The following is a 57671-nucleotide window of genomic DNA, read 5'->3' on the forward strand; positions in this document are numbered from 1 at the left end:
TCGCGGGGCCCGTCCTCGTAACGGACCCGGTAGCGGATCACGTCCACGGACTGGTCGCGCAGCTCGGCGGGCTCCGCGAACGAGTAGATCCACACCTCGGACCACTTGCCGCCGAGGTTGTCGCCGAGGTCCCCGACGTAGAGCCGCCCGTCGGGACCGAGCGAGATCGCCTCGACGTCGCGCGGCTCGGTGCCGCGCAGGGTGACGGTGGCGACGGTGCGGCCCTGCGAGTCGACGGCGTAGACGTAGGGGCCGTCGTCGCTGTCGTTGTGCGTCCAGTAGACGCCGGGGTGGGCGAGGCTGGCGGCGAGGCCGCTGGACTCGGTGATCCGCGGGTCGGTGATGGTGAACGCCTGGCCGGCGCCGTCGGCCGCGCGGGCGGGCGGCGCGGCGGCGAGGGCGGTCAGCGCGAGGGCCGCCGCGAGGGCCGCCGGGGCGCGGCCCGCCCCCTGGTGCCGCTTCCGCCGTGTGTTCGTTCGCATCCTCAGCACCCGCCGATCCTCCCACGGCGCCCGGCACCGGTCCGGAAACCCCTTTTCGTCATCTTGACGAGATCGTCGCGCGCGCAATATCGTCGCACTGACGAAAAGGGGTCCCGCTCATGGCCGACATCACCCGGCGCTTCGGACTGCGCCACCTGCGCGCCGTTCCCACCGCCCACATCCGCCACCTCGACCGGGGCAAGGTCGCCCACGACGGCACCGGCCTCGCCTTCTGGTTCCGCCCGCTCACCGCCGCCCTCTCCGAGGTGCCGGTGGACGACCGCGAACTGGCGATGCTCTTCCACGCCCGCACCGCCGACTTCCAGGACGTCACCGTGCAGGCCACGCTGACCTACCGGATCACCGAACCCGCCACCGCGGCCGCCCGCGTCGACTTCGGCATCGACCCCGACACCGGCGCCTGGCGCGCCGCGCCGCTCGACCAGATCGCCACCCTGCTCACCGAGACCGCCCAGCAGCACGCGCTGGGCCTGCTCGCCCGCACTCCGCTCGCCGCCGCACTGGTCGACGGCGTCAGCACCGTCCGCGACCGGATGGCCGCCGGACTCGCCTCCGAACCCCGGATCACCGAGACCGGGCTCGCCGTGATCGCCGTCCGCGTCGTGGCGCTGCGCCCCGAGCCCGAGGTCGAACGGGCCCTGCGCACCCCCGCCCGCGAACTGGTCCAGCAGGAGGCCGACCGGGCCACCTTCGAGCGGCGGGCCGTCGCCGTCGAGCACGAGCGCGGCATCGCCGAGAACGAACTCGCCAACCGGATCGAACTGGCCCGGCGGGAGAAGCAGCTGATCACCCAGCAGGGCGCCAACGCGCGTCTTCAGGCCGAGGACGAGGCGGTCGCCGACCGGGTCCGCGCCGACGCCGAGGCCGGGCGACGCACCCGGCTCGCCACCGCCGAGGCCGAGGCCGCCCGCGCGCTCTCCGGTGCCGAGGCCGACGCCGCCCGCGCGCTCGGCGAGGCCAAGGCCGCCGCCGAGGCCGCCTGGCTCGCCGCCCACCAGCAGGCCGACCCGGCCGTGCTGCGGGCGCTCGCCCTGATGCGGCTGGCCGAGCACCTGCCGCGGATCGACAGCGTCACCCTCACCCCGGACCTGCTCAGCGGGCTGCTCGCGAAGCTCGCCGGCCCGGCGGGTGAGCGGTGACGCTCGCACCCCGGGCCGTCCTGGTCCACCGCCGCACCGAGTACGAGGAGTTGCTCGCCCACCACGGCACCCCCGGGCAGGCCGCGTTCTTCCTCTCCTCCCGCGGCCGCTCCGTCGCCGAGGTCGAGCACCGCCACCACCGGCAGGCCGAGGCGCTCGCCCGCGCGGCGGCCGCCGTCCCGCTCGACTGGCGGCGCACCCGGGTCGAGCGGGCCGACCTCCCCCGGTTCCTGTTCGAACCGGAGGACGTGGTCGTCGTGGTCGGCCAGGACGGCCTGGTCGCGAACGTCGCCAAGTACCTCGACGGCCAGCCGGTCATCGGCGTCGATGCCGACCCGGGCCGCAACCCCGGCGTCCTGGTCCGCCACCGCGCCGACGCGCTGCCCGCCCTCCTCCCGGCCGCCGTCGCCCGCAGCGGCTCCCGGCACCTGGAGGAGCGCACCATGGTCGAGGCGGTCGCCGACGACACCCAGCGGCTGCTGGCGCTCAACGAGGTGTACGTCGGGCAGCCCGGGCACCAGACGGCGCGGTACCGGCTGACGGTGACCGGGGCCGGGGCCGGGGCCGCGGAGACACCCCCGCTCTCCGCGGGCTCGCCCGGGCCGCGGGGCTCCGCGGGGCCGCCGGACTCCGGCGAGCCGCAGGCCTCCTCCGGGGTGCTGATCGGCACCGGGACGGGCGCCACCGGCTGGTGCCGGTCGGCCTGGCTGGAGCGCGGCGGACCGCTCGCCCTGCCCGAGGCGGCAGCACCCGCGCTCGCCTGGTTCGTCCGCGAGGCGTGGCCCTCCCCCGCGACCGGCACCAGCCGGGTGCACGGGGTGCTGGACGCCGGCCGGCAGCTGGTGCTGACGGTCGAGTCGGACCGCCTGGTCGCCTTCGGCGACGGCATCGAGACGGACGCGCTGGAGCTCACCTGGGGCCAGAGCATCCGGCTGGGCGTCGCTGCGACGCGGCTGCGACTGCTCGGCTGACCGGGCCGTCTCCGTCGCACCGGGCCGGCTCCGCGCGGTGTCCGCGGAGTTCACTCGCCGGATGCACAGAAGATTGTTACCTGTCGGTAAGCAAGAGTCCTGTTGCGGGACCTAACGGTGTGCAAGATTTGCCATGGCCGCGTCGTGTTCGTCACCTCGCGGCTTCCGACACCATGACAGAAAGGCTCCCCGGTGGCAGGTATGAGACTGGTCGGCAGAGCAGCCGCCCCCGTTGTTCTGGCCGGCGCACTCCTCGCGGGCCTGGCCGGCCCGGCGGCGGCCGCCGCCCCCGCCCACTCGGCACCCGCCGTCGCCCGGGCGACGGTCCCGGCTCCGGCCGCGGCACCGCTCTCCGCAGCGGGTGTGACCGAGAGCCAGTGGCTGGCCGACGTCCGGGCGGCCCTCGCCCCGGCCCGCGCCTACATAGAGCAGCGCACCTCGGGCCCCGGCGCGGCCGTCCGCCCGGCGATCGTGTTCGACATCGACAACACGACGCTCCAGACGCACTTCCACCCCTTCAGCCAGCCCGCCATCGGCGCCTCGCTGGAGCTCGCGACCTACGCGCACTCGCGCGGCGTCTCGGTCGTCTTCATCACCGCGCGTCCGGACTTCATCGACTCGCTGACCCGCTGCGCCCTCCAGCGCGCCGGGTACCCGGTGGACGGCCTGCACGGCCGCGACCTCGACGACCTGTTCCAGCCGGTGCAGGACTTCAAGACCGCCCAGCGCGCCGCGGTCGAGGCGGAGGGCTACACGATCATCGCCAACGTCGGCAACAACACCACCGACCTGGAGGGTGGCCACGCCGACCGGACGTTCAAGCTCCCCGACTACAACGGCCTGCTCTCGTAGGGTCCGTCAAGTCATCGGCGCTCCGGCGCCCGGCCACCCTCGGGGTCGGCCGGGCGCCGGGGTGCTTCGGCCCCGGAGGGTTCCCGGGCCCCGGGTGCCTCGGACCGGGGGCGCCTCGCGACCGGACGTGCCTGGCGACCGGACGTGCCGCGGAACCGGGGGTGACCTGGTCCCCGGGGTGACCGTCGCCACCGGGATGACCGTCGCCGCCGGGGGCGCGCAGCCGTTACCCACGCGGCCGGGACCCGGGTGGCCGGGGTCGGGCCGGGCGTCAGCCCCGGCGGGTGCGGCTCGCGTGCGCGGCGAGGACGGCGAGGTAGCGGCGGTGCACGTCCTCGCGATCGGCCGGCTCGGCCACCGACTCCGCGCTCAGCCGCTCGATCATCCCGGCCTGGCGGAGCAGCACGTGGCGCTGCTCCTCGGTCCTGGTCTCCACCATGATCTCCGCCAGGGCGTCGAGCTGCCGGATCAGGACGGCGGGCATGCCGTGGGCGGTCTGGCGGATCTTCTCGAACGCGCGCTCCACCAGCCGCTCGTAGCTCACCGGCGTGGCGATCACCCGGATGTAGCCGTCCGCGTCCCGGTGGACCGGGTCCGGCTGCCAGCGCGACGCGATCCGGCACAGCCCCTCACCGAGCCAGTCGATGCAGGTCAGGGTGGTGAAGGTGTCGTTCACCGCGGTGGACAGCGCCCGGATGGCGATCTCCACCAGCTGGTCCACCGCGAAGGCGATGTCCTGGGCGAGCGTCCTGGTCGGGCCGGTGATGTGGGCGCGGGCGAAACTCCGGGACACCTCGTCAGCCGCCTCGGCGGGCCAGACCGTGGCGAGCTGGTGCCCCTGCACCAGGAAGTGGCCAGGTCGCTGGTCCAGGCGGATCACGGCGCCGAGCTCGGACGCCATGCGGACCAGCGTGCGGTGCCGGACGAACTGCAGGTAGCCGCTGGCCGGCGCCGGGACGGCGGCCCCCGACGCGTCCAGCCGGGCGTGCAGTTCGGCCTCGGGCGGCCCCCGCTCGACGCCGCCGCCGCGGGCGGGTTCGCCTGCGCCCGCGTCGATCGCCGCCGAGAGCTCGGCCGCGATGTTCGCGATGACGCGGGGCAGCTGGATGGAGGTGGCGATGTGGTGGATGAAGTAGATCAGCACCCCGAGGTCGGCCAGCACCAGGCCCATGCACACGGTGATGGACAGGTGCGGGACGAAGTCGCCGTGCGAGGACGGTCCGATCACCATCAGGGAGAGCACCGCGTAGACGAACGTCCCGACGAAGGTGCCCAGGGTGAGCTGGGTGCTGCGGTCCCGGATGAAGGTCCGCAGCATCCGCGGCCCGAACTGGGTGGAGGCCAGCGTCAGGGTCACGATCATGATCGAGAACACCACGCCGACGACGGTGATCAGCGCCGCCGCGATGGCGGCGAGGATCTGCCGGGCGGCGTCGGCCGTGCCGCTGATGACCCAGGTCGGCAGCGACAGGTCGCCCCGGTAGGCCGCCCGGTCCAGGGACCAGGTGAGCAGGAAGAGAAGCGCGGCGAGCAGCACCTCCAGCATCGGCACCAACCACAGGTTGGTCCGCAGCGCCTCCCGACGCCACTGCGCCTCCAGGTGGACCCCACCGATCACCTCGCCCACCTCCAGCCCCTGCGCACCGGCCCGCCGGACGCCACCTCGTTCAAGGGTCGGCCGACAAGGCGGCGACCGCCCGCCGGGCCGCCCCTCCGTGGGGCCGCCCGGGTGGCGCCACGCCCGGCGGCCGGGGCGGGAGCGGGAGCGGGGCCCGGGGGGGGTGGGGCACAGAGGCGGGGCTTGGGGGCGGGGCTCAGAGCCCGAGCAGCCCCGGGTCCGATGCCAGCGCGAGCATCGGTTCGCGCGGGTCCGCGACCAGCCGCCGCTCGGTCAGGTCCAGGAAGCCCCCGACACAGGTCACCTCGGCGGCGAGGACCCCGTCGGTCCGGGTGATGGCCTGCACCAGTTCGAAGGTCCTGCCGCCGCCCCAGACGAACCGGCAGCTCACGTCCACCTCGTCGCCCGCGCGCAGCTCCCGCCGGTACTTGACCGTGGTCTCCAGCACCACCGGGCCGATCCCCTTGGCCAGCAGGTCGGCCTGACGCACGCCCGCCGACTGGAGGTACTCCCAGCGGGCGTGCTCGGCGTACTGGAGGTACACCGCCTGGTTGAGGTGGCCCTGCGCGTCGGTCTCGTAGCCGCGGACGGTGACCCGCACCGTGAAGTCCTGATCGGTCATGGTCCGCACGCTACTCCGGACGCGGTGTCAGCGGCGCGTGGCGTCCGTCACGGCCTCCGCCCGCTGCCAGGGCCGGGGCCTCCGCCAGGGCCGGGGTCCGTCGCCGCCAGGGCCTTCGCCACTGCCAGGGCCACCGCCACGGCCGGCCCGGGGAGCACGCGGTGGCCGGGTCGTGGGGCCACCGGGCGGGCCTACCGCAGGGTGAGGATGCGGGGACCGTCCTCGGTGATCGCCACCGTGTGCTCGATGTGCGCGGCCCGGCTGCCGTCGGTGGTGCGCAGCGTCCAGCCGTCCGGGTCGGTGTCGTAATCGTCCCGGCCGCCGGCCGTGAGCATCGGCTCGATGGCCAGGACCAGTCCCGGCTTGAGCGGGTACCCGCGGCCCGGGCGGCCCTCGTTGGGCACGTGCGGATCCTCGTGCATCCGCCGCCCGATGCCGTGGCCGCCGAACCCCTCCGGCAGCCCGTAGCCGGCCCCGCGCGCCACCTTGGCGATCGCGTGCGCGATGTCGCCGGTGCGGTTGCCGAGCACGGCCGCGGCGATCCCCGCCTCCAGCGCCCGCCCGGTGGCGTCGATCAACTCCTGGTCCGCGGGCCGAGCCGCCCCGACGGTGAAGCTGACGGCGGCATCGCCCGCCCACCCGTCCAGCACGGCCCCGCAGTCGATGCTCACCAGGTCCCCGTCGCGCAGCCGGTAGCCGTCCGGGATGCCGTGCACGACGGCGTCGTTGACGGAGGCGCAGATCACGGCGGGGAACGGCACCGGCGCGAACGAGGGCCGGTACCCGAGGAACGGCGAGGTGGCCCCGGCCTTGCGCAGCACCTCCCGCGCCACCCCGTCCAGCTCCAGCAGGCTCACCCCGACGCCCGCCGTCGCCTCGACGGCTGCCAGCGCGTCGGCCACCACCCGTCCTGCCTCCCGCATCGCCGCGAGCGCCGCCTCCGACTTGAGCTCGACCATGCTGCTGATCCCCTCGATCCATTCAACCAATTCTTATACCGGTATATCTATCACGGTTGCGGCGGTATTAGTATTGGCGCATGGTGAGGACCCCACTGACCCCCTGGGAGCGCGACCGCGGCGAGCGGTTCGGCGCCCTGCTCCGCGAGGCGCGCGGCGCCCGCAGCATGGTCGAGGTGGCGGCGGCGGCCGGCATCTCCTCCGAGACCCTCCGCAAGATCGAGACCGGCCGGGCACCCACCCCCGCCTTCTTCACCGTCGCCGCGCTCGCCTACGCCCTCGACCTCTCCCTCGACGACCTCGCCGCCGCCTGCGCGCCGGCGGAGGACGACGAGGCACTGTCGGCGTAGCCGCGGCGCGGCCGGGGTCGTTCGCCCCACCGCGCGGCCCCCTGCCCTCGCCCGGCGGCCCGGCCGGGCGAGGCGAGGACCCGAAGCCCCTTCACGCCTGCCCGCCTCGCCCGGCAGGGCCTCGAACACCTTCCCGCCACAGGGGCCCCGAGTGCGCCCCGCCGTCGGGGACCCGACGCTGCGTCAGTGCGGGTGCGGGACCGGCTGGCCGACGGGCTGGAATCCGATGGCACGATGCGTGTACGCCCCGTTAGACTCCGCCCGCTCGATCACATGTGTGATTTTTTCGTGAGCGCGACCTGTCCAAGGTGGGGGGAGCAGATGAACGTGCTGCCGATCGGCAGACGAGTACAGCGGAAGCGAGGTGGAGGCGGCCGTGCAGCCGCCTCCGGGGCTCTGCTGCTGGCCGTCCTGGCCTCGCTGGTGGGCCAGGCCGCACCGGCCTCGGCGGTAGGGGCAGCGCCGACGGCGGCCGCCGCGCCGCAGGCGGACGCTCCGGCGGACCCGGGCGCAGGCCCGAGCGCGACCGCGGGCCCGGCCGCGGGAGCTCCGACCGCGGGCGCCCCGGCCGCCGCGCCGGACCAGAAGGCCGACCAGGAGGCCCTCGCCCGCGAGGTCCGGCAGGCCGACCCGAGCGGCCCGTGCCCGACGGCGCTGCAGCCGGGCACGGTGGTGAGCTGCACCCTCGACGTGAGCGCGACCGCCGCCTTCAGCCTCACCCTGCCGCAGCAGAAGGACCTGCTGCTCGTGCAGATCGTCGCCGCCCAGGGATCGATCATCCCGACCGTGGTCGCGCCGGACGGCACCACCGTGAGCTGCGACGACCCGGTCGGCCCGAGCTGGGGCAGCAGTCAGGCACTGCGATGCGCCACCACCCAGGCGGGCACGTACACGCTCAGGGTCGGCACCGTCACCAGTTCGCCGACCGGTGTCGCGCTCTCGTACCTGCCGCTGCAGTCCACCACGGCCTGCCGGACGGTCGGCGCCACCGACCTCGCCCTGGGTTCCCCGACCGTCTTCAACGGTTCCCTGGCGCTGGGCTCGGCCGGTGACTGCTACCGGGTGCAGGACCTCGTGGCCGGCGACATGCTCCGCACCGATGCCACCCAGCCGGGCGTCACCCCCGTCGTCTACGACGCCACGGGCGCCCAGGTCTGCGGCAAGGGGACCTACCCCGACTGCCGGCTCACCGGCCCCGCGCCGTTCCGGATCACCGTCCAGCGCTACAACGGCGCGGCCCAGACGTACAGCGTCTCCGCGGCGCGGCTCTCCCGCCCGGAGGGCTGCACGCCGGTCGAGCCCCAGGCGTTCGGCGTCTCCCCGGACCTGACCTCCGCCGCACGGTGCCGGACGCTGCGCGTCCCGGAGTCCGCGCGGTACGACTTCGCCCCGGTCAAGAACGACGGCTCCGTCTCCGGCGGGCTGTTCGCGGCCGACGGCACCTCGCAAGGGGGACCCTGCGCACAGGGCGTCTGTGACCTGACGCCGGGTGACTACACATGGGCCGTGGACGCGTACAAGCCCCCGGTCGGCGCGTTCGGCATCGCCTTCCACTCGGCCAGGGAGACCCGGGGCTGCATCTCGGCCAACGACACTGGCCTGACGGCCGGTCCGGCCACGGGTACCTTCGGCGGGCCGGGCCAGCAGCTCTGCCTGACCCTGCCGACCGCGTCCGGCAAGGGCGTCTACCTGCTCAACCGGCCGCCCGCCGACGGCGCGGCGGTCGGCGGCCAGGTCGTCGACGCCTCGGGTGGCAAGCAGTGCGAGATCGGCACCGCGTCCACCGTCTGCAAGCTGACCGGTATCGCCCCGTTCCGCGCGGTGCTGACCGGGACGCCCTCCAAGGCCTACGGGCTGGTGGTCCACCGGACCGAGGAGGCCGGTGGCTGCACCGCCTGGCCGCAGAGCGGGTTCGACGGCACCTGGGGTGTCGAGGTCCAGCTCACCGCAGCCGCGCCGCAGGCCTGCCTGTTCCTGCCCGCGAACCAGCACTCCACCGCCGAGATGGTCGACTACACCAATCTCAGGAACCAGCTCAACGCCGACGTGTCGGTGGTCGACGCGGCCGGCGACCCGGTCTGCACGGGGATCTCGGCCCAGAACTCGGCCAAGACCTGCCGGCTGGCCGCCAACGTCCCGTACACCGCGCTGCTGAACGGCTGGGGCGGGGCGGACGGGTACAAGCTCGTCCGGCGCGACATCTCGCCGGGCGCCAACTGCCTGACCCCGGCCTCGACCAGGGTCGGCGGCCCCGGCACCTCCTTCGACCTGACCTCGGCGCTGGACGCCCGATGCGTCCGGGTCACCGCCGCGAGCAGCGACAAGTACACCCTGGGCGTCCGGACCTCGGACGGCCCGTACGGCGCGAACGCGTTGCTCGGCGTGGTCGACAGCGAGGCCAAGCCGCTCTGCACCCAGTTCGGCACTGCCTGCCCGCTCACCGGCGCCGGCTCGTACACCGCGATCGTGCTCGCCTCCGGGTACAAGGACAAGCCGATCCACGCCAGCGTGGACACCTGGAAGCTGCACACGGCCGCCGGCTGGGCGCCCGAATGCGCCGCGAACCCCGTCGCCGTCGAGGGCTTCCCGCAGCGCAGCGGGGTGCTCACCGACGACTCGAGCGCCTACTGCGCGGTGATCGACATGAAGGCCAGGCAGTCCTTCAACGTGGTCGGTACCAGCAGCGCCACCGGGCCGGGCGACATCCCGCATCTTCGCCTGCTTCGGGACTCCCGGTGGACCGGCGACTACGGCTACCAGTGCAGCACCAACTACGGGGCCTTCGGGGGCCGGTGCTCCTCCGACTCGCAGGCCGAGCAGGCCGTGCTGGTCCTGAGCAGTGCCACGGCGGGCACGCCGGTCGAGTACAGCATGCAGGGCGTCTGCGACTCCGCCTGCCCGACACCGCGGCCGACGACGGCCCTGACCTCGGTCAGCCCGTCCAGCGGCGCCACCGGGACGAGGGTCCAGGCCGTGATCCGTGGCAAGGGGCTCCACCTGGGCAGCAGGGCCAAGCTGGTGGGCAACGGCTCCTCCGGCAGGCCGATGATGTCGACGCTCTCCGTGAACACCGACGGCACCGCGCTCGACGTGCTGCTCGACACCAACGGCCTGGCCCCGGGCAGCTACGGCATCCAGCTCGACGACGTCTACGGCGTCTCGCTGCCCAACGCCTTCACCGTCACCGCCGCCGACGCCCCGGCCAGGAGCCGGTTCGTCCCGATCACTCCGGCCCGCTTCCTGGACACCCGGGACGGCACCGGCGCCCCCGCCCAACGGGTCGGCCCCGGCGGCGTGGTGGCCCTGCAGGTCGCCGGCGTCAACGGCGTCCCGGCCACCGGCGTCACCGCCGTCGTCATGAACGTCACCGCCGTCAACCCGACCGGGCCCGGCCACGTCACGGTCTACCCGGACGGACGGCCGCTGCCGGGCGTCTCCAACCTCAACTTCGAGGCCGGACAGATCGTCCCGAACCTGGTGACGGTACCGGTGGTGAACGGGAAGGTCGACCTGCGCAACAACGCCGGTTCGGTCGACCTGCTCGCCGACGTCACCGGCTACTACACCGACGGGGCCACCGGCTCCGCGTTGACGCCGATCACTCCGGCCCGCTTCCTGGACACCCGGGACGGCACCGGCGCCGCCGCCCAACGGGTCGGCCCCGGCGGCGTGGTGGCCCTGCAGGTGGCCGGCGTCAAGGGCGTCCCGGCCACCGGCGTCACCGCCGTCGTCATGAACGTCACCGCCGTCAACCCGACCGGGCCCGGCCACGTCACGGTCTACCCGGACGGACGGCCGCTGCCGGGCGTCTCCAACCTCAACTTCGAGGCCGGACAGATCGTCGCCAACCTGGTGACGGTACCGGTGGTGAACGGGAAGGTCGACCTGCGCAACAACGCGGGCTCGGTCGACCTGATCGCCGACGTCACCGGCTACTACGGGGACTCCGGCTCGGCCTTCTCCCCGACCACCCCGGTCCGGCTGCTGGACACCCGCAACGGTGTCGGCGCCCGGGCCGGGACGGTGGGCGCCGGCGACATCGTCAGCGTGCCGGTGACCGCGATCGAGGGGGTCCCGGCGACCGGGGTGACCGCCGTGGTCCTGAACGTCACGGTCACCGAGCCGACGGCGGGCAGCCACCTGATCGTCCACCCGCACGGCACGGCTCGCCCGGACGTGTCGAACCTCAACTTCACGGCCGGGCAGACCAGGGCCAACCTGGTCGTCGTCCCGGTGGTGGACGGCCGGGTGACGCTCTTCAACCACTGGGGCTCCACGCACGTGGTCGCCGACCTGAGCGGCTACTTCGCGGCCTGACCCCGGGCGCTTCCGAACGCCGCCGTACCGCCCGGTCTCCGGGCGGTACGGCGGCGTCCTGCTTCCGTGGAACCCGTTCGTCACGGACACGGCCGCGAGGGCGCCCGGCGGGCCGTGTCGGACACGCCCCGGGCCGGGCGTCGGCCGGCGCCGCCGTCGGCGCCCGCCGGCACCTGCTGAGGGCCGCGGACTCGGGCGAGGCGTTCCTCGAGGTCGCCACGGTCCGCGCCGGCCCGGGGGCCGACGCGGGCCGGGTTCCGCCCTGGCAGCACGGGCTCGATCCCGACGGAACGCCGTCCGCCCCGTGGTGACCGCGCCGCCGACGGACCTCGGGCGGAACGCCTGGGTGGCCCGACCGTTCCGCCCGAGGTCCGTCAGGCCGTGATGCCGCCGTCGAGGACGAGGTCGGCGCCCACGGTGTAGGCGGACTCGGGCGAGGCGAGGTGGAGGACGGCGGCGGCGATCTCCTCGGGGGCGCCGGCCCGGCCCGCGGGGACCTGGGCCTTCATGCGGTCGGCCTTGTCGGCGGCGTTCTCGCCGGGGCGGGTGGACATGGTGGTCTCGACGGGACCGGGGCTGACGGAGTTGATCCGGACGCCGTCGGCGATGTGGTCGCGGGCGGCGGCGCGGGTCAGGGTGGCGACGGCGGCCTTGGTCACGGCGTAGGCGCCGAGGCCGGGCAAGCGCATGTGGGTGCCGAGGTTGGACGAGACGTTGACGATGGCTCCGCCGCCGTTCGCGCGCATCCGGGCGATCTGGTGCTTCATGGCGAGCCAGGTGCCGGTCAGGTTGGTGTCGACCAGGCGCTGCCAGTCCTCCTCCTCGACGTCGGCGAGCGGGCCGGGGGTCCCGAGGATGCCGGCGTTGTTGACGGCGACGTCCAGCGCCCCGAACCGCTCGACGGTCTCCTGGACGAGGCGGGCGGCGTCGGCGCTCTTCGTGACGTCCCCGACGAGGGCGACGGCCGTGCCGCCCTCCTTCTCGATCAGGGCGACGGTCTCGGCCAGCGAGCTCCCGGTGCGGCCGGCGACGGCGACGCGGGCCCCCTCCCGGGCGAAGGCGAGGGCGACGGCGCGGCCGATGCCGGTGCCGCCGCCGGTGACCAGGACGGACTTGTCGACGAAGCGGGCGGCGGTACGGGCGGCGGTACGGGTGGCAGCACGGGTGGTCATGCGGAGTACTCCTCGGTGTGGTTGAGCGGGTGCTCGGAAAGGGTGGAGCGGGTCAGGGAGGTGACCGCCACGGCGGTCAGGGCGAGCCCCGCCGCGGCGGCCGCGAAGGCGGCGGCGTAGCCGCCGACCTCGGTCGGTCGGGTGGCGGCGAGCGCCATCAGGGCGGCGACGCCGGTGGTGGGGCCGAGTTCCATGGCGGTGTTGAGGACCCCGGCCGCGAGGCCGGTGCGGTCGGGCGGGACGCCGTGGGTGGCGAGCACCGCCGCACCGGCGAAGGCCGGGCCGGCCCCGGCGGGCAGCAGGAGCAACCCGGGCAGCAGGCCGGTGACGTACGGGGTCGCGGGGGCGAGGCCGGCCAGCAGGGCCAGTCCGGCGGCGGCCACCGCCAGACCCCCGGCGGTGACGGCGGCGGCGCCGTACCGGGCGGTGAGCGGCGCGGCCAGACGGCCGGCCAGGAGCAGCACCGCGGCGTACGGGAGGAAGGCGGCGGAGGTGGCCAGCACGCCCCAGCCGCGGACCTGTTGGAGGTAGAGCGGGAGCAGCAGGAAGGTCAGCGCGGTGCCGGCGGCGGTCGCCATGACGGCGGCCAGGGCGGTGGCCCGCCGGCGGTCGGCGAGGAAGCCGGGCGGCAGCAGCGGATCGGCGGTGCGGCGTTCGGCGGCGGCGAAGGCGACCAGCAGTGCGGCGCCCACCACCAGCGGGCCGAGGACGGTCGGTGCGCCCCAGCCGTGTTCGCCGGCCGCGACGAGTCCGTAACTGGCCGCGCAGACACCGGTAGTGGCGAGGGCGGCGCCGCGCACGTCGAGGGCGGAGGGGGCGCCCGGCACCGGCCCGGCGGACGGCAGCAGCCGGCCGGAGAGGGCGAGCCCGGCGACGGCGACGAGTACAGGGACGCCGAACAGCCAGCGCCAGGAGGCCCAGGCGGCGACCGCGCCGGAGAGCAGGTTGCCGGCGGTGGCGCCGAGTACCGAGAGCCCTCCCCAGGTGGCCATCGCCCGTCCGTAGGCGGCGGGTTGCGGGAGGAGTGCCCTGACGACCGCGACCGCCGCCGGGGCGGCGAGGGCGGCGCCGACGCCCTGGACGAAGCGGGTCGCGAGCAGGAGCGGGTAGGTGGGGGCGACGGCGGAGGCGACCGATGCGGCGGCGAGCAGCAGGAGGCCCGCGCGGAGCATTCGGCGACCGCCGTGGCGGTCGGCGAGCCGGCCGCCGAGCAGCAGCAGCGAGCTGAAGGAGAGCCCGTAGGCGGCGCTGAGCAGCAGGACGCCGGAGGGTCCGAGGCCGAACTCCCGGGCGACCAGGGGCAGCGGGACGGAGAGGATCATGATCGTGAAGATCAGCACCGCCTGGACGGCGCCGAGCAGCGCGAAGCCGCGTCCGGAGGAGCCGTGCCCGGCGGAGCCCGGCCGGGTAGGACCCGGCCGCACCGGGTCCGACCGCACTGGATCCGGCGGCACCGGGTCCGACCGCACTGGGTCTAACCGCACTGGGTCCAGCCGTAACGACAGTGGTTCCACCACAAACCCCCCTCACTATATTGACCGCTCGATCCAGAATCAGGACCGGGAAAACGGCGGCCACCGGCCGCCCGGGACGGACTCAGTCCAGCAGCGCGAGCGCCTGCTCGGCCGCGTCGTGCAGGCGGGCCGCGCCGTCGCCCGCCTTGCCGATCACCCGCATCCCCTGGAGCAGCACGAGCAGCATCCGCGCCAACGCACGCGGGTCACGCCCCGCGGGCAGCTCCCCCTGCGCCTCGGCGCGGACCAGCGCGGCCGTCAGCGCCGTCTCCAGGTGGCCGAGGCTCGCCGCCACCCGGCGGGCCGCGCCCGGGTCGTGCGGGGCGAGTTCGACCGCCGTGTTGGTGACGAAGCAGCCGCGCCGGAGCCCGCCGTCGCCGTCCTCGCCGGCCTCCCGCGCATAGCGGCGGACCAGGGCGCGAACGGCCGGGAGCACCGGACCGGGCTGCGACAGCTCGGCCAGCAGCACCGGGTCGCACTGCTCGCCGTAACGCTCCAGCGCGCGCAGGTACAGCTCGCGCTTGCTGCCGAAGGTGGCGTAGATGCTGGCGCGGGCGATCCCCAACCCCTCGACCAGGTCGGCCATCGAGGTGGCCTCGTAGCCACGCTGCCAGAACAGCTCCAGAGCCGACTGGAGAGCCGCGTCAGGGTCGAATTCCTTGGTCCGTGCCATACCTGAACCCTAGTCATATCCAGATCGATCGGTCAAGAAAGAAGGGAGGTCTAGACCAGTGCTTCGAGTACGGTCGATTTGACGGAGTATTGTCAAATATGTGCCAGTAAGCCTAACCTTACTTCTTCTCCGTCCCCGCTCCTCCCCCCACTGGAGGCACGTCCCCATGCCGACCACCGTTCAACAGGCACTCGATTCGGCCCGCCCCGTCGTCCTGACGGCCTTTCGGGTCGTCGTCGGACTGCTCTTCGCCTGCCACGGCGCCGCCTCGCTCTTCGGCGTCTTCGGCGGTGCCAAGGGCGGCGGCACCATCCCGGTCGGGCAGTGGCCCGGCTGGTGGGCCGCCCTGATCCAGCTCGTCGGCGGGGCACTGGTGCTGGCCGGCCTCGGCACCCGGATCGCGGCGCTGCTCTGCTCCGGCTCGATGGCCTACGCGTACTTCACCGTCCATCAGGAGCACGCGCTGCTGCCGCTGCAGAACGGCGGCGAGGCCTCGGTGATGTTCTGCTGGGCGTTCCTCGCGATCGCCGTGCTCGGCTCCGGCCCCTTCGCGGTTGACCGCCTGTTCACCGGGCGGGCCGGCGTCCGGGCCGGCCGCACCGGCCGGGCCGAACACTCCGGACACGGCTCGCAGCCGACCCCGGCCGGCTGACCGGAGGTCTACGGCGGGACGGCCGTCCTCGCGCGGCCGTCCCGCCGCACCGATTCCCCCCGCACCGATCACTCCTCGGCGAGGTACCGCTCCACCGTCGCCACCTTGGCGCTGAGCCCGTCGGTCACCCCGGCCCGGTCGTCGATCTTGATGACGGTGCTCACCCGGCCGCTGTACACCTTGACCGCCTCGATCGCGTCGCGGATCACCGGCATCACCTCGTCCCACTCCCCCTCGATGCTGGTGAACATCGCATCGGTGCGGTTCGGCAGCCCGCTCGCGCGGACCACCCGGACGGCGGCGGCCACCGCCTCCCCCACATCCTCGCCGACCCCCAGCGGGGTGACCGAAAACGCTGCGATCACGGTTCTGCGCTCCTCTCCCGGATCTCCCGGATCTCCCGGATCCACCGGCTCTTCCGGATCTCCCGGACGACTGGTCACGACGCCCCGGCACCTGCGGGCCGCCGGGCGCCGCGACCAGGCTAACCTCGCGCCCGACCCGCGCCCGGCCGCCCAGGAGCGCGCCGACACTCCGTCAGCCCGCCTTCACGACGGGGACATCACACCGGCCGTCACCCCGACACCGTCACACCGCCGCAGCCACGCCAACCGACCGTCAAGCCCGACCGGGCCCCGGACGCCGACGGCTGAAGTCCGAGGACCGAAGGCTAAATTGTGCAAATGATCGAGGAGACATCGCTTGAGAAGTTAGAGCGGTCGAGCGTGCAGCGCAGGAAACACGCGGCCCCCAAGCAGGCCAGGGCCGGTGGCGTGCTGCGGTCGTCCGCACTGATGGCCGTGGGGACGGTCGTCTCGCGCGCCACCGGGCTGATCCGGCAGGTGCTGCAAGGCGCAGCACTGGGGACCGGGTTGCTGGCCACCACCTATAACCAGGCCAACACGGTGCCCACCAGCTTGTACTTCCTGCTGATCGGCGGCGCTCTGAACTCCGTCCTGGTGCCCCAACTGGTCCGGGCCCGGACGGATGACCCCGACGGCGGGGCCGCCTTCGAGCAGCGTCTGGTCACCCTCGTCCTGTGCGTCCTGGGTGTCGGCACCGCGCTGGCCACCTGGGCGGCTCCCGAGATCATCAGCGTCTACCAGCACGACACTCCCGCCACACATGACGCGTTCGAGCTGACCGTGGTCTTCGCCCGCTTCCTGCTCCCGCAGATCTTCTTCTACGGCGCGTTCAGCATCCTCGGGCAGGTCCTCAACGCCCGGAACCGGTTCGGGGCGATGATGTGGACCCCGGTCCTGAACAACGTCGTGCTGATCACGATGTTCGGCCTCTACCTCGGCATGATGACCGCACCGAAGAAGGTCTCGGAGATCACCGATGCCCAGGTCAGGCTGCTCGGCATCAGCACCACCCTCGCCCTGGCCCTCCAAGCGCTGGCCCTGATCCCCTACGCCCACGCAGCCGGCTTTCGATTGCGACCGCGCTTCGACTGGCGGGGCACCGGCCTTCGCGAGAGCCTGGGCGCAGCTCGCTGGACCCTGCTGTTCGTCCTGGCCAACCTCGTCGCGAGCACCGTGGTCACCCGCCTGGCCTCCGCCGCGGACGCCGCCCTGCCCCACGACGGGGTCGGCTACACCGCCTACAGCTACGCCCAGCAGATATGGATGCTCCCCCAGTCGATCGTCACGGTCTCCCTCGTCACCGCGCTCCTCCCCCGCATGAGCCGGGCGGTAGCCGAGCACCGTCTCGACGACCTGCGCGCCGACCTGTCCCGCGCGCTCCGGATCAGCGGCGTCGTCATCGTCCCGGCAGCGTTCTTCTTCGTCGTCTTCGGCCCGCAGATCGCGCAACTGCTGTTCGCCCACGGAGCCGCCGACGCCGCCGAGACCGTCCCGCTGGGCCACATGCTGCAGGCCCTCGGCCTGGGGCTGATCCCGTTCTCGGCCCAGTACCTCCTGCTGCGCGGCTTCTACGCCTTCTCCGACACCCACACGCCGTTCCGCATGGCGCTGTGGATCAGTGGCACCAACATCGCTCTGGCCGTGGTCTGCCATCTGCTGCTGTCCCCCCGGTGGGCGGTCACCGGGATGGCCGCCGTCTACTCCCTGTCCTACGCCGTCGGCCTGCTGCTCACGGCTCTGCGGCTCAGGCGGCGCACCGGGGGACTGCTCGACGGCCGTCGGATCTGCCGCACCTACGCCAAGTTGACCGCGGCCGCCACTGGCGCCGGAGCCGCCGGCTGGCTCATCGCCCGCTTCTGCAGCCACGGCCTCACACCGGCCGCCTGGACGCCCGCCGTCTCGCTGACCGCGGGCGGCACCGCGATGGCGCTGCTGTTCCTCCTCCTTGCGCGGCTTCTGCGGATCGGGGAACTGCGCGGCCTGCCAGGGCTGGGCTGATCCGGCTCGTCACGGCACGGCACGCGGGACACCGAGGAGCCGGCGGGAAGCACCCGGCCCCTCTGCGCCGACCACCGGCTCCTCGGTGTCCCGACCACCGGCGCCCGACTCCCGGCTCCCGACTGCTGGATCCCGGATCCCGGCTCCCGACTCCCGACTGCTGGATCGCGCCAGAAGTACGACTGTGAGTGCGCCACTTGAGCCCGTGGTTCGAACTCCCGGTCGCGGAAACCGCCTTGACGACCGTTTCCGCATCGGATGCGAAGGGGTGTCCACCGGCGGACAGCAGCCCGACCGCCGGATCGACGCCCTCCCCGCAGCACCTCGGCTGATCAATGCCCGCTTCTGCCAGCCGATTTGACCGGACCGGGCGCCCCGTCAGACCACCGTCGGCAACGGCGGCTCGACCGCCAGCGTCGCCGAGCTCCGGGCGCGGTGCTGGGCGGCCCAGGTGGTGAGCGCCACCGTGCAGGCGTGGTCCAGGTGACGCAACCCGGACCAGTCCAGCTCGACCGGGCGGTCGGCGGGCAGGCGCTCCAGCGCGTCCAGCAGCCGGGGCAGTCGCAGGAAGGTCGCGTTGCCGCTCAGCCGGACCCGCATCAGCGGCCCGCCGCCGTCCGGGCCGGCCGCAACACCGCCCTCCGCGACACCGCTGCCCTCGCCGACACCACCGCCCTCGGCGGCCGGCAGCTCCTCGACGCCGATGTGCAGGTGCGAGGTCTGCCAGGCCGACTTGACCACCGCCAGACCGATCCCGATCAGCACCCCTTCGAAGAGGTCGGTGCCGATGATCGCCGCCGCCGTGACCACCAGCACCACCGCCTCGCCGCGGTGGTCCCGGCAGAGCGCGGCGAGCCGCCGGACCGGGACGAGCTTGGCGCCCGCGTGCACCAGGACGGCGGCCAGCGCGGTCAGCGGCACCAGGCCCAGCGCGCCGGGCAGCAGCGCCGTGAACAGCAACAGCCAGAGCCCGTGCAGGACGCGCGAGGCCTTGGTCCGCGCCCCCGCCTGCACGTTGGCCGCGCTGCGCACGATCACCGCCGTCATCGGGAGGGCTCCGAGCAGCCCGCAGAGCGTGTTGCCGACGCCCTGCGCGGTCAGCTCGCGGTCGTAGTCGGTGCGCGGGCCGTGGTGCATCCGGTCCACGGCGGCCGCGCTGAAGAGCGTCTCCGCGGAGGCGATCAGGGTGAAGGCGAGGATGGTGCCGAGGCCGGCCGTGCTCGCCAGTGCGCCGAGCGCGCCGCGGTCCGGCAGCTCCACCACGTCCAGCAGGCCGGAGACCCGGATCCGGGCGACCGGGAGGTCCGCGGCGGCGGTCACGGCCCCGGCGAGGCCGACGGCGGCCAGCGGTGCGGGCACCGACCGGGCCACCCGCGGCGGCAGGTACTTCCAGAAGACGAGCACCAGCAGGGTGCCGGCGCCGAGGGCCACCGCGCTCGGGGTGGCCGAGCCGGTGGCCGCGTCGTGCAGCAGTGCGGGCAGCCCGGCGATCTTCTCCGGCCCCGTCGAGGGCGCCCTGCGGTCGGCGAGCGCGTACAGCTGGCCGGAGAGCAGGGTCAGGCCGATGCCCGCGAGCATGCCGTGCACCACGGAGGCGGACATCGCCCGGAACCAGCGGCCCAGGCGCAGGGCGCCCATCGCCAGCTGGAGCAGGCCGGTGGCCAGCACCAGGACGCCGAGGGCGCCGGCGCCGTACTCCTGGACGGCCTCGTAGACCAGGACGGTCAGGCCGGCGGCCGGTCCGCTGACCTGGAGGCTGCTCCCGGGCAACGCGCCGACGACCAGCCCGCCGACGATCCCGGTGACCAGCCCGAGCTCGGCGGGGACCCCGGAGGCGACGGCCACCCCGACACAGAGCGGCAGGGCGACCAGGAAGACCACCAGCGAGGCCGGCAGGTCGAAGCGCCAGGGCACGGCGCGCAGCGCTGCGGCCGGGGTGCGACGGCGCTGCGAGCGGTGCGGGCGGCCGAGGCCCGGCGGGGCGCCGGGGTGGTGGACGTCGCGGCGTGCGGGGTTGCGGCGTGCGGGGTTGCGGCGCGGGCCGCCCGGCGGGCTCTTGCGGCGCCGGGGCAGGGCGCTCACCGGCCGGCCGCCGGGACACGGAGGGGGCGGGCGGGGAGAGGACAGGCAGGTCGGTACATGGGTGCGTTCCTTCCGCGCGCCCACCGGAGGGAGGGGCGCGCCACTGGGGTGGTGACGTCCGGGCGCGCCGGAGCGGCGACCCGGTACATCGGCGGGGAGACCCGGTACATCGGCGGGAGCCCGGCGCATCGGCGAGTTCGCGACCGGGAGCGGGACCGGGAGGAGGCGTGGGAGCTGGAGTAGGCGTCGGAGCTGGAACGGAGCGGCCTCCCGGGCGGGCCGAGAGCGGGAGGCAGGGCGGGAGGCAGGGCGGGGCGGGGCACGCGGCGGGAGGGCGCGGGACTCCGGCAGCGGTACGGCCGACGCCCCGGCGGGCCGGGTGGCGGCGGTGGATGTCGGGTCGGTGGCGTGCGGTCCGGGGGCGTGCGGTCAGGGGGTGTGTCCCTCGGCCGGGTGCGGGCGGACCGGACGCGCGTGGTCCTGGGCGGGACACGACGGCCGGAGCTCCCCCACTCCCCGGTTGATCCCAAACCCCCCTGCCGCGGCCCTAGTTGAACATGGCAACCATGACGGGTCCGGCGTGCCACCGACGGTACCCAGGGGCCCGGGGCGAGCCAACCTCGCACACCAGGCCTTCACTCCGACAGCACACCGGCACCACGTTTCGGCCCGGATCGGACCCTCCTGCGGGCATGCGCGTTCGGCCGTCGCGCTGGTATGCGAACGAAGACCGTCCCGTAGGGCGGGCACTCTGCAGGGCAGGCGCTTTGCAGGAAGGGACGACGGGACACCCCGACCCGGCGCCGCGGACTGGAGGAACGGGCGATGGATCGGCCACCCCCGCCGTGACAGCCTGGCCGAACGGCCGGCACCCCACCCCGGCACCCGCCGGACACCCCGGCTCGGCACACCACCCGGCACCGCACGCCTGCATCGCGCCCCGGCGCCGCACGCCTGCACCGCGCCCCGGCACCGCATCCGGGCATCGCATCCGCCGCACCCCGCGACCGTCACCCGCCACCCGCGACCTGCGGTTTCCGCCGAGCAGCCGGCTTCCACATTCTGTTGAAGCTCCCCTTGACGCCTCGCCAGGCGTCGCCTTACTTTGTTTCCGCATACAGAAACCGTTCTTCCGTATGGTGGAATTCTGGAGATGAGCCCTCCGACCCACTGCGGGCCGACGCAGGAGAAACCCGATGCCTCGTATGACAGCCGCCCGCGCGGCAGTGGAGATCCTCAAGCTCGAAGGCGTTGAGGTCGCGTTCGGCGTGCCGGGCGCCGCGATCAACCCCTTCTACAAGGCGCTCAAGGAGGGCGGCGGCATCCGGCACACGCTGGCCCGCCACGTCGAGGGCGCCTCCCACATGGCGGAGGGCTACACCCGCGCCAAGGCCGGCAACATCGGTGTCTGCATCGGCACCTCCGGCCCGGCCGGCACCGACATGATCACCGGCCTCTACTCGGCGATCGCCGACTCGATCCCGATCCTGTGCATCACCGGCCAGGCCCCGGTCTCCAAGCTGCACAAGGAGGACTTCCAGGCCGTCGACATCGCCTCGATCGCCAAGCCGGTCACCAAGAAGGCCACCACCGTCCTGGAGGCCGCCCAGGTCCCGGGCGTCTTCCAGGAGGCCTTCCACCTGATGCGCTCCGGCCGTCCGGGCCCGGTCCTCATCGACCTGCCGATCGACGTCCAGCAGACCGAGATCGAGTTCGACCCCGAGACCTACCAGCCGCTACCGGTCTACAAGCCGCGGGCCTCGCGCGCCCAGGCCGAGAAGGCGATCCGGTTCCTGCTGGAGTCCGAGCGCCCGCTGATCGTCGCCGGCGGCGGCATCATCAACGCCGACGCCTCCGACCTGCTGGTCGAGTTCGCCGAGCTGACCGGCGTCCCGGTCATCTCGACCCTGATGGGCTGGGGCACCATCCCCGACGACCACGAGCTGAGCGCCGGCATGGTCGGCGTCCAGACCTCGCACCGCTACGGCAACGCGACCTTCCTGGAGTCGGACTTCGTCCTCGGCATCGGCAACCGCTGGGCCAACCGCCACACCGGGTACAACCTGGAGGCGTACACCAAGGGCCGCAAGTTCGTCCACGTCGACATCGAGCCCACCCAGATCGGCAAGATCTTCGCCCCGGACTACGGCGTCGTCTCCGACGCCAAGGCCGCGCTGGAGCTCTTCATCGAGGTCGCCAAGGAGCTCAAGGCCGCGGGCACGCTGCCCGACTTCGGCGCCTGGGCCGCGTCCGCGCAGGAGCGCAAGGCCACCCTGCTGCGCCGCACGCACTTCGACAACATCCCGATGAAGCCGCAGCGCGTCTACGAGGAGATGAACAAGGCCTTCGGCCCGGAGACCCGGTACGTCACCACCATCGGTCTCTCCCAGATCGCCGGCGCGCAGATGCTGCACGTCTACAAGCCGCGCAACTGGATCAACTGCGGCCAGGCCGGCCCGCTCGGCTGGACCATCCCGGCCGCCATCGGCGCCGCCACCGCGGACCCGGAGACCCCGATCGTCGCGCTGTCCGGCGACTACGACTTCCAGTTCATGATCGAGGAGCTGGCGGTCGCCGCCCAGCACAAGGTCCCCTACGTCCACGTCCTGGTGAACAACGCCTACCTGGGCCTGATCCGTCAGGCGCAGATCGGGCTGGACATCAACTTCCAGGTCAACCTGGAGTTCGAGAACATCAACACCCCGGAGCTCGGCGTCTACGGCGTCGACCACGTCAAGGTCGCCGAGGGCCTGGGCGTCAAGGCGATCCGCGTGACCGACCCGAACGAGCTCGGCGCCGCCTTCGAGGAGGCCAAGAAGCTCGCCGCCGAGCACAGCGTCCCGGTCGTGGTCGAGGCCATCCTGGAGCGGATCACCAACATCTCGATGAGCAAGACCGTCGACATGAGCAACGTGACCGAGTTCGAGGAGCTCGCCACCCTGCCGGAGCACGCCCCGACCGCCATCAAGCCGCTGGCGCTCTGAGCCACACCCGGTGGACGCGGGCGCACGCCGAGAGTGCGCCCGCGTCCGCCAGGTCGCGGTGCCGGCGTCGGCGTCGGTGTACCCCGGTCGGCACGTTCGGTCGAAGGGCCCGTGCGGGTACGCACCAGGAACCGCCCGCGCGCTACCGCAGCGCGGCCTCCGGCCCCGTCGACCCCGCCGAGCGGGCCGCGATGGCCCACCGCTACCTGCCGCCCGCCACCGCCCGCGCCTACCTCGCCGCCACCCACGGAGCAGTTGACCGCCGACATCGTCATCCGGATGCGCCCCGAGCACTGGCACAGCGCCGACTTCTCCGCCATCGCCGCCCACATCGACGCGCAGCCGCCGCAGGCCGGGGCGGAACACCCGTAGCCCGGTCGTGGTTGGGAGAGGCGGGAGCGGCTACCGTTCCGTGCCGAGTCCTGTCCCGACACCGACCCTCCGAAGGGGCTTTCCGTGAGCCTGTACGACATCCCGCTGCGCACCCTGAGCGGCGAGGCCGCCTCGCTGGCCGACCACAAGGGCAAGGCGCTGCTGATCGTCAACGTCGCCTCCAAGTGCGGCCTGACGCCCCAGTACGCCGGCCTGGAGCGGCTCCAGGAGCGGTACGCCGCGCGCGGCTTCACCGTGCTGGGCTTCCCCTCGAACCAGTTCGCCGGGCAGGAGCCGGGCAGCGCCGAGGAGATCCAGACCTTCTGCTCCACCACCTACGGCGTCTCCTTCCCGCTGTTCGAGAAGACCGACGTCAACGGCGACGACCGCCACCCGCTGTACGCGGTGCTGACGCAGACCGCCGACGCCGAGGGCCAGGCCGGGGACGTCGCCTGGAACTTCGAGAAGTTCCTCGTCACCCCCGACGGCACCGTCGCGGCCCGCATCCGCCCGCGCACCGAGCCGGAGTCGGACGAGGTCATCGCCGCGATCGAGGCCGTCCTGCCCGCCTGACGCCGCACGACACCACACGACAGCGCACGACCGCCATCCACGGGAGGGCCCGGGGCACCCGCCCCGGGCCCTCCCGCTTCGGCCCTCAGCCCTGGCAGGCGTAGGTGAACGAGGTGGCCGCCCCCAGGCGGCGGGGCTCAAGGATGTCGACGGTCGCGGTCGCCCGCATCGTGCCGCGGCCGTCGAAGGACCAGTGGAGCACCAGGTCCGCCCGGCGCTCCCCGAACTGCACCGGCTGCACCAGCTCGCCGGAGGACGTGCCGTCGCTGCGCAGCCAGCGGTAGCGGATCGTCCCCGCGTGGCCGTCGGTGCCGACGGTCGCGGTGATCACGGCGGTTCCGCCGCACGGCGGGCCGCCCGCCGGTTCGGCGCGCACGGTGACCCCGGTCAACGCGAGCGGCGGCTCGGACCGGCACCGGGCCGCCAGGAAGGCGAGCAGGACGGCCAGGACGGCCGCCGGGACCAGCCACCGGACGGCCCGGCGCCGACGCAGCCGGGCCTCCCGCTGCCAGGGCGGCGGCGCGCCGTGCCACACCGCCGCCGCCACCGGCGGCACACCGGGGCCGAACCGGCGCACCTCGTACTGCTGCGGCGCCGGGTCAGGCTCCGGTGGGACGGGCACGGGCTCCGGCGCCCGGGCAGCCGAGGTGCCCCAGACGGTCGGGGCGAGGAACGTGGCACACTCCGCGTCTTCGGCGTCCTCCGCGTCCTCGGCAGCGGGCGCGGCGGGCGCGGCATCACCGGGCGGGACCGTTCGCTCGGCCGCGGGGCCGGCGCCGAGTCGGACGGTCCGGTCGGGGCCGGAGTCCGGGCCGGGCTCCGGTCGGTGCAGGGGCATGGAGACCTCCGGGGGCGTGCGGCGGGGACATGCGACGGAGAGCTGTGGCGCAGAGGTGCGGCGGGGTCGTGCAGCGGAGAGGTGTGGCCGGCGGGAACGGTGAAAACGTGCCGCAGGACCGCGGGCGGGATCAGCCGGGCTGCCGGCAGTCGATGGCGGGCAGCTCCCGGTAGGCCGTCGGTGTGCTCTCCGGCCTGGGGTCGCTGCCCACCCGGACTCCCCACTGGAGTCTGTCGTCGTTGCCGAAGTCATGGGAGCGGGTGAGGGTGACGGAGCCGGTGCCGAGCCGCACGGTCTCGGTGGCCACGGTCACGGGCGGGTTGATCGCGCCGGAGTGGTGCTGCCAGGAAACGGTGAGCGTGGCTCCGGGCGGCCCGGACGCCACGACGGTGATCCTGGCCTGGACACCGAAGTGGCCGTTGTCCAGGCAGCTGATCGAGTCGACGTTCAGCGAGGTCACCCGGACCGCGGGCGGCGGCGCGGTGGTGGTGACGGAGGACGGCGGCGCGCCGACCGGCGTGGACGGTGAGGTGCCGGTGGACGGCGGAGTGGTCCGGGGCGTGTCGGTGAGCCTGGGCGCGGGCGACGTGGTGGTGCCCGGGGTGGGCGTCCGGCTCGGCGTCGTACCGGAGGCCGTCGCAGGCGGAGGCGCGGGCGAGCGCGACTGCGACGGAGCCGCGGACGGGGAGGGAGCTGCGGACGGGGACGCGGAGGCGGTCGGGGTCGGGGTCGGCCACGGGGACGCGGAGCTCGCCGCGGGGGACGGCGGGGCGGTGGGCGTCCGGGGCGCGGAGGGGCCGGCCGACACCGTCGGATCGGACGGCCCGTCCGTCGTCTCCCCGCCGGCTCCGCCCACCGCGCCCAGCGAAGTGGTGGCCCGTGGCAGCGGACTGCCGGTCACCGTCCGGTCCCCACGGTCCGCCGCTCCGGCGATCGCCACCGCGGCCAGCGAGGCCACCGCGAGCGTGCCCGCCACCGCGCCGACGACCGCCCGGGTCCGCCGGAGCCGTGGGTGGTCCACCCGGACCCGCTCGTGCAGCCCGAGCCGCCGGACGGTCCGGCGCGCGGAGGCACGCCCACGCGGGTGGACGCTCCTGGTCGCCGAGGCACCGCCGCCCCGGTCGTGCGTGCCCCGGCTCGCCGCGGCGCCCCGGCCGGCCACGAGCTCGGTGTGCGCCAGCGCCGTCGCCCCGCCGGGTGGCGGACCGGCCGCGCCCCACGGCAGCAGCAGCGCCAGCAGGGCCACCAGAGCGGCGAGGTCGGCGCGCCCGCGTTCCTCCCAGCGCTCGCCGTACCCGGCCGCGGCCACCGCCTCCAGCTGCCGGACGAAATCCGCCGCGCCGGCCGGTCGCTCCTCCGGCCGCTTCGCCATCCCGGCCCGGACCAGCGGCCGGACGCGCTCCGGGACCAGCTCGTCCGGCACGGGGTGCTCCCGGTGCTGGACCGCCAGCTCCACGACCGTCCGGCCGGGGAACGGGCGACTGCCGGTCAGGCACTCGAAGAAGGTGACGGTGGCGGCGTACACGTCGGCGGCGGACGAGGCCGGCGCGCCAGTCCACTGCTCCGGGGCCAGGTAAGCAGGCGTGCCGGAGATGTCCCGGTCGTCGCCGCTGGGCACGGCGATCCCGAAGTCGACCAGCTTGGTGGAGCCGTCCGCCGCGACCAGCACGTTGGCGGGCTTGTAGTCCCGGTGCACCAGGCCGGTCGCGTGAGCGGCGGCCAGCCCCAGCAGCGAGCCCTTGAGGACCACCAGCGCGGCCTCCGGTGTCGTCGCCCCCTCGGACTTGAGCAGCGTGCGCAGCGGCACCCCGTCCACCAGCTCCATGACGATCGCCGCGTGCGGCCCGGCCTCGACGTACTCGTAGAGCCGCGTGACGTACGGGGAGTCGACCCGCGCCAGGACCTGCGCCTCCTCGCGGAGGCCGGAGCCGCCCACCCCGGCGAGCAGGTACTTGATCGCCACCGGCGTGCCGGTGCGGTCGTGGTGCGCGAGCACCACGCGGCCGCTCGCCCCGGCGCCCAGCTCCCGCACCTGGGTGTAGTCCGGCAGCCGCCACTCGCCGGTTCTCCGCCCTGTCCCGTCCTGCATCGCCCGCCCCCTCAGCACACCGTCCGGTCCGACCTCGCCCGGTCCGAGCTCACCCGTTCAACCTCGCCGGGTCCGACCTCGCCCGGTGCCACCGACGAGGCGGCCAGCGGCCCGGTTCCCGCTCCGACCACCGTCCGAACCCCGCTGCCGACGCCTCGTGCACCACCTTTGACGTTCCCGCAGGCAGGCCGCCCGACCTGCGGGAACGACGAGTGGAAACACATCGGCGCACAGGGGGGTTGTGCGCGGCGGCCGCCCGCTCCCCGGGCGCGCCTGCACCCGCCTGCACCCGCCTGCACCCGCCCGCGCCCCGAGCCCCCAGGGACCAGGGACCAGGGGCCGTGTCAGTTCCTGCCGGCAGCGGCGGCGGCTTCGGGACTCGCTCCGGCTCGACTCGGGGTGTTGCGGACATGCTCAACACACCCCTAGCGTGAGTGACCTCGTTGATCCATTCACGTGGAGAGGCCCGCCTTGATGATTCGCCAAGTCAGAACTGCGGCACGAGCGATACTCGCAGCCGGTCTGCTCGTCACCGGCGCACTCGTCGGCGCATCGCCGGCGGCGGCCGCTGCGGCACCGACGGCCGTGAGCGCATCCGAGTACACCCTCACCGCGGACTACCACCGCTTCGACACGCTCAACTCGGCCCTCGTCACGGCGCTGGGGACCTCTGCCGTGCACACGGTGATGGAGAACGCGAACCACGACCGGCAGGCGCTCCCCGCGTCCTTCTCCGTCGGCGGCCTGTCCACCGGCTTCCGGTTCGACGACGGCGACAACTCCGACTGCCAGAGCTTCCCGCAGGGCATCACGACGAGCCGGGACGCCGTGGGGACCGCGGACAGCGGCAACTACGACGGCCACCAACTCGTGCTGGTGAGCTGGTACACCAAGGACGGCTGCAGCGGTGCCCAGCAGCGCAGCCGGATCACCCTGGTCGACTGGGACGCCACCTACCCCAACACCTACCGCAAGATCCTCCTGGTGGAGCCGACCGGCACCGCGGCGGCGCCGGACTTCAAGGACATCCCGATCCACGCCGGCGGCGTCTCGTGGTACGGCAACTACCTCTACGTCGCCGACACCGGGCACGGCATGCGCGTCTTCGACATGCGCAAGATCCTCAACACCGATCCCGGGGGCACCGCCGACCAGATCGGCCGCCAGTCCAACAGCGTGTACTACGCCCACAACTACGCCTACGTGCTGCCCCAGATCGGCACCGTCACGTCGCAGACGACCTCCGGCACCAACCTGGTGTGGTCGTCGGTCTCCCTCGACCGGGTCAGCAAGTCGATCGTGATGACGGAGTACACCTGCCAGTCGGGCTGCACCGACTACCCCAACCGCCCGCCGAGGGCGGTCCGGTTCCCGTTCGCGCCCGGGGCGACGACGTTCGCCGCGACGACGACCGCCAGCCAGGCCCTCCAACTGCCCTGGTACAACCTCAACGGCGTGGCCTCCCACAACGGCCGATGGTGGTTCAACTCCTCGGGGCAGAAGAGGCTCTACTACTGGACCCCGACCGCAGGTCCCGCCACGTTCGCCTGGGTGGGCGGCGGCGAGAGCCTCTCCTACTGGGAGGACACCACCAACCCCGACCTGTTGTGGTCGTTGCAGGAGACCACGGGCGGACGCAACGTCTTCGCGGTCACCCAGGCCACCTACGGCGGCGGCTGAGCACCGGACCTGGGCACGGAGTTCACGGCCCGGGCGCTGCAACGGCATTCACGGTGACGAGGCTTCAGCTCCCGAGCTGGGGCCTCGTCCCCGTCCTGCCGGTCCCCCTCCCCCGGCTCCTGCCCCCGGCCCCCGGCACCGGCCCCCGGCACCGGGTACAGGACCGGGTACAGCACCAGCTACAGGACCAGCCACCGGACCGGCTGCAACAGCAGCGTCGGTGGCGGCGGAGCCGCGATCGGCGGCATCCTGCTGCTCGCCCTGATCCTGATCGGCATTTCCTCCAACAGCGACGGCGCCGGCACCACCAACCCGTCCCCGACTCCCACCGCCCACGGCGTCAGTCACCCCTGAACGGGCCCTGACCGGACAGGAGGACAGGCTCAGTACCCGGGCGGACAGTCGGCTCCACGCAGGTCGGTCGTGCCAGCGCCACGCCCAACTCCGCGACCCCGGCGGCAACCCGGTCGACCGGTTCGGCGCACTGGCCTCAACTCGCTCAAGGGAGCCCCGGCCGGCGCCTTCACCTCCCGGTTGAGGTGTGCCTCGCGAGCCCGGGGGGCTCAGGAGCAGTGGTAGGGGAAGGACACGGCCGCGGTGCGGGTGTCGGGGGAGAGGATCTCCAGGGTTGCGGTGGCCTGGAGGTCGCCGTGGCCCTCGAAGCTCCAGCGCAGGACCAGGTCGGTGCGGTGCGCGCCGGAGCGGACGTCCTGGGCGATCTCGCCCGAGGTGGTGCCGTCGCTGCGCAGCCAGCGGTAGCGGATGGTGCCGGTCCCGCCGTTGGTCTCCACCGCGGCCGTGATCACCGCGGTTCCGCCGCAGGCCGGGCCCGCCGGGTCGGTGGTCACGCCGATGCCGGTGACCGCCAGGGCGGGCGTGGCGAACCGCCAGTACAGGAAGGCCAGGACGGCCAGCAGGACCGCCACCGGTACCAGCCAGCGCCCCACCCGGCGGGGGCGGCGCGGCTGCTGCGCGTCCGGGACGGCGGCGCCGTGCCAGACCGCGGCGGCCTGCGGCGGGACGCCTGGGCCGAAGCGCCGCAACTCGCCCGGGGCGAGCGGCTGTTCGGCCCGCGAGGCACCGGGTGATGAGGCGCCGGACGACGGGGCGCCGGGCGACGACTGGCCGGCCGATGACTGGCCGAGCGGCGTCGTGGCGCCGGGATCCACCGGGGCGGGCACCGCGGCACTGCCCTGCGCCGGGGTGTCGACGCGTGTGACTGTCTCCCCCACCGGTGTGGTGTCGATGTGCGTGGCGGTCTCCCCCGACGCCGGGACGGCGCCGCCCCACGCCCGGGGGTCGAGGAAGGTCGCGCTCACGGCCTCGCCACGGTCGAGCCGTACGGTGGCCGCGGCGTCGGGCCCACCGGGGGCCGGTGCCGCGGTGTCCGGGGCCGGCTTGACGGTCCGCTCCTCCTCCGCCGCTGCCGGCCGCGCGGGCACGAGCCGGACGGTCTCCTCGACGACCTCCGGAGCTGCCCCGAGCCGGACGGTCTCCTCCACGACCCCGGGAGCCGCACCGAGCCGGACGGTCTGGTCTGTGTTGGCGTCTGCGTCCGCACCCGGGACCGTGCCCGGGGCTGAGACCGGGCCCGGGACCGGGGCGGAGTCGGGGCTGGGCGCGGGCATGGCTTCTCCAGATCAGGGCGAGGCGGGCAGAAGGCGTTCGGGGACCGGCAGGTGACAGGCGTGCGGGGTGCCGCGCGGTGCTCCGCGGGGCGGGACTCCGCAGGACTCCGCGGGGCAGGACTCCGCGGGGCGGGGCTCAGCGGCCCAGGGCTCAGCGGGGCGGGTCGCAGAGGAAGGCGGCCGTCTCGGCCGAGGTCTTGCCCGGCTTCGCGGCCCCCGGGCTGGTGCCGATGCGCACGCCCCAGGTCGGGAAGGTGTCGGCCGAGCCGAAGTCGTGCGCCCGCGTGACGGTGGCGCGGCCGTCGCGGACCACCACCGTGTCGGTCGCGACGGTGACCGCCCGTCCGCCCGAGCTGTGGTACCAGCTCAGCGTCAGCGTCCCGCTGCCGGTGCCCTGGGCGACCACGGTGACCGTCGCGGTCAGGCTCCAGCGGCCGCTGCAGGTCAGCGAGTCCAGGTTCACCGTGCTGACCGCGATGGTCGCCGGGGCGACGGTCGGGGTGGCGCTCGGGGTCGGGGTCGGGGTGACCGGGCCCGGGGTGAGGGTGGGCACCGCGGCGGTGGGGGCGGGGCCGACCGGCGGGGCCGGCGGAGCCTGCGTGGCGGGTCCGCCACCGGGCGGCGCCGGCGGAAGGCCGGTGGTCGGGGCACCGCCGCCGACCGGCGGGCCGGGGGGCGTGGACGTCCTGCCGGTCGGCGTGGCCGTGGGGGTGGCGGTCGGGCTGGCGGAGCCGGCCGTGGGCGAGGCCGCCGGCGTGGACGGCGCGGCGCTCGGGGTGTCCGTGGCGCCGCTCGCCGCGGGCGACGGGGCGCCCGTCGTGGGGTCGGCTGCGCCGAGCGTGGTGGTGGCCTCCGGTGTGGCGCCGCCCACCACCGTGTGGGCGCCGCCGTCGGCGGCCCCGGCCATCGCCACCCCGGCCAGCGTGGCCAGGGTCAGGGTGCCGGCCACGACCCCCACGAGCGCCTTGCCACGGCCGCCGAGGCGCGCACCGCGGCGGACCAGCAGCTCCCGGATGGTGGCGGACGGCACCGCCGCGGGCGGCGCCGAAGCGGACGACGCGGAAGCAGCCGACACGCTCGCGGCCCCGGCACCCGCCGACGCCTCGGCGCCGCCCAGCACGGTGTGGGCCAGCGACGTGCCGCCGGCCGCGCCGCCGGCCCCGGGGAGCAGCAGCGCGAGCAGGGCCACCAGCGCGGTCAGGTCAAGACGGCCCTTCTCCTCCCACTCCGGCCCGTACCCGGTCGCCGCGACGGCCTCCAGCTCCTCGACCAGGGCCGCCGCGCTCTCGGGCCGCGCGTCCGGCTCCTTCGCCAGGCCGGAGAGGATCAACGGCCGGACCGGGTCGGGGGCCAGCTCCGCGGGGATCGGGGCCTCGGTGTGCTGGACGGCGAGTTCGGCGATCGTGGTGCCCCCGTACGGGCGGGCGCCGGTGAGGCACTCGAAGAAGGTGACGGTGGCGGCGTAGACGTCGCCCGCCGGGGAGGCGGGCTTGCCCGCCCACTGCTCGGGCGCCATGTAGGCGGGGGTGCCGGAGACGTCGGCGTCGTCCCCCTCGGGGACGGCGATGCCGAAGTCGACCAGCTTGGAGGTGCCGGAGGTGTCGACCAGCACGTTGGCGGGCTTGTAGTCGCGGTGCACGACGCCCGCCTGGTGGGCGGCGGCCAGGCCCAGCAGCGAGCCCTTCAGCACCACCAGGGCGGCCTCGGGCGTGGTGGCGCCCTCCGCGCGCAGCAGGTCCCGCAGCGCGATGCCGTCCACCAGTTCCATGACGATGGCCGAACCGCGCTCACCCTCCACGTACTCGTAGAGCCGGGTGACGTGCGGGGAGTCGATGGCCGCGAGGACTTCGGCCTCCTCCCGCAGGCCGGACGTGCCGACGGAGCGGTGGAGGTACTTGATCGCGACACGGGTGCCGGTCTCCCGGTGGCGGGCGAGCACGACCCGTCCGCTCGCACCGGCGCCGAGGTCCCGCTCGTGGAGGTAGTCCGGAAGTTCCCAGGGTCGCTCGTCCTCGACCACCGGGACCTCGTCGGCGGGGGCGTTGCCGCCCCCGGTCCGTCTGCCGTCCTGCTGCGTCCCGCTGTCCATCGCCTCGTACTCCCCTGACTGCCTGCTCGGCCCTTGCGGCGACGCACCATACGACACCGCGAGCACTGCCTGGGACGCGGCCCGTGAACAGTGGGTTCCGGGCGGGCCGGTCCGCTGGATCACGATTTGGGTGATTCGCACACCGTGCCAACCATTCGCCCCCACGGGCGGGCAGCCGTCCGCCCGTAGCACCCGGCCCGCACCGCCGACCCCCGCCCTTCGACCACCGGCCCGCACCGGCCCGCACAGCCGACCCCACCCGCCGACCGGCCCCTGCCGGCGGCCGGCACCGCCCGGCGGCGGGCTCACGGCAGCAGCAGCCGGGTCCCCGGGGGCAGCTCGCCCGCGCGGGCGGCGTCGCGCAGATGGGCCAGGAGGGTCTCGCGCAGCGCGGCCGCGGCCCGGGTGAGCGGCACCTCGTGCCCGTGCGCGACGGCGATCGTCCGGCCGAGCCCCGGACCGGCGAACGGCGTGACCACCAGCCCCGAACGGGCCGCCACCATGCCCGGCAGCACGGCCGGCCCCAGCCCGGCCCGGACGAAGCCGAGGACCGCGTCCATCTCGCCGCCCTCCACCGCGAACTCCGGCTCGAACCCGGCCGCCCGGCAGGCCGCCAGGGTGGCCTCGCGCAGGTCGTACCCCTCCCGGAACATCACCAGCGGGCGCCCGCGCAGCTCCGTCACCCGGACCGTGCGGCGCCGGCCCTGCGCGGAGCGGGCGACCAGCACCAGCTCCTCGTGCAGCAGCTCGGTGACGTGCAGCGCGGGGGACGCCTCGCCGCTCGGCGGGGTGATGATCAGCGCGACGTCCAGCTCCCCCGCCGCCAGCGTCCGGACCAGGTCGCGCGAGCCTCCCTCGCGGACCACCAGCGCCACCCCCGGGTAACGGTCCCGGAAGACCCGCAGTACGTCCGGCACCAGGCTGGTGCAGAGGCTCGGCGGCGCCCCCAGCCGCACCCGGCCACGGCGCAGCTGCACCGTCTCCTGCACGGCCAGCCTGGCGCTCTCGGTGTCGGCCAGGATGCGCCGGGCCAGCGGCAAGAGCGCGTCGCCGGCGTCGGTCAGGGCGATGTTGCCGCGGGTGCGGTGGAACAGTTCCGCACCCAACTCCCTTTCCAGCGCCCGGATCTGCTGGGAGAGCGAGGGCTGCGCGACATGCACCGCGTCGGCCGCCCGGGTGAAGTGCCGGGTCTCGGCGACGGCGAGGAAGTAGCGGAGTTGCTGGAGCTGCACCCGGCCAGGATAGGCGTGGACGATAGCCTCCGGCTATTGCCGCGAGCCGCATCATGTCTTGGACGTACCGGGATGCCGGTCCCTAGCGTTGCAGCCATGACAACCGCGACTCGGACGGCCCGGCATCCGTCCACCCTGGTGACCCTGTGGCGGTCGACCGTCGGCAAGAAGGCGGTCATGGCCGTCAGCGGACTGGTCATGCTGCTGTACCTGGTCGCGCACATGCTGGGAAACCTCAAGGTCTTCTTCGGCCCGGACGAGCTCAACGGCTACGCGCACTGGCTGCGCACCCTCGGCGAGCCGTTCCTGCGCCACGAGTGGTTCCTCTGGATCGCCCGGGTGGGCCTGCTCGCCGCCGTCCTGCTGCACGGCGTGGCCGCGTACCAGCTCAGCCGGCGCGACCTCGCCGCACGGCCCGGCAAGTACGTGCACCAGCGGCGCAGGGCCACCTACGCGACCCGCACGATGCGCTGGGGCGGGGTGATCCTGGCGCTCTTCATCGTCTGGCACATCCTCGACCTGACCACGCTCACCGTGAACCCCAACGCCGAGCAGGGCAAGCCGTACCAGAACATCGTGGCCTCCTTCTCGAACTGGTACAGCTGCGTGGTCTACATCGTGGCGATGCTCGCCGTGGGCCTGCACGTCCGGCACGGGTTCTGGAGCGCCGCGCAGACCCTCGGTGCCAACAACGCCCGACGCGACCGGGCGTTGAAGCTGACCGCCAACGGGCTGGCTCTGGTGCTGACCGTGGGCTTCCTGTCCGTCCCCGTGGCCGTGATGACCGGAGTGGTGAGTTGAGCACGCAAGCGTCCTACAGCGACTACCGGGTCGGCGAACCGGTCGCCGACGGCAAGGCCCCCGGCGGGCCGATCGAACAGCGCTGGGACCAGCGGCGGTTCGACGCCAAGCTGGTCAACCCGGCCAACCGTCGCAAGCACACCGTCATCGTGGTCGGGACCGGCCTGGCCGGTGGCGCCGCCGGTGCCACGCTCGCCGAACAGGGCTACCACGTCGTGCAGTTCTGCTTCCAGGACTCCCCCCGGCGCGCCCACTCGATCGCCGCCCAGGGCGGAATCAACGCCGCCAAGAACTACCGCAACGACGGCGACTCGATCCGCCGCCTCTTCTACGACACCGTCAAGGGCGGCGACTTCCGCGCCCGTGAGTCCAACGTGCACCGCCTCGCGCAGGTCTCGGTGGAGATCATCGACCAGTGCGTGGCCCAGGGCGTGCCCTTCGCCCGCGAGTACGGCGGCCTGCTCGACACCCGTTCCTTCGGCGGCGTCCAGGTCTCCCGCACCTTCTACGCCCGCGGCCAGACCGGCCAGCAGCTGCTGCTCGGCGCCTACCAGGCGCTGGAGCGCCAGATCGCCGCCGGGAACGTGGAGATGCACCCGCGCACCGAGATGCTCGACCTGCTGGTGATCGACGGCCGGGCCCGCGGCATCGTCGCCCGCGACCTGGTGACCGGCGCCGTCTCCACCTACACGGCCGACGCGGTGGTGCTCGCCAGCGGCGGGTACGGCAACGTGTTCTACCTCTCCACCAACGCCAAGAACTCCAACGCCACCGCGATCTGGCGGGCCCACCGGCGGGGCGCGTACTTCGCCAACCCGTGCTTCACCCAGATCCACCCGACGTGCATCCCGCGCTCCGGCGACCACCAGTCCAAGCTCACCCTGATGAGCGAGTCGCTGCGCAACGACGGCCGGATCTGGGTGCCGAAGGCCAAGGGCGACACCCGGCCGCCGGGCGAGATCCCCGAGGCCGAGCGGGACTACTACCTGGAGCGGATCTACCCGTCCTTCGGCAACCTGGTTCCCCGCGACATCGCCTCCCGGGCCGCCAAGAACGTCTGCGACGAGGGCCGCGGCGTCGGCCCCGGCGGCCAAGGCGTCTACCTCGACTTCGCCGACGCCATCCGCCGCCTCGGCCGCGACGCCGTCGCCGCCAAGTACGGCAACCTGTTCGAGATGTACGAGCGGATCACCGCCGAGGACCCGTACCGGGTGCCGATGCGGATCTACCCCGCGATCCACTACACCATGGGCGGGCTCTGGGTCGACTACGACCTGCAGACCTCCGTACCGGGCCTGTTCGCGATCGGCGAGGCCAACTTCTCCGACCACGGCGCCAACCGGCTCGGTGCCAGCGCCCTCATGCAGGGCCTCGCGGACGGCTACTTCGTCCTCCCGCCGACCCTCAACGACTACCTGGCCCGCCACCCGCTGCCGGCCGTCCCCGCCGACCACCCGACGGTCGCCGAGGCCGAGGCCGAGGTGACGGACCGGCTCAACCTGATCCTCGCCGTCGACGGCGACCGGACGCCCGACTCCTTCCACCGCGAGCTGGGCGAACTCCTCTGGGACAAGTGCGGCATGGCCCGCGACGCGGCCGGCCTGCGCCAGGCCCTGGCGCGGATCCCGCAGCTGCGCGAGGAGTTCTGGCGCCGGATCAAGGTGCCGGGGACGGGCGCCGAGCTCAACCAGTCGCTGGAGAAGGCCAACCGGCTCGTCGACTACTTCGAACTCGCCGAGCTGATGTGCCTGGACGCCCTCCACCGCGCCGAGTCCTGCGGCGGCCACTTCCGCACCGAGAGCCAGACCGAGGACGGCGAGGCCGCCCGGCGCGACGAGGAGTTCGGCTACGCCGCCGCCTGGGAGTTCACCGGCACCGGCACCGCCCCCGTCCTGCACCGCGAACACCTCGACTTCGAACACGTCCACCCCACCCAGCGGAGTTACGCATGAACCTCACCCTGCGCATCTGGCGCCAGGCGGGCCCGGACGCGGCCGGCTCGATGACCACCTACCAGGTCAGCGGGATCAGCCCGGACATGTCCTTCCTGGAGATGCTCGACACCCTCAACGAGGAGCTGATCACCCGCGGCGACGCGCCGGTGGCCTTCGACCACGACTGCCGGGAGGGCATCTGCGGGGCCTGCGGCATGGTCATCAACGGCCAGGCCCACGGCCCGGAGCGGACGACCACCTGCCAGCTGCACATGCGGCACTTCAAGGACGGCGACACCATCGACGTCGAACCGTGGCGGGCCGCGGCCTTCCCGGTGGTCAAGGACCTGGTGGTGGACCGCTCGGCGTTCGACCGGATCATCGGCTCCGGCGGCTACATCACCGCCCCCACCGGAAGCGCCCCCGACGCGCACGCCACCCCGGTGCCCAAGGAGGCCGCCGACACGGCCTTCGAGCACGCCGAGTGCATCGGCTGCGGCGCCTGCGTGGCAGCCTGCCCGAACGGCTCGGCGATGCTGTTCACCTCCGCCAAGGTGGTCCACCTCAACGTGCTCCCGCAAGGCGCGCCGGAGCGGAAGTCCCGGGTGCGGAACATGGTCGCCACGATGGACGCCGAGGGGTTCGGCGGCTGCACCAACACCGGCGAGTGCGCCACCGCCTGCCCCAAGGGCATTCCGCTGCCCAGCATCGCCGCGATGAACCGCGAGTTCCTCCGGAGCATGACCGGCTGACCCTTCCGCAGGTGCCGGCCGGCTGCTGGGCCCCCTCCCCCGGGAGGGGGCCCAGCGCGTGTCCCGCGCAGGATGCGCCCCTCCCGCACGGGGCGCACGTGGCAGGCGGGGCGTGCGGCCCGGCCGCGCGCTCCCCGGACGAGTGGTGGTTCGTCAGGACCGGTGCTCGGACCGGGGATTTCGCGCTACGGTGGTCCCCGCGCCAAGGAGGGTCATATGCCCGAGGTTCAGGCCTGTACCGGGTGTGGCGGGTCCGGGGGGACCCAGAAGACCGAGGCCACGGTCGAACTGGACGAGGAAGGGAGCATGGTGCCGAAGCTCTACACCTTCTGGTCACCATGCGGTCGGTGCCACGGATCCGGGACGGTGATCGTCGGATGAGGATGCTCTTCGAGTGCGTCGAGTGCGGCAGTCACTACCTGCCGCCGGAGCAGATGGTGTACCCGGACGGCCCCGCCTCCCCGCTCTGGTGCACGCACTGCCAGGCCGGTCAGCTGGCGGCCGGCGTCCACGAGGACCCGCTGCTCGCGCGGCTGGCGCTGGCCGCGGCCCGGTCCGCACTCGCCGGGCGGGTTGCGGACGAGACGCCTCCCGCGCGCGCCGACGTCCGGCCGTCGCGGCCGCCGCTCTCGCGCCGGGCGCGGTCGGGGCCGGGCGGGGTGCGCGGCAAGCTGGCGTGAGCCGGGCAGGCTCGGGCACCGCAGCCGTGGGGTTCCGGGGCGGCTCCGGGTGATGCCGCTTGATGCGGTTGACGCGGTTGACGCGGTTGACGCGGTTGACGCGGTTGATGCCGGGTGATCCGGTTGACACGCTCGACCAGACGCCGGGTTGACGCGTTGACGCGTTGGACGCCGTTCGGGCGTGAGGCCACCCGTCGCGGCGTCACGCGGCCGGTACCGCGGCGTGGTCAGAACAGCGCCTCCTGCGTGTCCGCCTCCTGCGGGCGCAGCCGGGCCCGCACGGTCAGGCCCGATGCCGGGCGTCCGGGGGCCGGGGCGAGGGTCCAGCCGGTGAGCAGGCGGGTGTCGAGCAGCAACGGCCCGGCGTCACCGGGCTGGTCGAGCAGCAGGTACCGGCCGATCGGCGGGCGCAGCGTCCCGGCGACGACCGCGCCGGGTGCCAGGGCGGCGATCTGTCCGTAGGCGGCGGGGGCGCCGCCGGTCAGGCCGTAGAGCTCGACGTGGTCGGTGACGGGGTGGTCGGCCAGCAGCTCGACCGCGTGCCCGTCGAGCAGGTGGTGGGCCCGGGCGCGGGCGTCGGTGAGGATCTCCCGGCGCCGGGTGGTGTCCCCGTGCTCCCACCAGTGCTCCGTCTTCGTCTTGCCGGTGAACCGCTCGCGGGCCAGCCCGGAGGCGGCGACGGTGAGTTCGGCCCGGCGGACGGCCGGCAGCGGCCCCCGGGCGGCGAACGTCCAGGCGAGTGCGCCCTGTTCGAGCAGCCGGTTGGTGCCGCGCTGCTCGGCGGTCAGGCCCACCTTGAGCAGGCCTTCGCCGAACCAGGCGAGGTAGAGGCGGTAGGTGCGGCCGTCGTCGAGGATCTGGTCCCGGGCGAGGGCGAGCCCGCGGTCGACGCTCTGGCAGGCGGGGCACTGGACGGCGCCGCCGTCCGGCTCGATGACGGCGTGGTGCGGGCAGGGCGTGCGCTCGGTGGCCCCGGCCAGCCAGGCGCCCGTGCACCGCCGCGGCCCGGCCAGCAGCCAGCCGACGGACGCCCCCGGCACGACCGCCCGCTCGTGCACCCGGCGCCCGTTGACCGCGCTCAGCACCGGCCGGCCGTCCTGCCACTGGAGGCCGGTGGAGATCCACCCGCCGCCCGTCCCCTGCGGTGCGCTCACGCCGATCCCTTCCCGCGCGCCCGCCGCTCCTGGCCCGCGCACACTCCCGTCCGAAGCAGCGAGGCTACCCGCCGCCTCTGACAACCGGGGCAGGGCGGCCGGTCCGGGGGCTCGCCCGGGCGCCGCTGGTACGGTCGCGCCATGATCGACGAAGCCCCCGAGCCGCAGCCGTGCGCCGCTCCCGTCGCCAACGCCCCCGACGCCCCCGACGCCCCCGAGGGCCGGCGCTCCCCCGGTCCGGTCTCGCCCGACGACCTCGCCCTCGTCCTGCGGCTCGCCGCCGCCACCCTGCGCGGCGCGCCGGCGGACGCCGACTGGTCCCGGGCGGCCGGGGCCGTCGACTGGGACTGCTGGAGCACCGTCGAGCACCTGGCGGACGACCTGCTCGCCTACGCGGCCCAGCTCGGCCCGGACGCCCCGCCGCTCGACCGCTACGTCCCCTTCGTGTCCGTCCGTCGCTTCCCCGGCGGGCCCAACAGTTTCGTCTACGCGCAGCACGAGGCCGGCCCGGCGGGGCTGGTCCAGGTACTGGAGGCGAGCGGCGCGCTGATGGTCGCGATGGCCCGCACCGCGGCGCCCGGGACGCGCGCGTACCACCCGTGGGGCGTCGCCGACCCGGCCGGGTTCACCGCGATGAGCCTCGTGGAGACGCTGGTCCACGTGCACGACGTCGCCCTGGGTCTGGGCCTGCCGTGGGAGCCCCCGGCCGACGTCTGCCACCGGACGCTCGCCCGGCTCTTCCCCGACGTCCCGCTCGACGCGGACGCCGGCCCGTGGCCGACCCTGCTCTGGGCCACGGGCCGCGCCGACCTCCCCGGCCGCCCGCGCCGGACCGACTGGCGCTGGTACGCGGAGGTCCGGGGCGCATAAGTCCCGGCCCGCGGAGGTCCGGGGCGCGTAGGCCCGGGGCTCGGCCCGCGGAGGGCAGGCGGGTCGGGTGGTTCCCGACGGGCGGCGGCGCCGGGCAGGCGGTCGGGCGCGGACCGGCCCCCGTGGCCCCCGTGGGCCACTCCCTCATTCCCCGGCGGGAATTGGCGCGCCGCCCGGCCCCGGCGAGGATCGGTGCGAAGCAGGCAACCGCCCCCCGGAAGGACTCCCCCATGCGCTCGTACCGTCTCGACAAGCCCGGCCACCCCGACGGTCTCGTCCTCCACCAGGGCGAGCCGCCCGCCCCCGGGGCGACCGAGGTCCTGGTCAAGGTGCACGCCGCGTCGCTCAACCGCCGGGACGCGCTGATCCTCTCCGGCCGCTACCCGCTGCCCGCCCGGCCGGGGGTGGTGGCGCTCAGCGACGGCGCGGGCGAGGTCGTGGCGACGGGGGCGGCGGTGACCAGGTTCCGCACGGGCGACCACGTCACCGGCAGCTACTTCCCCCGCTGGACCGACGGCCGGCTGCGCCCCGACCTCGCCGACCAGCTCGGCTGCACCGTCGACGGCCTGCTCACCGAGTACGCCGTCCTGGACGAGCAGGCGCTGGCCGCCCTGCCCGCCGGACTGGGCTGGGCCGAGGCGGCCTCGCTGACCTGCGCCGGGGTGGCCGCCTGGCGGGCGCTGACCGGCGGCGGCCCGCTCCTGGCCGGCCAGACCGTCCTGACCCTGGGCAGCGGCGACGTCTCGCTGTTCGCCACGCAGTTCGCCAAGGTGCACGGCTGCCGGGTGATCGCCGTCAGCGGCAGCGACGCGGGGGCCGAGCGGCTCGCCGCGGTCGGCGCGGACCACGTGATCGACCGCCGGCGGACGCCCGAGTGGTCCGGCGAGGTGCGCCGGCTGACCGGGGGCGCGGGCGCCGACCTGGTGGTCGAGACCCACGGGCCGGCCACCATCGAGCAGTCCGTCCGCGCCACCGCGCTGTACGGGCAGATCGTGCTGCTCTGGGTGGTCGGCGACCGGCCCGCCGCGCTGCGGATCACCGACGAGGCGTACGCGGGCTCGCTGGCGACCATCCGGCGCGAGTTCGTCGGCAGCCGCTCCGACCTGGAGGCGGTGATCCGGGCGGTCGACGTGCACGGGCTGCGGCCGGTCGTCGGGCGGGAGTTCGGCTTCGACGAGGTGCCGGAGGCGTACCGCCACTTCCTGGACCGCGGCACGGTCGGGAAGACGGTGATCCGGGTGGCCGGCTGACGCCGGGCCGGCCCGGACCGGCCGCGACCCGCACCCGCGGCCCCCGCAGGTCATGGGCGCTTGGCCGGTCCGCCCGTCCACGTTCTATTGTGGCGGGCGCGGCGGCGGCGCGGCCGGGAGGCGGCGCGCGGTGCCGCTCGGGCGCGGAGCGAAGGGGTGGACGGTGGCGGGGCGGCGGAACGACGGGGTGCTGGCGGTCTGGGCGGAGGCGCAGCGGCAGCAGCAGCGCCGGGAGGAGGCCCAGTGGCGTGCCCAGGCTGCCGAGCAGCGCCGGCGCGAGCGCGAGGCGCGCGAGGCGCAGCGGGCGGCGGCCAGGGGTGAGCGCGAGGCGCTGCGGGCGTACCAGCAGTCCCGGGAGGCGGAGGCGTCCCGGCTGACGGCCGAACTCGACTCCCGGGTCGAGGAGTTGACGGGTCTGCTGGCGGCCGGTCTGGGCCGCCCGGCGTTCAGCCCGCAGGCGCTGCTGGCGCCGCGGACGCTGCCGGCCTTCGAGCCGGGCCGGCTCGGGGAGCCGGTGCCGATGCCGGACCAGGCGCAGTACCAGGTGCCGCCGCCGGATCCGGTGCAGGCGCGCAACCCGGGGGTCTGGCGGCAGTACGAGCAGTACGTGGCGCAGGCGCGGGCCCGGTTCGAACAGGACTGGTACGCGGCGCAGGCGGCGGAGGCGGACCGGCAGCGGCGCCTGGCCGAGTATCACGGGCAGTATCTGGAGTGGGTGGCCCAGCACCGCCGCCAGGACACCGAACGGTCCTCCCGCACGGAGGAGTTGCTGCGCCGGCTGCGCTCCGGCGAGGCGGAGGCGGTGCAGGAGTACTTCACCGCCGTGCTGTACGCCTCGGCGGGCTGGCCGGAGGGGTTCCCGCACCGGCTGGTCGCGGCCTGGGAGGCGTCGACGCGCCAGCTGGTGGTGAACTGGGAGCTGCCGGGAGCCGACGTGGTGCCGGCGAGCGCCCGGGTGCGGTACGTGAAGACCGACGACCGGGAGGCCGAGGTGGCCCGTCCGGCCACCGAGCGCAAGGCGCTGTACCGGGAGGTGCTGGCGCAGAGCGCGCTGCGCGTGGTGGCCGAGCTGTTCCGGGCGGACTCCGACGGGCTGCTGGCGTCGGTGGTGCTGAACGGCTTCGTACGCGGCATCGACCCGGCGACCGGCCGCGAGGCGGAGCGGTTCCTGTCCACGGTGACGGTGGACCGGGCCGAGTTCGCCGGGCTGGCGCTGGACCGGGTGGCGGCCGTGGAGTGCTTCCAGGGGCTCGGCGGCGTCCTGTCGGCGCGGCCGGAACGCCTGGACGAGGTGCGGCCGGACCGACTGCCGGAGACGGTCGGCGGCAGCGTGGCGGGGCAGGGCGGCGAGGAGGAGCCGGACCTCTTCGAGATGGACCCGATCGAGTTCGAGGAGCTGATCGCCGAGCTGTTCCGGCTGCGCGGGTTCCGGGTGATGACGACGGCCCGCAGCGGCGACGCCGGGGTGGACGTGGTCGCGGAGGACCTCGATCCGGTGACCGGCGGACGGATCGTCATCCAGGCCAAGCGCTACCGTTCGACGGTCTCCCCCACCGCGGTGCGGGACCTCGACTCGACGGTGCGCCACCACGGCGCGATCAAGGGCATCCTGGTGACGACGGCCGGGTTCGGGCCGGGCTCGTACGACTACATCCGCAACAAGCCGCTCACGCTGGTGACCGGTCCCGAGCTGGTCGAGCTGCTGGCGGAGCAGGGCCTGCGCGGACGCCTCGGCGGCGGCAACGGCGGCGGCCCCGCCCGGACCGGCGGGACCGTCTCCAACGCCGGCGCGCCCGGGGCCGGCACCTCCGACGGCGGCGCCTCCGGGGCCGACGGCCGCCCGAGCCGCGTCCGGCTGTCCTGGCAGAGCCGCACGGCCGGCGGGGACGCCGTGGAGCTGGACGTCTCCGCGTTCCTCTGCGCCGGCGGGAAGGTGCTGACCGACGAGCACTTCGTCTTCTTCAACAACCCGCAGGACCCGGACGGCGCGGTCCGCCTGCACCCCACCTGTTCCGTCCCCGGCGAGCCGGTCCGCGCGGCCGAACTGACGCTGGATCCGGAACGGCTGCCGGCCGGCGTGGACGCGGTGGTGATCGCGGTCTCCACCGAGGAGGAGGAGCCGCCCGCCCTGCCGCTCGGCTACGTCCACGGGCTGGCCCTGACGGCGGCCTGGGGCGCGGGCGCCGCCGGACCGGAGCGCTGGCAGGCCGCCACCGGCGGGGTGCCGGACACCGCCCTGCTGGTGGGAACGTTCCAACGCAAGGGCGGCGGCTGGACGTTCACTCCGGACGGGACGGCGGTGGCGGGCGGACTGGCCGGCCTCGCGGTGCGCTGGGGCGTCGCGGTCGAGTAGCGCGGCCCCGCCGGCCGGGCGGATGCGCCTCAGGGGCGGGCGTCATACCTGAGGAGGAGAGGGCCCCCCGCCGTCCCGCCGGGATGGCGGGGGCCACCGTCCCCCGGGGCGACACTTCCGGTGCGCACGGATTGGGAGGATTGAACGGAACACGATCTTCCGTGCCCGTTCACACCCCTTCCCGTCCCCACAGGAGCACTCCCGTGACCATGCCCGCAACCGCCGTCCGCACCGGCCGGGCGGCCGCCCGCGCCACCGGCCTGAACAAGGTCTACGGGGAGGGGGAGACCCGCGTCGTCGCCCTCGACAACGTCAGCGTGACCTTCCCCCAGGGCGAGTTCACCGCCATCATGGGCCCCTCCGGCTCCGGCAAGTCCACCCTCATGCACTGCATGGCCGGCCTGGACACCGTCTCCTCCGGCTCCTCCACCATCGGCGACACCGAACTCGTCGGCCTCAGGGACAAGCAGCTCACCCAGCTGCGCCGCGACCACATCGGCTTCATCTTCCAGGCCTTCAACCTGCTCCCCACCCTGACCGCCCTGGAGAACATCACCCTCCCGATGGACATCGCCGGCCGCAAGGCCGACAAGGCCTGGCTGGACCGCGTGGTCGAGACCGTCGGCCTCTCCGGCCGCCTCTCCCACCGCCCCAGCCAGCTCTCCGGCGGCCAGCAGCAGCGCGTCGCCTGCGCCCGCGCCCTCGCCGGAAAGCCCGACATCATCTTCGCCGACGAACCGACCGGAAACCTCGACTCCCGCTCCGGCGCCGAAATCCTCTCCTTCCTGCGCAACTCCGTACGCGAACTCGGCCAGACCGTCGTCATGGTCACCCACGACCCGGTCGCCGCCGCCTACGCCGACCGCGTCGTCTTCCTCGCCGACGGCCGCATCGTCGACGAGCTCACCGGCCCCACCGCCGACACCGTCCTGGACCGCATGCGCCGCTTCGACGCCAAGGGCCGCACCAGCTGACCCGCGCCCGCTGAACCGGCCGCCACCCATCGGACTCCCAGGACTGAAACCCCTCATGTACCGCACCGCACTGCGCAACGTGCTGGCCCACAAGGGCCGACTGCTGATGACGGCGCTCTCCGTCATGCTCGGCACCGCCTTCGTCGCCGGCACGCTCGTCTTCACGGACACCCTCGGCAGCGCCCTGAGGTCCCAGAGCGCCAAGAGCTACACCGACATAGCCGTCACGGTCAGCGACCGCGGCGCCGTCAGCAACGGCTACGACCGCCGGGGCAAGGGCCCCACCGGGCCCACCCTCACCGAGGAGACCCGCAAGGCCGTCGCCGCCCTGCCGGGCACCGCCGAGGCGCGCGGCGTGGTCAGCGGCTTCGCCGGCATCGCCGACCGGAAGGGCGCGCTGATCGGCAACGGCTTCTCCACCACCGGCACCAACTACGTGCCCGGCGCCGACGGCACCGACCCGCGCTACCCCCTGGTCGAGGGCCAGGGCCCGAAGAACGCCAAGGAGATCGCGCTCGACCGCAAGACCGCCGAGAAGGGCGGCTACAAGGTCGGCGACACCGTCCGGGTGGCCGTCAACGGCCCGGTGATGGAGCTCAGGCTCACCGGCACCGTGAGCACCAACGACCCGCGCGTCGTCTCCGGCGGCTCGCTCGCCGCCTTCGACACCGCGACCGCCCAGCAGCTCTACCTGACGCCCGGCCGGTTCGCCGAGATCGACGTCAAGGCCAAGCCGGGCGCCGACGACACCGCACTGCTCGCCGCCGTCAAGCAGGCCGTCCCGCAGGGCGACTCGATCGAGGCCCGTACCGGCCGCGAGCTCGCCGACGAGCAGGACCGCATGATCGAGGCGGGCACCAAGGGCATGAGCAGCGCGCTGCTGGTCTTCGCCGGCATCGCGCTCTTCGTCGGCGTCTTCATCATCGCCAACACCTTCACCATGCTGGTCGCCCAGCGCACCAAGGAGCTCGCGCTGCTGCGCGCCGTCGGCGCCGGACGCCGGCAGGTCACCCTCTCGGTGCTGATCGAGGCGCTGCTGATCGGCCTCACCGCCTCGGTGGCCGGGCTGCTCGCCGGCATCGGGATCGCCGCCGGGCTGCGCGCCCTGCTGAACGGGCCGCTGGAGGCCAACCTGCCGGACGGCCCGCTGGTGATCGGCCCGTCCACGGTGATCGCCACGGTCGCCGTCGGCGTCGTGGTGACCGTGCTGGCCGCCTGGCTGCCGGCCCTGCGGGCCTCCCGGATCGCCCCGGTGGCCGCGATGAGCTCCGCCGAGCAGCCGGCCACCCAGAAGAGCCTGCGGGTGCGCAACGCGATCGGCCTGCTGTTCGCCGCGGCCGGCCTCGGCGGCCTGCTGGCCGGCTCGGCCGCCAAGGAGGTCAAGCTGGTCGGCCTCGGCGCCGGCGCCCTGCTGATCGGCGTCTTCGTCCTCACCCCGCTGCTCTCCCGGCCGCTGATCGCGATGTTCGCGCCGCTGCTGCGCCGGCTGTTCGGGACGCCCGGCAAGCTGGCCCGGGAGAACGCCGTCCGCAACCCGCGCCGCACCGCGGCGACCGCCTCGGCGCTCACCATCGGCGTCACCCTGATCACCGCCCTGACCGTCGTCGGCGCCTCGGTGAACAAGGCCGTGGACGAGGCCACCGCGAGCGACATGAAGGCCGACTACACGGTGGCGATGGAGAACTTCTCCACGCTCTCCCCCGAGGTCGCCACCCAGATCGCCCGCACGCCCGGCGTCACCGCCATGAGCGTGATGCGCACCGTCGAGGTCGAGACCGGCACCGACGGCGACACCGACTGGCTCACCGGCGTGGACGCGAACACCATCGACCGGCTGGCCACCCTGAAGGTCGTGGAGGGCTCGGCCGACGCGCTCAAGCAGGGACAGCTGCTCTCCAGCCGGGGCTACGCCGAGCGCAACAACCTCAAGGTCGGCTCGACGCTGGCCGTCACCTACCCGGACGGCTCACAGGGCACGCTGACCGTCGGCGGCCTGCTGGAGTCGAGCTCCGTGGTGTCCGGGCTGCTCGCGCCGGACGCCGTGGTCGGAGCGCACGCCTCGGCCGGCTCCGGCCTGGACAAGGTCCTGGTCAAGGGCGCCAACGGCGCGGACCCGAAGCTGAAGCAGGCGCTGCGCGACGCCACCGGCGGCAACCCGCTGATCGCCGTCAAGGGCGAGAAGGACATCAAGGCGGAGAACCGCCAGATGGTGACCGCCGTGCTGAACATCATGTACGGGCTGCTCGGGATGTCCGTGGTGATCGCGGTGCTGGGCGTCGTCAACACCATGGCGATGTCGGTGTTCGAGCGCCGCCGGGAGATCGGCATGCTGCGGGCGATCGGCCTGGACCGGCGCGGCATCGGCCGGATGGTCCGGCTGGAGTCGCTGGTGATCGCGTTGTTCGGCGGGGTGGTGGGCGTGCTCCTGGGCGTCGTGACCGCCTGGGCGGGCAACCGCACGATGGCGGGCACGTTCAAGAACATCACCACCGTGGTCCCGCCGGTCCAGGTGCTCGGGTTCCTGGTCGGCGCCGCGGTGATCGGCCTGCTGGCCGCCCTCGTACCGGCCCGCCGGGCCGCCCGGATGGACATCCTGGGCGCGATCAAGAGCGAGTAGGCGCCCCCGGAGAGGGTGGAGCCCCCGGCCGGATCGGGTACCGGCCGGGGGCTCCGGCGTGCGGGCGCCGGGGTGCGGCCACCGGGTTTGCGGACACCGGGTGTGCGGACACCGGGTGTGCGGTCGGCGCCGCGGGGCGGACGACCGCGGGGAACGGACCCGCCCCGGGCGGAGTGCCGAAGCCCTCCGCCCGGGGCGGTCACCTGTCCGTTTCACCCGATCGGGTCAGAATTCACTCGTGACGCTCACCCCGCTGAAGCCCTGCTGGGCGTAGAGGCTGAAGAAGACGTAGCCGGCGGGCGGGTTGGTCACGGTCAGGGTCTCGGAGTTGTCCGGGCCCGCCGAGCGCGTGGCGTAGGAGTTGGTGTACGCCCAGCTGCCCGGGTTGTAGTAGAGGTCGCCGTTGCCGGTGCCGCCACTGGTGGTGATCTTCACCTGCTTGGTGCCGGCCGGCACCAGGACGTAGAAGTGCGCGTAGTTGCCCGTGGTGGCCGCGACGTTGCTGCGACCGCAGTTGGCGTCCAGCTGGCGGGTGTCGGCGGCCGTGCACTCCGGCACCCGCGGCGTGGTGCCGTCGGTGGCGCAGGCGCCGTTCGCGCACCTGGTCAGCCAGCTGTCGAAGTCGGCGTCGTAGCGGGTGCCGATGGTGGTCTTGAGCAGGGTGCGGGCCCCGTCCCAGTCCCCCGCCCGGTACTTGGCGAGAACGGCGTCCATGTCGGAACGGTGCTGCTCCAGCATGTAGCGGACGGCGAGGTAGCCCCAGCGGTAGACGCGGTCCTGGTCCCCGTAGGCGGTGTCGAAGAGGTCGCTCAGCTTGTAGGTGTGACGGGCCGCGGCCTCGATGGCGGCGTCGTTGGTGACCTTGCGGTACGAGTAGGAGACGTACTCGGCGAAGCCCTCGACCCACCAGACGGTCGGGGTCTTCATGCCGGCGTTGAAGTCGCCGTACATGTCGAACCGGCCGTCGAGGTAGTGGGTGTACTCGTGGTTGAGGTTCCAGATCTGGAAGTCCGGGCGGGCCCACTCGGCCTCGTAGCAGAGGAACCGCGGCTGGTTTCCGGCCGTGGCCGGGTTGCCCTCCAGGTACATGCCGCCGTTGTTGGTGTCGATGCCGTAGACGGCGGCGGCGAGCACCTGGTAGTCGAGCGAGGAGTGGAAGACCACGACCTCGATCGTGTTGTTCCCGTCGTCCTTGACCGGGCCGTTGTCCTTGGCCACCGAGTGGAAGAACGCGTCCTGGCCGGTCAGGCTGGTGCAGGCGGTGCCCAGCTGGGTGTTGTCCAGCGCCTGGGCTATCAGCTTGATGCTCGGGCTGCAGGTGTAGTTCACCGTCAGCACGCCCGCCTTGATCCGGTCGGCGCTGTTGCAGGTGCCGTAGTACGAGCAGTTGCCGGCGTCGTAGTAACCGACCGCCTCGGCGACCGCGGCCCACTGGAAGACGGTGCGGCCGTTCGGCGCGGACCGGTCGGCCAGCGCCTTGGCGAGCGGACGGACCTTGGGCTGGAGCGCCGTGTCCTTGAGGAAGCGGCCCAGCTCCTTGGTCGCGTTGTAGACCAGCACGCCGAAGTCGCCGCCGAGCAGGTCGTTGTTGCGGGTCGCGAAGCCGGACAGCGCGTCCAGCACGCTCGGGTCGGCCTCGACGGCCGCGTCGAAGCCGGGCACCTGGTGGCCGCGGAACAGCACGGTGAACACCGGGTTCACCGACCACGCCATGCCGGCGGGGTTCCAGGTGGCGCTGTTGTAGTCGCCCAGCAGCCGCTTGACCACCGGGATGTAGCGGATGTTCTCCTGCGCGCTGTCGATCAGGGTGACGGCCTCGCCCAGGATGGGCGCGTTGCCCGCGGCGACGTCACGGACGTGCGCGCTGGCGAAGAAGGCGTCCAGCCCGGAACGGATCGCCGTCTGGAGGGTGGCACCGTACGGGCCGACGTCGTCCTTGTGGTACCACTGCGCGAAGTAGCCGGCGCGCAGGTAGAGCACCAGCTGCTCGACGGAGGTCGAGTTGTCGCCCGGGTAGGAGGCGGCCGCGTCGCGCAGGGCGTACGACACGGTGGTCATCTGCTCCTCGCGGAACGCACCCCGCGCGTTGGCGCCGGTGAGCTGGAAGAGCCCGTTGATGCACTGGATGTCGGCGGCCTTGATGTGCTGGACCAGGTCGCTGCCCGTCCGGCCGGTGAAGTCGCCGACGTTGCAGGTCTGCCCGGCCGCCGCCGCAGCGAGGCCGAAGGACTTGGCGGTCGGCACGGCCTTGGTGGTCGGCCGGACCTCGGCCGGCCGGGTGTCGAGCGGGAGCGGCGCGCGCTGGTCGGCCGGGGTGGACTGCCGGTCGCCGTCGCCGTGCCCGGGGGCATCGGTGGCGGGCTGCGGCGCCAGTCCGGCGAGGGTGCCGGGAGTGGGGGACGCCTTGCCGGGTGCGACGGGCGCGGCCTGGCTGTGCGGGGCGAACAGACCGACCGTCAGGAACAGGGTCAGGGCGAGCGTCAGGAGTCGTGCCAGTTGCGGTAGTCGCAACAGACGTGCGGAGCTCACGTGGGGGCCTCCGGGCCGTCGTCGGCCGCGCTGGGGGGCGCGGCCGGAGTGGGGGAGCGAGGACCGTCGGCGAAGGTGCCGCGCGGGGCGGCTCCGTCGCGTACGCGGTGGGGATGTGACATGTACAATTGCACACGTCACACGGTGTTGAGAAGTCCTCAAGCGGTGCGCAGTTCATGGGGAAACCGCAAAGGGATCGTGGTGGTGATCTGCACGTCGGCCTGGTCGGCTCCGCCGGTCGGGCCGGACGGCTGCCGGGCCGGAGCGGCGCACAGGTCCGGGCCGGGGCGGCGCACAGGTCCGGGCCGGCTGGTCCCGTCCGGTCGTGGCCGCCGGACGGGCGGTCGCACGACGTGGTCCGCGGAGGTGCCGACGGCCTGGCATGATCGCCGTATGAACGACCGAATCATCGCCGCCTGTGACGGGGCGGCCAAGGGAAACCCGGGCCCGGCGGCCTGGGCCTACGTGGTGGCGGACGGTGCCGGGGCACCGCAGCGCTGGGAGTCCGGCCCGCTGGGGCACAGCACCAACAACGTGGGCGAACTCACGGCGCTGGAGCGGCTGCTGGCCGCCACGGATCCCGCCGTGCCGCTGGAGGTCCGGCTGGACAGCACGTACACGCGTGATTCGGTGACGAAGTGGCTGAAGGGCTGGAAGCGCAACGGCTGGAAGACCGCCGCCGGAAAGCCGGTGGCCAACCAGGAGCTGATCCAGCGGATCGACGGGCTCCTGGACGGGCGGGACGTCACGTTCGTCTACGTGCCCGCCCACCAGGTGGACGGCGATCCGCTGAACGCCCTGGCCGACAAGGCCGCCAGTGACGCCGCCCGGACCCAGGAGGCCGCCGGCGGTACCGCGGCGGACCTCCCCGTGCCGGACCCGGCCCCGAGCACCCCCTCCCGGAGCGGCGGCGCCCGGAGCGGACGCGCCGCCTCCCCGTCCACGGCGAAGCGCCGGTCCTCGGGCGGTGCGCCGTCGCTGGCCGCGCGGTTCCCCGGCACCTGCCCGTGCACCCGGCCGTACGCCAAGGGGGACCGGATCACCAAGGTGGGCGGCGGTTGGGGACACCCGGAGTGCGCAGCCACGCAGGCGTGAGCGCCACCGCCGATGGTGGAGCCCCCGGCCGGATCGGGTACCGGCCGGGGGCTCCGGCTTGGGGGCGGGACATCCGGCTTTGGGACGGGACAGACGTTTCGTCAGCAGCCGTCGCGGTCGAGGATGTCAGCAGCCGTTGAGGATCGAGGTCAGCGCACTCTTCTCGGCGCTGTCGACGTTCAGCCCGTAGAAGTACTTCACCTGTACCCAGGCGCGGGCGTAGGTGCAGCGGTAGGACGCCTGCGGCAGCCAGTTGGCCGGGTCCTGGTCGCCCTTGGTGCGGTTGGAGCTCGCGGAGACGGCTATCAGCTGCGGGCGGGTGAGGTCGTTGGCGAAGGCCTTGCGCTGGTCGGTGGTCCAGGCCCAGGCACCGGAGCGCCAGGCCTCGGCGAGCGGCACCAGGTGGTCGATGTCGAAGGAGGAGGCGCTGGTGGTGGTGACGTTGTCGTACACCGAGGTCCAACTGCCGCTCACGGAGGCGCAGCTGGAGTCGGTCACCACACCGCTGCCGTCGCGCTTGAGGACGGTCTCGCGGGTGTTGCAGGTGCCGGAGATGGTGATCCAGTGCGGGAACAACGTCCGGTCGTAGGTGTCGGCGTGGGACTCCGCGGCCACCGCGATCGAGGCCAGGTACGAGCGGGCGGTGGCGGCCGAGACCGGGGCGGGCAGGGCGGCCTGGGCGGTGCCGGCGCCGGCCAGCAGGGTGGTGAGGGCGAGCAGCAGGGCGCCGGTGGCGGCGGCCAGGGCACGGTGGGGCGTGCGTATCGCAGGCATGCGGGGGGACTCCAGGGTCGGTGTGAGGGCAGGCGGAAGCCCCCGGGCGGAGCGGCCCGGGCTGGTAACCAGCATGGCGCGTCAGGGGTTTACGCGGGTAGACCCTAGAGGTGAACTTTTGAGTGAGAGTCAGCTCACAGCGTCCGTCGGGGAAGTGGAGCAAACCGGGGCGGGCCGGCCGACGGGCCCGGGCGGCCGGAAGGGAACCGCACCGGCCGGCGGCACCACCTCGGGCGAGCCGCTGCAGATCAGGTACTGGTTGGACGGCGAGCCGCGCCCGACCGAGAAGACCCCCGACGTCGAGACGCTCGTCCGCGCAGGCCGGCTCGACCGGGCGCGCCGTGCGTTCGCACTACGCCTTCGACAGGACGCTCAGCTCCGCGAACCACGCCGACTCGCTCGCCGAGGGGATCGGCCCGTCGGGCGGGCAACTCGGCGACTTCCCCGAGGCGTTCACCCACCTCACGCCGGTGGCAGCGGTCCTCGCCCTCGACCAGCAGCTCGACCGCGCGCGACGGTGACCGGTCGCGGTCACCCCGGCCCGCGCGCGGCGGCCCCGCGCCCGCTTCCCGGCCCGGGCCCTGCCGCGTCCCCCGCCCCCGGCGCCGGGGAGCGCGGCAGCAGGGCCGCCGACGCGAGGCCCACCACGGCCGCTCCCGCCAGCACGGCCATCGCGGCGGCGTAGGCGTGGCTGGAGAGCCCGGCGACCAGGATCGTCCCGGCGACCGCCGTGCCGAAGGACGAACCGAGGTTGGAGATGCTGCGGGACAGCCCGGAGATCTCCCCCTGCCGTTCCTCGGGGAACGCGGACTGCACGACGTTGACCGACGGGGTGAGCATGACCCCGAGGCCGAGGCCGATCAGCAGCAGTCCGGGGGCGAAGGCCCACGCGCCCGGGGTGCCGGCGACCAGGGCGATCAGCACGCCGACGCCGACGACGGCCAGGACGAAGCCCGCCATGATGAGGGTCCGCTGCGGGAACCGCCGCGCGAGGCGTTCCGCGGCCAGCGAGGAGACGAGCAGGCCGAGCGTGGCCGCCGTGAAGATCACACCGGTCTGGACGGCGTCGTAGCCGCGAACCACCTGGAGGTACGTCGCCACGGTGAACGACGTCCCCATGAGCACCAGCCACTGGGCGTTCTGGGTGACCAGGCCGAGGTTGGAGACCCGGCTGCGGAACAGGCTGGTGGAGAGCAGCGGCTCCCGCCCGGCCCGCTCCTCCGCACGGATCCGGTGCACGAACCAGGCCAGCACCAGCGCGCCGCCGACGACCAGGCCGGCCGTCAGCCAGAGGTTGTTGTCGGCGGCGAGGATGCCCGTGACGACCAGCACCAGGCCGACCGCCGACAGCACCGCTCCGCCGAGGTCGAACGACCGGGCGGGATCGGGCGGCAGCGGGTCCACGAGCGAGCGGCTGAGCAGGACGATCACCGCGATTACCAGGGCCTGGAAGACGAACGCCGCCCGCCAGCTGAGCACCGAGGTGATCAGCCCGCCGATCAACGGCCCCGCCGCGGCGCCGACCCCGCCCAGGGCCATGATGGTCCCGAACGCCCGTGCCCGGGCCGTCAGGTCCTCGAAGAGCAGCGTGGTGAGGATGTAGACCGGCGGGATCAGCAGCGCCGTGCCGACGCCCTCGAAGATCGAGTTGCCCAGGATCAGCACCCCGAGCCCCGGCGAGACGGCGCTCAGCACCGCACCGATCCCGTAGATCACCAGTCCGAGCATGAAGCAGCGCTTGCGCCCCCAGCGGTCGGTCAGCTTGCCGCCCGGAATCATCAGGGCGGCCATGACCAGCAGGAACACGGTGATCGCCACCTGCACGCCCTGAACGGTGGTGTCCAGGTCCTGGCTGATGTCGTTGATCATCACGTTCATGTTCGAGCCCGCGAAGCTGCAGATGAACTGTGCCAGCGCGAGCGGCGCGAGCACCCGCCGCTGCGCTCCCGTCGGCCTGGCCGGCTGGTCCGCTGCGGTCATGACCCGCCCTTTCCGGAGGTCGCGACGGTCGTCAGGGGTCACCTGCGGTGCTGCGGGCCGGGTTGCGGGCCCGCCGTGGTGCTGCGGGACGGCCCCGGGACCGCCCCGGGGACGGGCCGCCCGACGGCTGCACCGTTCGGTGGCGTCCGTCCCCACCATGGCGGTGACGGGCGGCTCGGGCGCGTCATGCCCGCATCCGGGTGACCCGTCCGGCCCCGGCGCGACCCGGCACGACCTCGGCGCGGCCGCGGCTGCGTCCCGCTGCGGAGGTGGCCCGGCGGCCCGGCAGAGCCCCCGGACCTACACTGGGTTGGCGTACTGACGGGCCGGGCGGCCCTGTTGGGAGGACCACATGGCATCGAGCAGCCGGCGTCGCCCGATCGTGCTGGGCATCGACGCCTCGGCCCCCCACTCCCCCGCCGTCCTCTGGGCCGCGCAGGAGGCCGCGCAGCGCGGGGCGCCGCTGCGGATGGTCCACGCCTCGCTCCCCGTGGAGGTCGACCTCCGCGGGTTCGAGGAGTCCGACCGCCACAAGGCCCTGCGTCGGCAGGGCGAGGAGGCGCTCGACGAGGCGTCGGCGCTGGTCCGCGACCACCACCCCGGCCTGGAGCTGAGCGTCCGGCTGGTGGGCGAGCACCCCGCCCCGGCGCTGTGCCGGGAGTCGGAGGACGCGGAGCTCGTCGTGGTCGGCTCGCGCGGGCTGAAGCGGTGGGACGAGATGCTGAGCACCTACTCCGTGGCGGTGCCGGTGTCCGCCCGGAGCCACTGCCCGGTCGTCGTGGTCCGCGTGACGGGGGCCCCGCCGCCCGGGCCGGAACGCCGGGTCGTCGTCGGCTCCGACGGCAGCCCCGACGCCCGCCACGCCATCGGCTTCGCCGCCGACCTCGCCGCCCGCCACGGGGCGTCCCTGCACATCGTCCAGGTCTGGAAGGCGCCGCTGCTGGTACCCGTCGACGAGAAGTCCGTCCTGGCGGAGCTCGGCCGGTCCCTTCGGGAGAGCACCGGCGGCCTGTCCGCGGACTTCCCGGACGTGCCGCTCGTCCACGAGGTCCTGGTCGGGCACCCCGTCGAGACACTCTCCGCCGCCGCCGACCGGGCGCTCGCGGTCGTGGTCGGTCGCCACGGGGACGGCGGGTTCACCGGCAGACACCTCGGGTCCGTGGCCCACGGCCTGATCCACCACTCCCTCTCCCCCGTGATCACCGTCCCGCTGCCCGCCGGCTGACGACGGCCGGGGCCGGGCCCTGCCGCCGTCCCGGGGCCGGGGCCCTTTCCCGGCCGGACCGTCGGTGGTGCGTGCGAGGATGGCCCGGCCGGGCGACTCCCGGGGACCGGCAGGGGGATCGACAGGGGGATCGATGGATCGGATCAGGATCACGGGCGAGGGCCCGGACGGGCACCAGCACGTCGTGAGGGTCGTCTCGCGCCGGCACAACCAGGAACGGGTGGTCTGCGACACCTGCGGCTACAGCAGGTGGTCGGCGATCGGAGCCCGGGACAAGGCCGAGCGGCACCTCGCCGAGTCGCACGACGCGGAGTACTTCCGGCAGGAGCACGCGCCCGGGTGGTGGGTGGTGACGGCGATCGGCCTGATCGGCTTCGTCGCCTTCCTGTTCAGCCCGTACGGCTTCTTCCACTGAGCAGACACCCGAGCAGAAACCCGAACAGACACCCGAGAGGACACCCGGGACGGCACCTGCGACGGCACCGCCCCGCCGGAACGACACCGCCCCGCCGGGCGGTGGCCGGGCGGGGCGGTGGGGCGAGCGGTGGGGCGGTGCCTCAGACGGCCGACTTCGCGGAGCCGGTCTTCGGTGCGACCGGCTTGGCCGGCCGGCCGCCGAAGACGCCGAAGAAGAAGGCCAGCGTCGGGAGCAGGTACGCCGCCCAGACGGCCAGCTGGAGCACGGTCGGGTCCGGCTGGAAGTTGAACACGCCCTTCAGCAGGGTCCCGTACCAGCTGTCCTTCGGGATGGTGCTGCTGACGTCGAAGGCCAGGTCGTGCAGGCCGCCGAGCCAGCCGGCCTCCTGCAGGTCGTGCACGCCGTACGCCAGCACACCGGCGGCGACGACGACGAGCATGGCGCCGGTCCAGGTGAAGAACTTGGCCAGGTTGATCTTCAGCGCGCCGCGGTAGAAGAGCCAGCCGAGCACCACCGAGGTGAGCAGGCCCAACGCCGCACCGATGACCGGGTTGTAGCCGTCGTTGGTGGCCTGCACCGCCGACCAGATGAACAGCGCCGTCTCCAGCCCCTCGCGGCCGACGGCCAGGAAGGAGGTGACCACGAGCGCGACGGTGCCCATGGCGAGCGCCGCGTCGAGCTTGCCGTGCAACTCGGTCTTCAGGTGACGGGCGGTGCGGCGCATCCAGAACACCATCCAGGTGACCAGGCCGACCGAGAGGACCGACAGCGTGCCGCCGAGCGCCTCCTGCGCCTCGAAGGTCAGCTGCGAGGAGCCGAACTGGAGGACCGCGCCGAACGCCATGCTCAGCACGACGGCCGCCGTGATGCCGCCCCAGACCGGCGCGAGCTTGTCCTTGCGGTCGGTCTTGACCAGATAGGCGATCAGGATGCAGACGACGAGGCTGGCTTCGAGGCCCTCGCGCAGGCCGATCAGGTAGTTGCCGAACACGGCACTCTCCTCGGGGTTCGAACGGGACGGGGATCAGCCGAAGAGGGCTTGGCCCCACCACTCGCCGGGCTTGCGGACGCCCGCCGGGCAGGCGAAGTGGGCGGAGCCGACGTGCTGGATGTACTCGTTGAGCTTGTCGCTGGAGGCGAGGCGCTGCTGGAGCGGGACGAACGCCTTGCGGCTGTCGCGCTGGTAGGCGAGGAAGAAGAGGCCGGCGTCCAGGCGGCCGAGGCCGTCCGTCCCGTCGGTGAAGGAGAAACCGCGGCGCAGGATCATCAGACCGTCGTTGCTGTCCGGGTGGGCGAGGCGCACGTGCGAGTCCTCGGGCATCGCCTTGAGGTCCGGCGCGTCGTGCTCCTTCGGCTTCCCGTACGGGGCGCCCTCGCCCTTGGTGCGGCCGAAGACGTCCTCCTGCTCCTTGAGCGAGGTGCGGTCCCAGGTCTCGATGTGCATCCGGATGCGACGGGCGACCAGGTAGGAGCCGCCGGTCATCCAGTCCGGGCCCTCGCCGGGGCCGACCCAGACGTGCTCGGCGAGCTTGGCCGTGTCGGTGCCGGCGATGTTGTGGGTGCCGTCCTTGAAACCCATCATGTTGCGCGGGGTCTGCGCGTCCGGGGTGGTGGAGGAGGTCTTGCCGAAGCCCAGCTGCGACCAGCGGATGTTGACCGTGCCCATGCCGATCCGGGCCAGGTTGCGGATCGCGTGCACGGCGACCTGCGGGTCGTCCGCACAGGCCTGGATGCAGATGTCGCCGCCGCTGCGCTGCGGGTCGAGCTTGTCGCCCTTGAAGTTCGGCAGGTCGATCAGGGCCTCGGGGCGCTTGGCCTTGAGGCCGAAGCGGTCCACGCCGTCCTTCTCGAACAGGGACGGGCCGAAGCCGATGGTGAGGGTGAGCCGGCAGGCGGGCAGGCCCATCGCCTCGCCGGTGTCGTCCGGCGGAGCCTGCGGAAGGCCGCTGGCGGCGCCGCTGCCGACCTCGCGCCCGCCGGTCATCGCGGCGGCGGCCTTGGTCCACTCCTTCAGCATCTTCACCAGCGACTCGCGCGTGGCCGTGGCCGAGACGTCGAAGGCGGCGAAGTGCAGCCGGTCCTGGACCGGGGTGGAGATGCCGGACTGGTGGTCGCCGAAGAACGGGATGTCCCCGGCGGTGGCGGCGGCCGCCGGGGCCGGGTCGTCCTGCCGGGTGGCGGCGGCGACCGAGCCGACGCCGGCCGCGCCGAGGGCGACCCCGGCGCCCGCCCAGCCGATCACGGCACGGCGGCTGACCGGGCCCCGGGCGGCACCGTCCTGGCCGGCGGCGGTCGCACCGGCGGTGGCGGCAGCGGCCTCGGAGGCGGTGGGGGTGGCAGCGGCGTCGGAGGCGGCCGGAGTTCCGGTCTGCTGCTCGTTCTCGGCGTCCATCGGCGGGCGGGCCCTTCTCTGTACTGAACTCACGGATGCCGTGGCGGCCGATCGGGCCGCCACGGCGGTGTGGTGGAGGTGTGGTGCTCTGCTGGGCCGGCCCCGGTCGGGGCCGGCCGGGCGGGTACTACTTGACGACCACCGCGGCACCCAGCTTCGACAGCGGCTCACCCAGCGAGTTCACCGCGTCGGAGAAGGTCTTGCGCTCGGCCTCGGCCACCTTGTCGTACGAGGTGAAGGTGCCGTCGGCCTGCTTGTACTTGGCGAGCAGCGCCTGGATCGCGGCGAACTCCGAGTCCAGGGTCTTGGCCAGCTCGGCGTCCTTCTCCGAGGCGACCGGCTTCAGCAGCTCGTAGGCCTTCTGCGCGCCCTCGACGTTGGCCTGGAAGTCGGCGAGGTCCGTGTGGCTGTAACGGTCCTCCTCGCCGGTGATCTTGTTGGTGGCGACCTCGTCCAGCAGTTCCTTGGCACCGTTGGCCATGCTGGTCGCGGTGATCTCCGCCTCGGGGATCTTCTTCTGCCAGTCCTTCAGGTCGGCGACCAGCTGGTCGGCGAGCTTCTTGTCGGCATCGTCGATCTTGTTCTCGGCCCAGAGCGACTT

44 protein-coding genes (2 of these 44 cut by a window edge) are annotated in these 57671 nt (G+C 73.9%); 23 read left to right on the top strand and 21 right to left on the bottom strand.

Annotation, left to right across the window (positions count from 1 at the left end; translation table 11 throughout):
- Positions 1-482: the start of a hypothetical protein gene (locus J5Y04_RS27145; RefSeq protein WP_209415028.1), read on the bottom strand. 601 nt of this gene lie to the left of the window's left edge; only the first 482 of its 1083 coding nucleotides appear in the window; its start codon is at positions 480-482; its stop codon lies off the left edge, out of view.
- Positions 483-601: 119 nt separating this feature from the next.
- Between J5Y04_RS27145 and J5Y04_RS27150 the strand changes: the two genes are divergently transcribed.
- The 3 genes from J5Y04_RS27150 to J5Y04_RS27160 all read left to right on the top strand — a co-directional run bounded on the left by J5Y04_RS27150 (position 602) and on the right by J5Y04_RS27160 (position 3465).
- The gene (locus tag J5Y04_RS27150; RefSeq protein WP_209415029.1) at positions 602-1642 is read left to right on the top strand and encodes an SPFH domain-containing protein; all 1041 of its coding nucleotides are present in this window, start codon (positions 602-604) and stop codon (positions 1640-1642) included.
- On the top strand, positions 1639-2613 hold the full coding sequence (locus tag J5Y04_RS27155; protein ID WP_209415030.1) for a hypothetical protein: 975 nt from the start codon (positions 1639-1641) through the stop codon (positions 2611-2613). Before J5Y04_RS27150 ends, J5Y04_RS27155 begins: the two co-directional genes overlap by 4 nt.
- 201 nt (positions 2614-2814) lie before the next feature.
- Positions 2815-3465 carry an HAD family acid phosphatase gene (locus tag J5Y04_RS27160; RefSeq protein WP_209415112.1) on the top strand — a complete coding sequence of 217 codons (651 nt, stop codon included), beginning with the start codon at positions 2815-2817 and terminating at the stop codon, positions 3463-3465.
- 271 nt (positions 3466-3736) lie between these two features.
- Here the strand turns inward: J5Y04_RS27160 and J5Y04_RS27165 are convergent, their stop codons facing one another.
- From J5Y04_RS27165 to map, 3 genes are all read right to left on the bottom strand, one after another.
- Positions 3737-5083, bottom strand: a complete 1347-nt coding sequence (locus J5Y04_RS27165) for a DUF2254 domain-containing protein (protein WP_209415031.1) — start codon at positions 5081-5083, stop codon at positions 3737-3739.
- A gap of 196 nt (positions 5084-5279) precedes the next feature.
- Positions 5280-5705: a thioesterase family protein gene (locus J5Y04_RS27170; RefSeq protein ID WP_209415032.1), complete on the bottom strand. Its 426-nt coding sequence runs from the start codon at positions 5703-5705 to the stop codon at positions 5280-5282.
- A 191-nt stretch (positions 5706-5896) separates the two neighbouring features.
- On the bottom strand, positions 5897-6664 hold the full coding sequence (map, locus tag J5Y04_RS27175) for a type I methionyl aminopeptidase (RefSeq protein ID WP_209415033.1): 768 nt from the start codon (positions 6662-6664) through the stop codon (positions 5897-5899).
- 80 nt (positions 6665-6744) lie between these two features.
- On the opposite strand from map, the gene J5Y04_RS27180 reads away from it, so the two are divergent.
- Entirely contained in the window at positions 6745-7014 is a 270-nt protein-coding gene (locus tag J5Y04_RS27180; RefSeq protein ID WP_209415034.1) for a helix-turn-helix domain-containing protein, read from the top strand.
- Between the two features lie 321 nt (positions 7015-7335).
- Positions 7336-11331, top strand: coding sequence for a hypothetical protein (locus J5Y04_RS42190; protein ID WP_245205507.1), 3996 nt, complete (start codon positions 7336-7338; stop codon positions 11329-11331).
- Positions 11332-11705: 374 nt separating this feature from the next.
- Here J5Y04_RS42190 and J5Y04_RS27190 read toward each other — a convergent pair whose 3' ends face one another.
- The 3 genes from J5Y04_RS27190 to J5Y04_RS27200 form a co-directional block, all read right to left on the bottom strand.
- A complete protein-coding gene (locus J5Y04_RS27190; RefSeq protein ID WP_209415035.1) occupies positions 11706-12503 on the bottom strand; it encodes an SDR family NAD(P)-dependent oxidoreductase in 798 nt (265 codons plus the stop codon).
- Positions 12500-13927: an MFS transporter gene (locus J5Y04_RS27195; RefSeq protein WP_307853313.1), complete on the bottom strand. Its 1428-nt coding sequence runs from the start codon at positions 13925-13927 to the stop codon at positions 12500-12502. Before J5Y04_RS27195 ends, J5Y04_RS27190 begins: the two co-directional genes overlap by 4 nt.
- 172 nt (positions 13928-14099) lie before the next feature.
- Positions 14100-14690, bottom strand: a complete 591-nt coding sequence (locus J5Y04_RS27200) for a TetR/AcrR family transcriptional regulator (protein WP_209415036.1) — start codon at positions 14688-14690, stop codon at positions 14100-14102.
- A gap of 166 nt (positions 14691-14856) precedes the next feature.
- On the opposite strand from J5Y04_RS27200, the gene J5Y04_RS27205 reads away from it, so the two are divergent.
- Positions 14857-15342, top strand: a complete 486-nt coding sequence (locus tag J5Y04_RS27205; RefSeq protein WP_209415037.1) for a DoxX family protein — start codon at positions 14857-14859, stop codon at positions 15340-15342.
- 68 nt (positions 15343-15410) lie between these two features.
- Here the strand turns inward: J5Y04_RS27205 and J5Y04_RS27210 are convergent, their stop codons facing one another.
- Positions 15411-15707 carry an MTH1187 family thiamine-binding protein gene (locus J5Y04_RS27210; protein WP_209415038.1) on the bottom strand — a complete coding sequence of 99 codons (297 nt, stop codon included), beginning with the start codon at positions 15705-15707 and terminating at the stop codon, positions 15411-15413.
- 318 nt (positions 15708-16025) lie between these two features.
- Between J5Y04_RS27210 and murJ the strand changes: the two genes are divergently transcribed.
- On the top strand, positions 16026-17705 hold the full coding sequence (murJ, locus tag J5Y04_RS27215; RefSeq protein ID WP_209415040.1) for a murein biosynthesis integral membrane protein MurJ: 1680 nt from the start codon (positions 16026-16028) through the stop codon (positions 17703-17705).
- 378 nt (positions 17706-18083) lie between these two features.
- Here murJ and J5Y04_RS27220 read toward each other — a convergent pair whose 3' ends face one another.
- Entirely contained in the window at positions 18084-19628 is a 1545-nt protein-coding gene (locus tag J5Y04_RS27220; protein WP_245205531.1) for a SulP family inorganic anion transporter, read from the bottom strand.
- 1364 nt (positions 19629-20992) lie between these two features.
- On the opposite strand from J5Y04_RS27220, the gene gcl reads away from it, so the two are divergent.
- On the top strand, positions 20993-22771 hold the full coding sequence (gene gcl / locus J5Y04_RS27225; protein ID WP_209415115.1) for a glyoxylate carboligase: 1779 nt from the start codon (positions 20993-20995) through the stop codon (positions 22769-22771).
- A gap of 456 nt (positions 22772-23227) precedes the next feature.
- Positions 23228-23716, top strand: a complete 489-nt coding sequence (locus tag J5Y04_RS27230) for a glutathione peroxidase (protein ID WP_209415043.1) — start codon at positions 23228-23230, stop codon at positions 23714-23716.
- A gap of 85 nt (positions 23717-23801) precedes the next feature.
- On the opposite strand, the gene J5Y04_RS27235 is transcribed toward J5Y04_RS27230, so the two are convergent.
- Positions 23802-24554, bottom strand: a complete 753-nt coding sequence (locus J5Y04_RS27235) for a hypothetical protein (protein WP_209415045.1) — start codon at positions 24552-24554, stop codon at positions 23802-23804.
- Between the two features lie 130 nt (positions 24555-24684).
- Entirely contained in the window at positions 24685-26643 is a 1959-nt protein-coding gene (locus J5Y04_RS27240) for a serine/threonine-protein kinase (protein ID WP_209415046.1), read from the bottom strand.
- 585 nt (positions 26644-27228) lie between these two features.
- Here J5Y04_RS27240 and J5Y04_RS27245 point away from each other — a divergent pair.
- Positions 27229-28323, top strand: a complete 1095-nt coding sequence (locus tag J5Y04_RS27245) for a hypothetical protein (RefSeq protein ID WP_307853314.1) — start codon at positions 27229-27231, stop codon at positions 28321-28323.
- Between the two features lie 563 nt (positions 28324-28886).
- Here the strand turns inward: J5Y04_RS27245 and J5Y04_RS27250 are convergent.
- From J5Y04_RS27250 to J5Y04_RS27260, 3 genes are all read right to left on the bottom strand, one after another.
- Positions 28887-29951, bottom strand: coding sequence for a hypothetical protein (locus J5Y04_RS27250; RefSeq protein ID WP_209415048.1), 1065 nt, complete (start codon positions 29949-29951; stop codon positions 28887-28889).
- 151 nt (positions 29952-30102) lie between these two features.
- A complete protein-coding gene (locus tag J5Y04_RS27255; protein WP_209415049.1) occupies positions 30103-32040 on the bottom strand; it encodes a serine/threonine-protein kinase in 1938 nt (645 codons plus the stop codon).
- Positions 32041-32345: 305 nt separating this feature from the next.
- Positions 32346-33272, bottom strand: a complete 927-nt coding sequence (locus J5Y04_RS27260; RefSeq protein WP_209415050.1) for a LysR family transcriptional regulator — start codon at positions 33270-33272, stop codon at positions 32346-32348.
- Between the two features lie 96 nt (positions 33273-33368).
- Here J5Y04_RS27260 and J5Y04_RS27265 point away from each other — a divergent pair, with 96 nt between their 5' ends.
- The 4 genes from J5Y04_RS27265 to J5Y04_RS27280 all read left to right on the top strand — a co-directional run bounded on the left by J5Y04_RS27265 (position 33369) and on the right by J5Y04_RS27280 (position 37439).
- Positions 33369-34073: a succinate dehydrogenase cytochrome b subunit gene (locus J5Y04_RS27265; RefSeq protein ID WP_209415052.1), complete on the top strand. Its 705-nt coding sequence runs from the start codon at positions 33369-33371 to the stop codon at positions 34071-34073.
- Positions 34070-36025, top strand: coding sequence for a fumarate reductase/succinate dehydrogenase flavoprotein subunit (locus J5Y04_RS27270; RefSeq protein ID WP_209415053.1), 1956 nt, complete (start codon positions 34070-34072; stop codon positions 36023-36025). The genes J5Y04_RS27265 and J5Y04_RS27270 overlap by 4 nt, the downstream gene beginning before the upstream one ends.
- Positions 36022-36759 (top strand): succinate dehydrogenase/fumarate reductase iron-sulfur subunit, encoded by a 738-nt coding sequence (locus tag J5Y04_RS27275; RefSeq protein WP_148646922.1) that lies wholly within the window; start codon positions 36022-36024, stop codon positions 36757-36759. Before J5Y04_RS27270 ends, J5Y04_RS27275 begins: the two co-directional genes overlap by 4 nt.
- 377 nt (positions 36760-37136) lie before the next feature.
- On the top strand, positions 37137-37439 hold the full coding sequence (locus J5Y04_RS27280) for a hypothetical protein (RefSeq protein WP_209415055.1): 303 nt from the start codon (positions 37137-37139) through the stop codon (positions 37437-37439).
- A gap of 227 nt (positions 37440-37666) precedes the next feature.
- On the opposite strand, the gene J5Y04_RS27285 is transcribed toward J5Y04_RS27280, so the two are convergent.
- A complete protein-coding gene (locus J5Y04_RS27285; RefSeq protein WP_209415056.1) occupies positions 37667-38593 on the bottom strand; it encodes a DUF2797 domain-containing protein in 927 nt (308 codons plus the stop codon).
- 141 nt (positions 38594-38734) lie between these two features.
- Here J5Y04_RS27285 and J5Y04_RS27290 point away from each other — a divergent pair, with 141 nt between their 5' ends.
- The 5 genes from J5Y04_RS27290 to J5Y04_RS27310 all read left to right on the top strand — a co-directional run bounded on the left by J5Y04_RS27290 (position 38735) and on the right by J5Y04_RS27310 (position 46657).
- Positions 38735-39463, top strand: a complete 729-nt coding sequence (locus J5Y04_RS27290) for a maleylpyruvate isomerase N-terminal domain-containing protein (protein WP_209415058.1) — start codon at positions 38735-38737, stop codon at positions 39461-39463.
- A gap of 230 nt (positions 39464-39693) precedes the next feature.
- A complete protein-coding gene (locus tag J5Y04_RS27295; protein ID WP_209415060.1) occupies positions 39694-40713 on the top strand; it encodes an NAD(P)-dependent alcohol dehydrogenase in 1020 nt (339 codons plus the stop codon).
- Between the two features lie 163 nt (positions 40714-40876).
- A complete protein-coding gene (locus tag J5Y04_RS27300; protein ID WP_307853315.1) occupies positions 40877-43066 on the top strand; it encodes a restriction endonuclease in 2190 nt (729 codons plus the stop codon).
- A gap of 203 nt (positions 43067-43269) precedes the next feature.
- A complete protein-coding gene (locus J5Y04_RS27305) occupies positions 43270-44040 on the top strand; it encodes an ABC transporter ATP-binding protein (RefSeq protein WP_374106113.1) in 771 nt (256 codons plus the stop codon).
- 55 nt (positions 44041-44095) lie between these two features.
- Entirely contained in the window at positions 44096-46657 is a 2562-nt protein-coding gene (locus J5Y04_RS27310) for an ABC transporter permease (RefSeq protein ID WP_209415063.1), read from the top strand.
- Positions 46658-46882: 225 nt separating this feature from the next.
- On the opposite strand, the gene J5Y04_RS27315 is transcribed toward J5Y04_RS27310, so the two are convergent.
- Entirely contained in the window at positions 46883-49186 is a 2304-nt protein-coding gene (locus J5Y04_RS27315; protein ID WP_307853316.1) for a M9 family metallopeptidase, read from the bottom strand.
- 393 nt (positions 49187-49579) lie between these two features.
- Here J5Y04_RS27315 and J5Y04_RS27320 point away from each other — a divergent pair, with 393 nt between their 5' ends.
- Positions 49580-50281, top strand: a complete 702-nt coding sequence (locus J5Y04_RS27320) for a ribonuclease H (RefSeq protein WP_209415064.1) — start codon at positions 49580-49582, stop codon at positions 50279-50281.
- Positions 50282-50407: 126 nt separating this feature from the next.
- Here the strand turns inward: J5Y04_RS27320 and J5Y04_RS27325 are convergent, their stop codons facing one another.
- Complete coding sequence (locus J5Y04_RS27325) at positions 50408-51055, bottom strand: HNH endonuclease family protein (RefSeq protein ID WP_209415066.1); 648 nt, start codon at positions 51053-51055, stop codon at positions 50408-50410.
- Positions 51056-51396: 341 nt separating this feature from the next.
- Here J5Y04_RS27325 and J5Y04_RS27330 point away from each other — a divergent pair, with 341 nt between their 5' ends.
- Positions 51397-51576, top strand: a complete 180-nt coding sequence (locus tag J5Y04_RS27330) for a hypothetical protein (protein WP_209415067.1) — start codon at positions 51397-51399, stop codon at positions 51574-51576.
- Between the two features lie 10 nt (positions 51577-51586).
- Here J5Y04_RS27330 and J5Y04_RS27335 read toward each other — a convergent pair whose 3' ends face one another.
- Entirely contained in the window at positions 51587-53035 is a 1449-nt protein-coding gene (locus J5Y04_RS27335; RefSeq protein WP_209415069.1) for an MFS transporter, read from the bottom strand.
- Positions 53036-53387: 352 nt separating this feature from the next.
- On the opposite strand from J5Y04_RS27335, the gene J5Y04_RS27340 reads away from it, so the two are divergent.
- Together J5Y04_RS27340 and J5Y04_RS27345 are read left to right on the top strand one after the other, a co-directional pair.
- Entirely contained in the window at positions 53388-54260 is an 873-nt protein-coding gene (locus J5Y04_RS27340) for a universal stress protein (RefSeq protein ID WP_209415071.1), read from the top strand.
- A gap of 133 nt (positions 54261-54393) precedes the next feature.
- The gene (locus J5Y04_RS27345) at positions 54394-54675 is read left to right on the top strand and encodes a hypothetical protein (RefSeq protein WP_209415072.1); all 282 of its coding nucleotides are present in this window, start codon (positions 54394-54396) and stop codon (positions 54673-54675) included.
- A gap of 142 nt (positions 54676-54817) precedes the next feature.
- Here the strand turns inward: J5Y04_RS27345 and efeU are convergent, their stop codons facing one another.
- The 3 genes from efeU to efeO all read right to left on the bottom strand — a co-directional run.
- Positions 54818-55669 carry an iron uptake transporter permease EfeU gene (gene efeU, locus J5Y04_RS27350; protein ID WP_209415073.1) on the bottom strand — a complete coding sequence of 284 codons (852 nt, stop codon included), beginning with the start codon at positions 55667-55669 and terminating at the stop codon, positions 54818-54820.
- Between the two features lie 33 nt (positions 55670-55702).
- Positions 55703-57070 carry an iron uptake transporter deferrochelatase/peroxidase subunit gene (gene efeB / locus J5Y04_RS27355; protein WP_209415074.1) on the bottom strand — a complete coding sequence of 456 codons (1368 nt, stop codon included), beginning with the start codon at positions 57068-57070 and terminating at the stop codon, positions 55703-55705.
- Between the two features lie 127 nt (positions 57071-57197).
- Positions 57198-57671, bottom strand: the 3' portion of a protein-coding gene (gene efeO, locus J5Y04_RS27360) for an iron uptake system protein EfeO (protein WP_209415075.1). 672 nt of this gene lie beyond the right edge of the window; 474 of the gene's 1146 nt are visible here — the last part of the coding sequence; the start codon falls outside the window, past its right edge; it ends in the stop codon at positions 57198-57200.

This window comes from Kitasatospora sp. RG8 (assembly GCF_017813315.1).
Classification (GTDB): Bacteria; Actinomycetota; Actinomycetes; order Streptomycetales; family Streptomycetaceae; genus Kitasatospora.

Bases quoted from the DNA above. Each gene is read 5' to 3' on its own strand.
- J5Y04_RS27150 (WP_209415029.1), top strand. From the start codon at position 602: ATGGCCGACATCACCCGGCGCTTCGGACTGCGCCACCTGCGCGCCGTT.
- J5Y04_RS27160 (WP_209415112.1), top strand. From the start codon at position 2,815: ATGAGACTGGTCGGCAGAGCAGCCGCCCCCGTTGTTCTGGCCGGCGCA.
- J5Y04_RS27170 (WP_209415032.1), bottom strand. From the start codon at position 5,705: ATGACCGATCAGGACTTCACGGTGCGGGTCACCGTCCGCGGCTACGAG.
- map (WP_209415033.1), bottom strand. From the start codon at position 6,664: ATGGTCGAGCTCAAGTCGGAGGCGGCGCTCGCGGCGATGCGGGAGGCA.
- J5Y04_RS27180 (WP_209415034.1), top strand. From the start codon at position 6,745: ATGGTGAGGACCCCACTGACCCCCTGGGAGCGCGACCGCGGCGAGCGG.
- J5Y04_RS42190 (WP_245205507.1), top strand. From the start codon at position 7,336: ATGAACGTGCTGCCGATCGGCAGACGAGTACAGCGGAAGCGAGGTGGA.
- J5Y04_RS27190 (WP_209415035.1), bottom strand. From the start codon at position 12,503: ATGACCACCCGTGCTGCCACCCGTACCGCCGCCCGTACCGCCGCCCGC.
- J5Y04_RS27200 (WP_209415036.1), bottom strand. From the start codon at position 14,690: ATGGCACGGACCAAGGAATTCGACCCTGACGCGGCTCTCCAGTCGGCT.
- J5Y04_RS27205 (WP_209415037.1), top strand. From the start codon at position 14,857: ATGCCGACCACCGTTCAACAGGCACTCGATTCGGCCCGCCCCGTCGTC.
- murJ (WP_209415040.1), top strand. From the start codon at position 16,026: ATGATCGAGGAGACATCGCTTGAGAAGTTAGAGCGGTCGAGCGTGCAG.
- gcl (WP_209415115.1), top strand. From the start codon at position 20,993: ATGACAGCCGCCCGCGCGGCAGTGGAGATCCTCAAGCTCGAAGGCGTT.
- J5Y04_RS27235 (WP_209415045.1), bottom strand. From the start codon at position 24,554: ATGCCCCTGCACCGACCGGAGCCCGGCCCGGACTCCGGCCCCGACCGG.
- J5Y04_RS27240 (WP_209415046.1), bottom strand. From the start codon at position 26,643: ATGCAGGACGGGACAGGGCGGAGAACCGGCGAGTGGCGGCTGCCGGAC.
- J5Y04_RS27250 (WP_209415048.1), bottom strand. From the start codon at position 29,951: ATGCCCGCGCCCAGCCCCGACTCCGCCCCGGTCCCGGGCCCGGTCTCA.
- J5Y04_RS27255 (WP_209415049.1), bottom strand. From the start codon at position 32,040: ATGGACAGCGGGACGCAGCAGGACGGCAGACGGACCGGGGGCGGCAAC.
- J5Y04_RS27265 (WP_209415052.1), top strand. From the start codon at position 33,369: ATGACAACCGCGACTCGGACGGCCCGGCATCCGTCCACCCTGGTGACC.
- J5Y04_RS27275 (WP_148646922.1), top strand. From the start codon at position 36,022: ATGAACCTCACCCTGCGCATCTGGCGCCAGGCGGGCCCGGACGCGGCC.
- J5Y04_RS27280 (WP_209415055.1), top strand. From the start codon at position 37,137: ATGAGGATGCTCTTCGAGTGCGTCGAGTGCGGCAGTCACTACCTGCCG.
- J5Y04_RS27290 (WP_209415058.1), top strand. From the start codon at position 38,735: ATGATCGACGAAGCCCCCGAGCCGCAGCCGTGCGCCGCTCCCGTCGCC.
- J5Y04_RS27295 (WP_209415060.1), top strand. From the start codon at position 39,694: ATGCGCTCGTACCGTCTCGACAAGCCCGGCCACCCCGACGGTCTCGTC.
- J5Y04_RS27310 (WP_209415063.1), top strand. From the start codon at position 44,096: ATGTACCGCACCGCACTGCGCAACGTGCTGGCCCACAAGGGCCGACTG.
- J5Y04_RS27320 (WP_209415064.1), top strand. From the start codon at position 49,580: ATGAACGACCGAATCATCGCCGCCTGTGACGGGGCGGCCAAGGGAAAC.
- J5Y04_RS27325 (WP_209415066.1), bottom strand. From the start codon at position 51,055: ATGCCTGCGATACGCACGCCCCACCGTGCCCTGGCCGCCGCCACCGGC.
- J5Y04_RS27335 (WP_209415069.1), bottom strand. From the start codon at position 53,035: ATGACCGCAGCGGACCAGCCGGCCAGGCCGACGGGAGCGCAGCGGCGG.
- J5Y04_RS27340 (WP_209415071.1), top strand. From the start codon at position 53,388: ATGGCATCGAGCAGCCGGCGTCGCCCGATCGTGCTGGGCATCGACGCC.
- J5Y04_RS27345 (WP_209415072.1), top strand. From the start codon at position 54,394: ATGGATCGGATCAGGATCACGGGCGAGGGCCCGGACGGGCACCAGCAC.
- efeB (WP_209415074.1), bottom strand. From the start codon at position 57,070: ATGGACGCCGAGAACGAGCAGCAGACCGGAACTCCGGCCGCCTCCGAC.